The sequence below is a fragment of the Prevotella sp. kh1p2 genome, assembly GCF_900111525.1.
In the GTDB taxonomy this organism is placed as follows: Bacteria; Bacteroidota; Bacteroidia; order Bacteroidales; family Bacteroidaceae; genus Prevotella.
This window is the reverse complement of the sequence record NZ_FOHY01000005.1, coordinates 1-57,671: the sequence shown is the minus strand read 5'-3', so window position 1 is coordinate 57,671 and position 57,671 is coordinate 1. Positions and strand designations below refer to the sequence as shown.

At 56.1% G+C, this 57,671-nt stretch carries 47 protein-coding genes and 1 tRNA gene (1 of these 48 running past the window's edge); 19 read left to right on the top strand and 29 right to left on the bottom strand.

Going from position 1 to position 57,671, the window contains the following annotated elements; translation table 11 throughout:
* Nucleotides 1–375, bottom strand: the 5' portion of a protein-coding gene (locus BMW31_RS04375) for a carboxypeptidase-like regulatory domain-containing protein (protein WP_091821595.1). The gene continues 1,749 nt to the left of window position 1, outside the view; only the first 375 of its 2,124 coding nucleotides appear in the window; it begins with the start codon at nt 373–375; the stop codon falls past the left edge of the window.
* 191 nt (nt 376–566) lie between these two features.
* Here BMW31_RS04375 and ung point away from each other — a divergent pair, with 191 nt between their 5' ends.
* Nucleotides 567–1,232, top strand: a complete 666-nt coding sequence (gene ung / locus BMW31_RS04370) for a uracil-DNA glycosylase (protein ID WP_091821593.1) — start codon at nt 567–569, stop codon at nt 1,230–1,232.
* Between the two features lie 664 nt (nt 1,233–1,896).
* A complete protein-coding gene (locus tag BMW31_RS04365) occupies nt 1,897–2,502 on the top strand; it encodes a DUF3109 family protein (RefSeq protein WP_091821590.1) in 606 nt (201 codons plus the stop codon).
* A 699-nt stretch (nt 2,503–3,201) separates the two neighbouring features.
* Here the strand turns inward: BMW31_RS04365 and BMW31_RS04360 are convergent.
* The 4 genes from BMW31_RS04360 to gyrB form a co-directional block, all read right to left on the bottom strand.
* Nucleotides 3,202–4,080: an AraC family transcriptional regulator gene (locus BMW31_RS04360; RefSeq protein WP_091821587.1), complete on the bottom strand. Its 879-nt coding sequence runs from the start codon at nt 4,078–4,080 to the stop codon at nt 3,202–3,204.
* Between the two features lie 70 nt (nt 4,081–4,150).
* Complete coding sequence (locus BMW31_RS04355) at nt 4,151–5,074, bottom strand: alpha-L-rhamnosidase N-terminal domain-containing protein (protein ID WP_091821584.1); 924 nt, start codon at nt 5,072–5,074, stop codon at nt 4,151–4,153.
* On the bottom strand, nt 5,071–7,479 hold the full coding sequence (locus BMW31_RS04350; RefSeq protein WP_091821581.1) for a glycoside hydrolase family 95 protein: 2,409 nt from the start codon (nt 7,477–7,479) through the stop codon (nt 5,071–5,073). Before BMW31_RS04350 ends, BMW31_RS04355 begins: the two co-directional genes overlap by 4 nt.
* A 61-nt stretch (nt 7,480–7,540) precedes the next feature.
* Entirely contained in the window at nt 7,541–9,511 is a 1,971-nt protein-coding gene (gyrB, locus tag BMW31_RS04345; RefSeq protein ID WP_091821578.1) for a DNA topoisomerase (ATP-hydrolyzing) subunit B, read from the bottom strand.
* Between the two features lie 128 nt (nt 9,512–9,639).
* Between gyrB and BMW31_RS04340 the strand changes: the two genes are divergently transcribed.
* Nucleotides 9,640–10,326, top strand: coding sequence for a hypothetical protein (locus BMW31_RS04340; protein ID WP_091821576.1), 687 nt, complete (start codon nt 9,640–9,642; stop codon nt 10,324–10,326).
* Between the two features lie 72 nt (nt 10,327–10,398).
* Here BMW31_RS04340 and rpsT read toward each other — a convergent pair whose 3' ends face one another.
* Both rpsT and BMW31_RS04330 read right to left on the bottom strand, forming a co-directional pair.
* Nucleotides 10,399–10,653 carry a 30S ribosomal protein S20 gene (gene rpsT / locus BMW31_RS04335; protein ID WP_091821573.1) on the bottom strand — a complete coding sequence of 85 codons (255 nt, stop codon included), beginning with the start codon at nt 10,651–10,653 and terminating at the stop codon, nt 10,399–10,401.
* Nucleotides 10,654–10,679: 26 nt separating this feature from the next.
* Nucleotides 10,680–10,754 (bottom strand) — tRNA-Glu (locus tag BMW31_RS04330).
* A gap of 129 nt (nt 10,755–10,883) precedes the next feature.
* On the opposite strand from BMW31_RS04330, the gene recO reads away from it, so the two are divergent.
* Nucleotides 10,884–11,609: a DNA repair protein RecO gene (gene recO / locus BMW31_RS04325; protein WP_091821570.1), complete on the top strand. Its 726-nt coding sequence runs from the start codon at nt 10,884–10,886 to the stop codon at nt 11,607–11,609.
* Between the two features lie 1,265 nt (nt 11,610–12,874).
* Here recO and BMW31_RS04320 read toward each other — a convergent pair.
* From BMW31_RS04320 to mraZ, 14 genes are all read right to left on the bottom strand, one after another.
* Nucleotides 12,875–13,324, bottom strand: a complete 450-nt coding sequence (locus BMW31_RS04320; RefSeq protein WP_091821568.1) for a GatB/YqeY domain-containing protein — start codon at nt 13,322–13,324, stop codon at nt 12,875–12,877.
* A gap of 18 nt (nt 13,325–13,342) precedes the next feature.
* Nucleotides 13,343–14,677 carry a cell division protein FtsZ gene (gene ftsZ / locus BMW31_RS04315; protein WP_091821565.1) on the bottom strand — a complete coding sequence of 445 codons (1,335 nt, stop codon included), beginning with the start codon at nt 14,675–14,677 and terminating at the stop codon, nt 13,343–13,345.
* 40 nt (nt 14,678–14,717) lie between these two features.
* Complete coding sequence (gene ftsA / locus BMW31_RS04310) at nt 14,718–16,166, bottom strand: cell division protein FtsA (RefSeq protein ID WP_091821562.1); 1,449 nt, start codon at nt 16,164–16,166, stop codon at nt 14,718–14,720.
* A gap of 17 nt (nt 16,167–16,183) precedes the next feature.
* Entirely contained in the window at nt 16,184–16,978 is a 795-nt protein-coding gene (locus tag BMW31_RS04305; RefSeq protein WP_091821559.1) for a cell division protein FtsQ/DivIB, read from the bottom strand.
* Between the two features lies 1 nt (nt 16,979).
* On the bottom strand, nt 16,980–18,356 hold the full coding sequence (gene murC / locus BMW31_RS04300) for a UDP-N-acetylmuramate--L-alanine ligase (RefSeq protein ID WP_091821556.1): 1,377 nt from the start codon (nt 18,354–18,356) through the stop codon (nt 16,980–16,982).
* Nucleotides 18,337–19,464, bottom strand: coding sequence for an undecaprenyldiphospho-muramoylpentapeptide beta-N-acetylglucosaminyltransferase (gene murG, locus BMW31_RS04295; RefSeq protein ID WP_091821553.1), 1,128 nt, complete (start codon nt 19,462–19,464; stop codon nt 18,337–18,339). The genes murC and murG overlap by 20 nt, the downstream gene beginning before the upstream one ends.
* 230 nt (nt 19,465–19,694) lie before the next feature.
* Complete coding sequence (locus BMW31_RS04290; RefSeq protein ID WP_091821550.1) at nt 19,695–20,969, bottom strand: FtsW/RodA/SpoVE family cell cycle protein; 1,275 nt, start codon at nt 20,967–20,969, stop codon at nt 19,695–19,697.
* 3 nt (nt 20,970–20,972) lie between these two features.
* Nucleotides 20,973–22,304 (bottom strand): UDP-N-acetylmuramoyl-L-alanine--D-glutamate ligase, encoded by a 1,332-nt coding sequence (murD, locus tag BMW31_RS04285; RefSeq protein WP_091821547.1) that lies wholly within the window; start codon nt 22,302–22,304, stop codon nt 20,973–20,975.
* Between the two features lie 2 nt (nt 22,305–22,306).
* The gene (locus BMW31_RS04280) at nt 22,307–23,575 is read right to left on the bottom strand and encodes a phospho-N-acetylmuramoyl-pentapeptide-transferase (RefSeq protein WP_091821544.1); all 1,269 of its coding nucleotides are present in this window, start codon (nt 23,573–23,575) and stop codon (nt 22,307–22,309) included.
* A 39-nt stretch (nt 23,576–23,614) separates the two neighbouring features.
* Nucleotides 23,615–25,069, bottom strand: a complete 1,455-nt coding sequence (locus tag BMW31_RS04275; protein ID WP_091821541.1) for a UDP-N-acetylmuramoyl-L-alanyl-D-glutamate--2,6-diaminopimelate ligase — start codon at nt 25,067–25,069, stop codon at nt 23,615–23,617.
* A 20-nt stretch (nt 25,070–25,089) separates the two neighbouring features.
* Nucleotides 25,090–27,246 carry a penicillin-binding protein gene (locus BMW31_RS04270; RefSeq protein WP_091821538.1) on the bottom strand — a complete coding sequence of 719 codons (2,157 nt, stop codon included), beginning with the start codon at nt 27,244–27,246 and terminating at the stop codon, nt 25,090–25,092.
* Nucleotides 27,243–27,746 carry an FtsL-like putative cell division protein gene (locus BMW31_RS04265; RefSeq protein WP_177166269.1) on the bottom strand — a complete coding sequence of 168 codons (504 nt, stop codon included), beginning with the start codon at nt 27,744–27,746 and terminating at the stop codon, nt 27,243–27,245. Before BMW31_RS04265 ends, BMW31_RS04270 begins: the two co-directional genes overlap by 4 nt.
* Nucleotides 27,743–28,744, bottom strand: a complete 1,002-nt coding sequence (gene rsmH, locus BMW31_RS04260; RefSeq protein ID WP_091821535.1) for a 16S rRNA (cytosine(1402)-N(4))-methyltransferase RsmH — start codon at nt 28,742–28,744, stop codon at nt 27,743–27,745. Before rsmH ends, BMW31_RS04265 begins: the two co-directional genes overlap by 4 nt.
* Nucleotides 28,745–28,758: 14 nt before the next feature.
* Nucleotides 28,759–29,238 carry a division/cell wall cluster transcriptional repressor MraZ gene (gene mraZ, locus BMW31_RS04255; protein WP_091821532.1) on the bottom strand — a complete coding sequence of 160 codons (480 nt, stop codon included), beginning with the start codon at nt 29,236–29,238 and terminating at the stop codon, nt 28,759–28,761.
* Nucleotides 29,239–30,025: 787 nt separating this feature from the next.
* Between mraZ and BMW31_RS04250 the strand changes: the two genes are divergently transcribed.
* From BMW31_RS04250 to BMW31_RS04240, 3 genes are all read left to right on the top strand, one after another.
* Entirely contained in the window at nt 30,026–30,853 is an 828-nt protein-coding gene (locus BMW31_RS04250; RefSeq protein ID WP_091821529.1) for a glycerol acyltransferase, read from the top strand.
* A gap of 70 nt (nt 30,854–30,923) precedes the next feature.
* Nucleotides 30,924–31,916 carry a GNAT family N-acetyltransferase gene (locus BMW31_RS04245; RefSeq protein ID WP_091821526.1) on the top strand — a complete coding sequence of 331 codons (993 nt, stop codon included), beginning with the start codon at nt 30,924–30,926 and terminating at the stop codon, nt 31,914–31,916.
* Nucleotides 31,917–32,079: 163 nt separating this feature from the next.
* On the top strand, nt 32,080–34,434 hold the full coding sequence (locus BMW31_RS04240) for a GH92 family glycosyl hydrolase (protein ID WP_091821523.1): 2,355 nt from the start codon (nt 32,080–32,082) through the stop codon (nt 34,432–34,434).
* Between the two features lie 123 nt (nt 34,435–34,557).
* Here the strand turns inward: BMW31_RS04240 and dgt are convergent, their stop codons facing one another.
* Entirely contained in the window at nt 34,558–35,895 is a 1,338-nt protein-coding gene (gene dgt / locus BMW31_RS04235) for a dGTP triphosphohydrolase (RefSeq protein ID WP_091821791.1), read from the bottom strand.
* Nucleotides 35,896–36,012: 117 nt separating this feature from the next.
* Here dgt and dut point away from each other — a divergent pair, with 117 nt between their 5' ends.
* The 5 genes from dut to BMW31_RS04210 all read left to right on the top strand — a co-directional run bounded on the left by dut (nt 36,013) and on the right by BMW31_RS04210 (nt 43,618).
* The gene (dut, locus tag BMW31_RS04230; RefSeq protein WP_091821518.1) at nt 36,013–36,450 is read left to right on the top strand and encodes a dUTP diphosphatase; all 438 of its coding nucleotides are present in this window, start codon (nt 36,013–36,015) and stop codon (nt 36,448–36,450) included.
* A 24-nt stretch (nt 36,451–36,474) separates the two neighbouring features.
* Complete coding sequence (locus BMW31_RS04225; protein ID WP_091821515.1) at nt 36,475–38,259, top strand: tetratricopeptide repeat protein; 1,785 nt, start codon at nt 36,475–36,477, stop codon at nt 38,257–38,259.
* Nucleotides 38,240–39,133 (top strand): lipoprotein insertase outer membrane protein LolB1, encoded by an 894-nt coding sequence (locus tag BMW31_RS04220; RefSeq protein ID WP_091821512.1) that lies wholly within the window; start codon nt 38,240–38,242, stop codon nt 39,131–39,133. The genes BMW31_RS04225 and BMW31_RS04220 overlap by 20 nt, the downstream gene beginning before the upstream one ends.
* Nucleotides 39,134–40,777 (top strand): murein hydrolase activator EnvC family protein, encoded by a 1,644-nt coding sequence (locus BMW31_RS04215; protein ID WP_091821510.1) that lies wholly within the window; start codon nt 39,134–39,136, stop codon nt 40,775–40,777.
* 549 nt (nt 40,778–41,326) lie between these two features.
* Nucleotides 41,327–43,618, top strand: coding sequence for a hypothetical protein (locus BMW31_RS04210; RefSeq protein WP_091821507.1), 2,292 nt, complete (start codon nt 41,327–41,329; stop codon nt 43,616–43,618).
* 90 nt (nt 43,619–43,708) lie between these two features.
* Here the strand turns inward: BMW31_RS04210 and BMW31_RS04205 are convergent, their stop codons facing one another.
* Nucleotides 43,709–44,773 carry a M20 family metallo-hydrolase gene (locus BMW31_RS04205; RefSeq protein ID WP_091821504.1) on the bottom strand — a complete coding sequence of 355 codons (1,065 nt, stop codon included), beginning with the start codon at nt 44,771–44,773 and terminating at the stop codon, nt 43,709–43,711.
* A gap of 92 nt (nt 44,774–44,865) precedes the next feature.
* Between BMW31_RS04205 and BMW31_RS04200 the strand changes: the two genes are divergently transcribed.
* Genes BMW31_RS04200 through BMW31_RS04190 form a run of 4 tightly spaced genes read left to right on the top strand, consistent with a single transcriptional unit; the run spans nt 44,866 to nt 48,529 of the window.
* The gene (locus tag BMW31_RS04200) at nt 44,866–46,692 is read left to right on the top strand and encodes an AMP-dependent synthetase/ligase (RefSeq protein ID WP_091821501.1); all 1,827 of its coding nucleotides are present in this window, start codon (nt 44,866–44,868) and stop codon (nt 46,690–46,692) included.
* 48 nt (nt 46,693–46,740) lie between these two features.
* On the top strand, nt 46,741–47,868 hold the full coding sequence (gene prfB / locus BMW31_RS04195; protein WP_091821498.1) for a peptide chain release factor 2: 1,128 nt from the start codon (nt 46,741–46,743) through the stop codon (nt 47,866–47,868).
* A gap of 20 nt (nt 47,869–47,888) precedes the next feature.
* Nucleotides 47,889–48,032, top strand: a complete 144-nt coding sequence (locus BMW31_RS13395; RefSeq protein WP_177166268.1) for a hypothetical protein — start codon at nt 47,889–47,891, stop codon at nt 48,030–48,032.
* Nucleotides 48,029–48,529, top strand: a complete 501-nt coding sequence (locus tag BMW31_RS04190; protein ID WP_091821495.1) for a CYTH domain-containing protein — start codon at nt 48,029–48,031, stop codon at nt 48,527–48,529. The genes BMW31_RS13395 and BMW31_RS04190 overlap by 4 nt, the downstream gene beginning before the upstream one ends.
* On the opposite strand, the gene BMW31_RS04185 is transcribed toward BMW31_RS04190, so the two are convergent.
* Complete coding sequence (locus BMW31_RS04185; protein ID WP_091821788.1) at nt 48,441–48,881, bottom strand: VanZ family protein; 441 nt, start codon at nt 48,879–48,881, stop codon at nt 48,441–48,443. The genes BMW31_RS04190 and BMW31_RS04185 overlap by 89 nt on opposite strands.
* Nucleotides 48,882–48,956: 75 nt before the next feature.
* Between BMW31_RS04185 and BMW31_RS04180 the strand changes: the two genes are divergently transcribed.
* The 3 genes from BMW31_RS04180 (at nt 48,957) to BMW31_RS04170 (ending at nt 52,739) form a co-directional block, all read left to right on the top strand.
* A complete protein-coding gene (locus tag BMW31_RS04180) occupies nt 48,957–50,315 on the top strand; it encodes a sodium-dependent transporter (RefSeq protein ID WP_091821492.1) in 1,359 nt (452 codons plus the stop codon).
* Nucleotides 50,316–50,344: 29 nt separating this feature from the next.
* Complete coding sequence (locus tag BMW31_RS04175; RefSeq protein WP_091821489.1) at nt 50,345–51,697, top strand: sodium-dependent transporter; 1,353 nt, start codon at nt 50,345–50,347, stop codon at nt 51,695–51,697.
* Nucleotides 51,698–51,833: 136 nt separating this feature from the next.
* On the top strand, nt 51,834–52,739 hold the full coding sequence (locus BMW31_RS04170; RefSeq protein ID WP_091821785.1) for a helix-hairpin-helix domain-containing protein: 906 nt from the start codon (nt 51,834–51,836) through the stop codon (nt 52,737–52,739).
* Nucleotides 52,740–53,241: 502 nt separating this feature from the next.
* Here BMW31_RS04170 and BMW31_RS04165 read toward each other — a convergent pair.
* The 5 genes from BMW31_RS04165 to tnpA form a co-directional block, all read right to left on the bottom strand.
* A complete protein-coding gene (locus BMW31_RS04165) occupies nt 53,242–54,237 on the bottom strand; it encodes a D-alanine--D-alanine ligase (protein WP_091821485.1) in 996 nt (331 codons plus the stop codon).
* 15 nt (nt 54,238–54,252) lie between these two features.
* Nucleotides 54,253–55,317, bottom strand: a complete 1,065-nt coding sequence (locus BMW31_RS04160) for an RluA family pseudouridine synthase (RefSeq protein WP_091821481.1) — start codon at nt 55,315–55,317, stop codon at nt 54,253–54,255.
* The gene (locus BMW31_RS04155; protein WP_091821477.1) at nt 55,314–56,153 is read right to left on the bottom strand and encodes a PASTA domain-containing protein; all 840 of its coding nucleotides are present in this window, start codon (nt 56,151–56,153) and stop codon (nt 55,314–55,316) included. Before BMW31_RS04155 ends, BMW31_RS04160 begins: the two co-directional genes overlap by 4 nt.
* A 573-nt stretch (nt 56,154–56,726) precedes the next feature.
* On the bottom strand, nt 56,727–56,918 hold the full coding sequence (locus tag BMW31_RS13260) for a hypothetical protein (RefSeq protein WP_143049146.1): 192 nt from the start codon (nt 56,916–56,918) through the stop codon (nt 56,727–56,729).
* A complete protein-coding gene (gene tnpA, locus BMW31_RS04150; protein ID WP_091821473.1) occupies nt 56,894–57,355 on the bottom strand; it encodes an IS200/IS605 family transposase in 462 nt (153 codons plus the stop codon). Before tnpA ends, BMW31_RS13260 begins: the two co-directional genes overlap by 25 nt.
* Nucleotides 57,356–57,671 lie beyond the last annotated feature (316 nt).

Sequence of the window (57,671 nt, the reverse complement as noted above, 5' to 3'; positions counted from 1 at the left end):
GGTGAGCAGCGGGAAGGTTTCGGGGGGGTAGTTGCGCATCAGCCGTGTGTAGGCACGCAGCCGATACGTGCCCTGCGGCCAGACTGTCAGCGGCTGGAATGCGGAGTGAAAACGGCCGCTGGGCTCGCAGCGCAGCTTCTGCTGCAGGCAGAGAGAGTCCTGGCTATTGATGAGTTCCACGTAAACGTAGCGGCTGTAAGGGCCGCCGAGCGTGTCGGTAGCCATGAGGATGCCGTCTATCCGCACGCTGTCGGTGGCCGTGCAGGCCGTGCGGTCGGTGCACAGAAATATCCGTTCGCCGGGCAGAGTCTGACCGGCGGCGGTCTTGATGGACAGGAGCAGAAGCAGGGCAAGCGTCCTGAAGGTTGTTTTCATGTGTGTGTCGGTTTCGGTATCTGATGGTTCGGGCTGCCCCGCGGCAGTACAAATGCAAATATAAAAAATAGTGTTGAATGTTCCAAGCCGCGTTACCAAAAATCTCGCCGGCAGTCAGAAATCCGCCTGCTTTTTTGCTTTTCTGCCCTTAAATGCCTATTTTTGCGGTACAAACCATAACGAGCACGAATATGAATGTAGACATCGAAGCCTCCTGGAAGCAGCACATCGGGGCCGAATTTGACAAGCAATACTTCGTTAACCTCACCAACTACGTGCGCGAGGAGTATCTTCACCACCCCTGTTATCCGCCAGGCAAGCTGATTTTCAACGCCTTCAACCTCTGTCCCTTCGACCGTGTAAAGGTCGTCATCATCGGCCAAGACCCCTATCACGAGCCCGGTCAGGCCATGGGACTCAGCTTCTCTGTACCGCAGGGTGTGCCGATGCCGCCCTCGCTCATTAACATTTTCAAGGAGATAGAGATGGATCTGGGCACGCCGATGCCGGCCAACGGCGACCTCACCCGCTGGGCCCGGCAAGGCGTACTGCTGCTTAATGCCACGCTCACGGTGCGGGCCCACATGGCCAACAGCCACCAGAAGCTGGGCTGGGACAGGTTTACGGATGCCGCCATCAAGGCCTTGAGCGCCGAGCGGGAGCACCTTGTGTTCATGCTCTGGGGCGGTTATGCGCGCTCAAAGAAGTACCTCATCGACCAGCAGAAGCACCTCGTGCTCGAGAGCGTGCACCCTTCGCCCTTGTCGGCCAACCGTGGCGGCTGGTTCGGCAACCACCAGTTCTCCCGCTGCAACGCCTATCTGGAGTCGCAGGGCCTGGCGCCCGTGGCGTGGTGAGTAGTGGGTAGGGGAGTGTGTTGGCATGCAACGGGGTAGCAGCTTTCCTCTTTTTTACCGGCCGGACATGACCTCGAAGAGGTCTACTTGTTATGTAACCGCATGCCGGGGAGGCCGCACTGCGGCCGAGTTGGCTTGCGGTAAGGATGTATATAGTATCTCGTCTCTGTAGGAGACGCCTTTACTTGACATGCAGTTAGCAGCGGTTTAGGGCGACCCCGCTGGGGTCGAGGGTAATGTGGAGTGGCTTATCCGCAAGCCGACTCGGCCGCTTCGCGGCCTCCCAGGCATGCGGTTACATGAGAGTTCGACCTCTCCGAGGTCGGTCTTTGGCAGTTTTCAGCGGTCTTTGTCCGCTCATATGGCAGCCATCTCCTGCTCTCCCTCTATTAACTTCGACCTTTCCGAGGTCGTTTCCAGTGCGGTTAGGCCGGTAAAAGATTATATCTTCAGGAACTTTTGACACGTGTCGAATTCATGTGCGACAATTGTCGAATTCATGTGCGACAAGTGTCGAAAGTTCGTGGAGCATAGCTTTGACACTTTTGAAGGCGGTGTGAAGGCACCGGAAAGGCAGGGAGTTGTTTTACGAAAGTACGGTGGCAGTTTCCTTTGTGCATTAAAGGCGTTTTTGTACCTTTGCACCCACAACTTACAACTGCGTATGAGCAAAATGAACCTCCATATCCTGCAGGTGGGCAACGTACTGGTTTCGCCCGATATATTTACCGAGAAATTCTGCTGCGACCTTGATATTTGCAAGGGTGCCTGCTGTGTGGAAGGCGACGCGGGAGCACCGGTTAGCCTCGATGAAATCGGCCAAATTGAAGCCTCGCTCGATACGGTGTGGCCCGATTTGTCGGCCTCGGCGCAGGCTGTAATCGACAAGCAGGGCGTGGCCTACACCGATGCGGAGGGTGAACTGGTAACCAGTATCGTGAACGGAAAAGACTGCGTGTTTACCTGCTACGACAAAGGAACGTGCCTCTGCGCGCTGGAGAAGGCCTGCAGAGCCGGACGGTCGCGGTTCATGAAGCCCATTTCGTGTGCGCTCTATCCCGTTCGCGAGAAGCGTTTCGACGGAGACCTCGTCGGCATTAACTATCACCGGTGGGCTATTTGCAGCTGTGCAGTCCGTAAAGGTGAGCAGCTCGACCTGCCGCTTTACCGTTTCTTGGAAGGGCCGCTCGTGCGACGGTTTGGCCGGGAGTGGTACAACGAGCTCTGTGCTGTGGCCGAAGAGCTGAAAAAAGGCGGTTTCATCGAGTGATTTCCTCCTACATTTTACTCATCCCCTCCTCCGCCTCCCCTTTCCAAGGGGAGGTTACCGGTTTGCTTAGTTGCTTGTTATTACACACTCGTTGCTACTCACAACCCACCTTGCTTCAGCTTCAAAATTACTCTGTTACTCTGTCTTCAATAATCTGAAGCTAACCGGCAGGAAACCTGCAGCAGCGTTTCCTCCCCTTAGAAAGGGGAGGTTAGGAGGGGATGATTTTTCCCTCAATTTTGCTATTTGCTGCTATCAGGTCATCTCCTCCTCCGCCTCCCCTTTCTAAGGGGAGGTTACCGGTTTGCTTAGTTGCTTGTTATTACACACTCGTTGCTACTCACAACCCACCTTGCTTCAGCTTCAAAATTACTCTGTTACTCTGTCTTCAATAATCTGAAGCTAACCGGCAGGAAACCTGCAGCAGCGTTTCCTCCCCTTAGAAAGGGGAGGTTAGGAGGGGATGATTTTTCCCTCAATTTTGCTATTTGCTGCTATCAGGTCATCCCCTCCTCCGCCTCCCCTTTCCAAGGGGAGGTTACCGGTTAGCTTTGCAGCCATTTCTTGGGGTATATTGTCAAATCATCAGCTACTATGCAGCAACGTTTCCTCCCCTTGGAAAGGGGAGGTTAGGAGGGGATGATAAATCAGCACGATGGGTAATTAAGGGCTAATGAAAAAGCAAAAGGTATGTTACGGCTACGACCTTCGGTACTCCGTAGGCGATTGGCCCACATGTTCCTTGAAGTATTTGCCGAGGAAACTCTGGTTGGGAAAGTGCATTTCGTCGGCTATCTGCTTGATGCTGTTGGTCGAATTCTTGAGCAGCACGCGCAGTTCCATTACCACATAGTTGTCTATCCACTCGTTGGGGGTGCGCTGACTCACCTGCTTGATGGTTTCTGACAGGTACTTGGGCGTGAGCCCGAGCTGCAAAGCGTACCAGCCAACACGGCGTTCATGGCGGAAATTAAGCTCCAAGAGCTTGATGAAATCGTAGAATATCTTCTCGCTGCGGGGCTGCTTTCGGTAGTCGGCATGCTGTATGCGGTAGATGGTGTTGCCCAGGTCGTAAATCATGGTGGTGATGACGGAGCGCACCACATCGCGCCTGAAGTGGTGGTCGTAGTCGTCGATTTTGGCCTTGAGCATGAAGAAATATTCCTTAAAAGTGGCCATTTCATCGGGGCGAAGCTGCGAAATGGGGTGGTAGCGGGCAAAGAGAAAGAGCGTTGATATTTCGTGTACGTCTTTCACTATTTCGCTGAAAAAGCCCGGAGAGATGAGGAACCCCATGCCGCTAAAGTCGGGGCTGAACATGTAATCGGACAAAACCTGACCGTGACTGATGAGGATGACGTCGTTGGGACTGATGACGTGTTGTGCCGTATCGACGGAGTAGTTGGCCCTGCCACGCAGGCACAGAGCCACGAAGATGCACTGCATGCGGCGCGCTTCGGTGGGAAAGGGCAGTCCGGCAATCTCCGGAATAAGCAGCATGTCGTTATCTAAGCTGCTGCCGGGATGTTTCTCCTTGACCAACTCAATGGTTATGGGTTCTAATAATTTGTCTGTCATGTGCTCTCTTTTCTGCAAATATACGCTTTTTAGATGAAAGGAGAGCCGTTTTAACCGAATTTTTGAACAATCAGTACAGGTAGCTGCGGTGCCATGTGCTGGCCTGCTGCAAGGCTTCCACCTGTTGTATCTGCTCGCGGCGGAACCAGCTGTCGCCGCAGACGAGCACCTTACGGCTGTAGGAAGCGGTGAAGCGGCGGTAGGCCTGCTCGTCCATGCGTCCGCTGCAGATGTACTCCAAGCCGCCTATGTGGATGTGCTCGCCGGGGTGGGCATCGCGCAGGGTTATGCGAACGGTGCCCTTGAAGCCTTCGCCAAAGTCGAACCATAGGCTGTCGTGCTCAACATCGAAGTATTTGGGCGGCCTGATGTTGGTCGTTTTTTCTTCTGTATAAAAGGAGTGTACATGTAGGGCTGCGGGAGCGGTTGCGGCCTTTGTGCTGACGGCTCCGAGCCAGCAGGCCGGGTCGAAGTCGTTGGCGTTCCAGTAGTCGTTGCTGAGCGTGGCGTCAAAAAGCTCGCCTCCGCCCGGCAGCAGCTGTCCGCCGGAGTGGCGGCAGAGCCAGTCGGCATTGCTGTAATGGGCAAAGGGGGTGCCGCTGATGTATTGTCCGCTGAAGACGACCGAAACCTGCCGCGTTTCCGGATGCGGGAAGGCGGGCGAATACCACACGGCTATGGTGTTGCTGTCGGTGCGCAGGTAGCGCGTAACGTTGTAGCTCGCGGCAGTGGCTTGGGCCGTGTTGGCGCCGTACTGCTGCAGTACGGGACTGCTGCCTACCTCAATCTCGTTGATGTAGAGCTTGTAGAGGCCCGTTGTAGTGATGGTAATGGAGCCCCGCAGCGGCTTTGAAGGCGCCGTGTAGGTATGGCGGAACCATACCTGCGAGGTGGAGTCTGGCTGCGGATGGCTTATCCAGTGCGTGCCGAACTCCTGCGCCGAGAGGCTGAGCAACTGCAGGACAAGCAGCAGGAAGGTGAACGCATGCTTCATCTGAGTGTCTTGCTGTGGCCTTTCTTGAGTTTGACGGTGCGCTCGGTGCCGTTGTACACTAATGTTACCTTGCCGCTCACGGTGGGCAGGAGTGTAACTTCGGTTACGCGGCCGGCCGCCCATCGCATGCTCACCTCGTAGCCGCCGCGGGCGCGCAGACCGCTTACGGAACCGCTCTGCCATGCCGAGGGCAGCGCCGGAAGCAGCTCGATGCGGCCGTCTGCACTCTGTATAAGCATTTCGCACACACCGGCAGTGCCGCCGAAGTTGCCGTCTATCTGGAACGGAGGATGCGCGTCGAACAGATTAGGATAGGTTCCACCCGACCGACGGCGGTCTTCGCCCGTGTATTTGTCGGGCGTCACGTAGGTCAAAAGTTTCTGGAAGAGGTGGTAGGCCTGCTTGGCATCGTGCAGGCGGGCCCACAGGTTGATGCGCCACCCAGTGCTCCAGCCGGTCGTCATGTCGCCCTTTATCTCGAGCGAGCGGCGAGCCGCAGCTGCCAGTTCGGGCGTTTTGTCTATGGATATATGGTGACCGGGGTAGAGACCGATGAGGTGCGACTGGTGCCGATGCTTGAAATCCCAGTCGTCCCAGTCGTAATACCACTCGTTGATGTCGCCCATGTGGCCGATGGTGTAGGGATGGAGGCAGGCCAGGGTGTTGTCGAGGCGGAGCACGTAGGCTTCGTCCTCGTTCGCAATACCGGTGCCGGAACGCCTCTGCTGCATCAGCTTGGGGTTGAGAGCGATGATGGCGTTGCAGGTGTTTGATAGCAGTTCGCGGATGATGGCGAGGTCGGCAGTGCCGCCGTAGCAGGTAGTGCCGTGGTATCCTTGGGGCGTTTTGTACTCGTTCTCGGGCGATGTGCTGGGGGCGGTGATGAGTTCTCCCGGTTTTTTCGGGTTCTCCACGAGCCATTCCATCATGAAGTCGGCGGCTCCCTTCATGAGCGGCAGGGCCGTTGAGCGTAGGAAATCCTTGTCCTGCGTGAACTGGTAGTGCTCCCAGAGCGTGCTCAGCAGCCAGGCTCCTCCCATGTTCCAGTTGGCCCATTCGGGGCTCTCGTTGCCCTCGCCAACGGGATTCGTCATGGCCCAAATATCGGAGTTATGGCTCGAGCACCATCCTTTGCTGATGCCGTAATAATGTTGTGCGGTGTGCTTACCGGTGATGGAGAGGGCGCGGATGAAGTCTTCCAGCGGCTTGCTCATCTCCGGCAGGTTGGCCACTTCGGCCGGCCAGTAGTTCTCCTCCAGGTTGATGTTTACCGTGTAGTTGCTGCGCCAGGGTGCGCGGACATACGGATTCCAGAGTCCCTGCAGGTTGGCAGGCACGCCGGGAGTGCGGGATGACGAGATGAGCAGGTAGCGGCCGTACTGGAAGTAGAGCGTTTCGAGGTACGGGTTGTGGCCACCTTGGTCGGTGTAGTCCTTGAGCTGCCGGGTGGTAGTGCGCGTATCATCTGCCTGACTGCCGTCAAGATTGAGGCTGAGCCGGCCGAAGAGTGCGCGGTAATCGGCTATGTGGCGGCTGCGGAAGTCGGAGTAAGCGTAGTTGATGAGGTGCCACGCCTCGTCCATAGCCGTCTCTATGTAAGGCGCTCCTTCGCGAACGGGGTGCTTGTCGAAGCCGTTGAAGCTCGTCTCGTTGACAATGTAGACCGTTGCTTCGGTTACATCGCGGAGACAGAGGCTGCTGTCGGCTACGGTGACTGCGCCGTCGCGCGAGCTGACTTTGAGCACCGTGCAGAAGTGGATGCTCTCTTCAGGGTCGCCTACGGCATTGCCCGTGAGGATGATTTGCCCCTTGGAGACTTTCGACTTGTGCGGAAGCAGCGAGGTGAGGGCTATCTTGCAGTTGAGCATTTGCGGCTTGGAGGCCGACAGGTGGATGGCGATGAGCTTGTCGGGATGCGAGGCCAGGTACTCCCTGCGGTAGGTTACGTCGCCCCGTCGGTAGCTGATTTTGCAGATGGCGCTGTCCAGGTCCAGCTCTCTACGGTAGTTCTGCACCGGCTCCTTGCTGCCCAGATGGGTCAGATAGAGCAGGCCCAAGGGCTGGTAATACTCCGAGTTGTGGCCCTGAACATAGAGCTGGAGCGAGTCGGCGGCCCGGTAATCCTCGCGGAAGAGGGCTTCGCGGATTTCGGGAATGCGCTTCCAAGCCTCTCCCCCCTCATCTCTGTTGACGGGAGAGCCGGTCCACAGCGTGATGTCATTTAGGCAGAGCGAGTCGGTCTCGGTACCTCCGTAAACCATGGCGCCCAACTTTCCGTTGCCTATAGGCAGCGCTTCTTCAAAGTAAGTGGCCGGTTTGTCGTACCAGAGGCGCAGCGGCAGCGTTTGAGCCGATGCCGTGTGGCCGCCAAGAAGCGAAAGAAACAGCAGGTAAAACTTGTTCATGTTGGAAGGAATAAATAAAAAGGGCGGACATGATTGTGTCCGCCCAAGATATTAGGAATTGTTAAGCATCGATGTTGGCATAGGTTGCGTTCTGCTCGATAAACTCGCGGCGGGGTTCCACGTCATCGCCCATGAGCATGGAGAATATCTCGTCGGCATCGGCTGCATTTTCTATTGTGACTTGCTTGAGCAGCCGGGTTTTGGGGTCCATGGTGGTTTCCCAGAGCTGTTCGGGGTTCATTTCGCCCAAACCTTTGTAGCGTTGGGTGTGCAGCTGCTTGTCATCATCGTTGCCGTCCAGATACTTGTCGATGAATGCCTGCCGCTGTTGCTCGGTGTAGCAGTACTCACTTACCTTCTTGTAGGAGCACTTGTAGAGCGGTGGAGTGGCAATGTAGAGGTGCCCCTCTTCGATAACTTTTGGCATGAAGCGGTAGAACAGCGTCATAATCAGGGTGTCAATGTGTGAGCCATCGACGTCGGCATCGGTCATGATGATAATCTTGTCGTAGCGCAACTTGTCGATGTTGGCCTCGCGGTCGTCCTCACCGTCTACGCCGAAGCGCACGCCGATGGACTGGATGATGTTCATCACCGACTCTGCCTCGAACACCCTGTGCCACTGCACCTTCTCCACATTGAGTATCTTACCGCGCAACGGCAGGATGGCCTGTGTGTAGCGGTCGCGTCCCTGCTTGGCAGAACCGCCGGCAGAGTCGCCCTCTACGAGGAAGATTTCGCAGTCCTTGGGGTCCTTGTTGGAGCAGTCGGCCAGCTTGCCGGGCAGTCCGCCGCCGCTCATCACGCTCTTGCGCTGTACGCTCTCGCGTGCTTTGCGGGCTGCAATACGTGCAGTGGCGGCCAAAACAACCTTCTCGCATATCTTCTTAGCTTCTGCCGGATGCTCCTCCAGATAGTAGGTGAGCGCCTCGCCCACGGCCTGCTGCACGGCTCCTGCTACTTCGCTGTTGCCCAGCTTGGTCTTTGTCTGGCCCTCGAACTGCGGTTCGGCCACCTTGATGGATATCACGGCGGTGAGTCCCTCGCGGAAGTCTTCGCCTGCAATCTCTATCTTGGCCTTCTCAATCTGCTTGGATATAACGGGGTCGGCATCGGCATAAGACTTCAGCACACGGGTGAGTGCGGCGCGGAAGCCCGTGAGGTGGGTGCCGCCTTCTATGGTGTTGATGTTGTTGACGTAAGAATGAATGTTCTCGGAGTAGTCGGTATTGTACATGATAGCTACCTCGATGGGCACGCCCTGCTTCTCGGTCTTGAGGTAGATAACGTCGTCGAAGAGGTGGTTACGGTGGCGGTCAACATAGCGAACGAACTCCTTGAGCCCGTCCTTGGCATGGAACACCTCCTGCCGGGTTTTGCCCTCGGCGTCCGAACGCAGGTCGGTGAGCGTTATCTTGATGCCTGCATTGAGGTAGGCCAGCTCACGCATGCGGCGTGCCACAATGTCCCACTGGAACGTGGTGGTAGTAAAAACGGTGGCATCGGGCCAGAACTGCTGCCGCGTACCGCGCTTGTCGGTAGTTCCCACCACCTTGACAGCATACAGGGGCTTGCCCTTTTCGTATTCCTGTTGATAGATTTTGCCGTCGCGGAACACCTGAGACGTCATGTGCGAGGACAGTGCGTTCACGCAGCTTACGCCCACTCCGTGCAGTCCTCCAGACACTTTGTAAGAACCCTTGTCGAACTTTCCTCCGGCGTGGAGCACCGTCATCACGACTTCCAGAGCCGACTTGTGCAGCTTCTTGTGCTCATCAACGGGAATACCACGGCCGTCATCCTCTACTGTTACCGAGTTGTCGGGGTTGATAGTTACCTCGATGTTGTGGCAAAAACCTGCCATGGCCTCGTCGATAGAGTTGTCGACGGTCTCGTTTATCAGGTGGTGCAATCCCTTTTCGCTGATGTCGCCAATGTACATAGCCGGGCGTTTGCGCACGGCTTCAAGCCCTTCCAGGACCTGGATGTTACTGGCCGAGTAATTATTCTCAATGTTCTGATTTTCTGCCATTTGCTTTTTTCAAAATGATTAGTATGCAAAGTTACTAAAAAATCGCCATTCGTCGAAACTTTTAGGTGCTAAAAATGCCAAAAAGCGGCCTGCTTTACGGCTTGTTTTTACTACCTTTGCAGGTAGATATGAATTTTCCGGCCGTTTGCATAACCATCTTTCTCTTTGTGCGGTTCGCCCTCCCGGTGAAAGGGGCAGCTGCTTTCGGCGTAACCGACTTCGGCTACAGCCGTACCGAAGGCGCCGCCTCGTTCGATGCCCAGGTAGATTTTCCCGTCGAGGGCAGTGCCGCCGTGATGCGTTCCGTACGCGAGTGGATATGCGGAGTGCTGGAGATTGAATCGCCGGGAGCGATGGATGGCATGCTCTTCAAGGACCTGCTGAAGCGCAGTGCGATGCAGTTCCTGACCCAGACCGACCGCGGCAGCCGCAAGGTAGAGATAACCTGGAGCTTTGAAGACCCCCAGTGTGTAACCTTCCAGTCCGTCATTACCGACCGTGACTCGGTGACATGGATAAGCGAAGACTGCGCTTCGTTCAGCAAGAAGGACGGCCACCGCATCACTGCAGCCGAGATTTTCAGCTGCAGCGAGGCGCAAGTCAAGCAGCTGATGTGGCAGTTCCGCGCCGACCTGCCTATGGAGGCAGCCGGCCCCGGAGAGCTGTATGTGGGCAACGCGGGCTTCATCGACGGCTGGATAGTGGTGATAGGCCCGGCCCGCAACCACTCCGGAGCGGCCTACAAGATACGCTACCAGGCGGCCGAACCTTGGCTGCAGGCTCACGGCAAGGGTGGGGGATACTACCACGACTAACCCCCGCAAACGCTTAAAGGCCGTCATCCTTGCGGATAACGGCCTTCAGTATGCGATGCAAAAGAGGCTATATTAGCCCAGCTTGCTGATATGCAGACACAGACTTGACTTCAAGTTTGCGGCCTTGTTCTTGTGAATGATGTTGGTCTTAGCCAACTTATCCAACATTTTCTGTACGGCGGGGTACAGCTTTACTGCCTCGTCCTTGTCAGTAGTTGCGCGGAGCTTGCGAACTGCATTACGCATTGTCTTGGCGTAGTACTTGTTATGCAGAGTCCGGGTCTTGGTCTGACGGATTCTCTTAAGTGCTGATTTGTGATTTGCCATCTCTGTTTTATACTTTTATTTCATTATGGTAGTCCCTAGCAGAGTCGAACTGCTCTTTAGAGAATGAAAATCTCTCGTCCTAACCGATAGACGAAGGGACCGTCGTCTCGAATTGCGGGTGCAAAGTTATAGGTTTTTATCCGAATGGCCAAATATTATGAATAAAATTTTCCGTGTGTGCTTCTTTTTTCGTATTTTTGCTTGGTTTTAAACTCCAAACACAACGAGCCATGCTGATACGGACAAACGCCATCGTGCTCAGGTCGCTCAAATACAGCGACTCGCAGGTCATAGTCGACATGCTGACCGAGCAGTCGGGGCGCGTCTCCTTTATCTGCCGGCTGGCCAAAACCGCCAAGGGAAAGCTCAAGAAGCAGCTCTTCCAGCCCCTTACCATTCTCGAGATAACCTACGACAGCCGCCCCCGCGTAACCCTGCAGCGCATTACCGACGCGTGCATCCGCCAGCCCTTCGGCTCCATACCGTTCCATCCTTACAAGCTAACCATATCGCTCTTCATCGCCGAATTCCTGCTTTACAGCACGCGCGACGAACAGCAGGACCTGCCCCTCTACCAGTACGTGGAGAGCAGTGTGCGCTGGCTCGACGCCACGGTGCGCAGTTTTGCCAACTTCCACCTTGTGTTCATGATGCGGCTCTCGCGCTTCATCGGCTTCTTTCCCAATCTGGAAGACTATCGGAGCGGCGATTTCTTCGACCTGCGCAACGGCATTTTCTCCACGCTTCCGCCTCTGCATCCCGACTATCTCAGCCCGCAGGAGTCGGCCAAGATAGGGTTGCTCATGCGCATGAACTACGAGTCGATGCACCTCTTCGTCATGACGCGCGCCGAGCGCAACCGCTGCACCGAGCTCATCCTCGACTACTATCGCCTCCACGTGCCCGGCTTTCCCGAGCTGAAGTCGCTCCCCGTGCTGCGCGAACTTTTTGAGTAGCGGGCCGGCTTGTTTACAATGTTTTTCCCGGAGCTATGCTTCGGGCTCGTTGAATGATACGTTCAAGGGGGCTGAAGATGCCATTCGGGGGGCTTGAATGATACCTTTTGCAGTTTTCCTTGTAAGTAATTGACTATCAAATACTTGTATTTAGGATTGGCGGAGGGCGCTTTTTGTGATATTCTTTTCTTTTTTCCGCTCTTTCATAAGAGCGGATAATGTGTGTTTTTTGTATTCGTTGTGTTGACAGAATGTTATCAATCCTGCCGTTCATCATCCCCTCCTCCGCCTCCCCTTTCCAAGGGGAGGATACCAGTTTGTCTTTTTGCTATATTTATAAAAGTAGGTAATTGGTGTCTGCTTGTGGGCGCCAGCGTATCCTCCCCTTAGAAAGGGGAGGTTAGGAGGGGATGATTTTGCAAGCTGCAGGCAGCTCATTCACAATTTATCATTCACAATTCACAATTTGGGAGGGGATGATTTTGCAGGCTGCAGGCAGCTAATTCACAATTCATCATTCACAATTCACAATTTGGGAGGGGATGATTTTGCAGGCCGCAGGCAGCTAATTCACAATTCATCATTCACAATTCACAATTTGGACGAGGATGATTTCTATTGCAGGGGGTGTAGGTTTTGATGGAAACTCTTTGCCAATTTGGCCTTAATACATAGGCTGTTACTGAGACTTTAGAAACAAACTGGCGGCGCGGCAGCGCATTTTCAGCAGCTAAATCACGACCTCGGAGAGGTCGTACATTCATGTAACCGCATGACAGAGAGGACGCGTAGCGGACGACTTGTCATGCGGATATAGGCCTACACAGATTGTTCGACCCCAGCGGGGTCGCCCTGCATCGTGCCTGATGGCATGCAGTGTAAGGGCGTCTCCTCCGGAGACGGGCCGCTATCAGCAGCATATCCGCATGCCAACTCGGTCGCTACGCGGCCTCCTCGGCATGCGGTTACCTGACAAGTCGACCTCTCCGAGGTCATCCACAGCTATATAAGGATAGCGGTAAAAGGCTAAATTGGCATTCTGGAGCTTACATCGACCGGCAGAAAATCGACTTTAGAGGGTCTGTATGCAGTAGCATGAAAGCAGCAGGCGGGCAGCTGACATATACAAAAGAGAACACTTTCAGCAAACAAGAGGTTGAATTACGGACGAACAGCCGTTATAAACCGAAATGTAGGAGATGAAAAATCCCCGGACGGAAACTATGCTGTCTCCGGCCGGGGATAGTGGTGTGGCTGTGCGGCTGCTATGAAAGCAGCTGCCTGACTATCTTGGAGATGGTGCTGCCGTCGGCCTTGCCGGCCAGCTGCTTGCTTGCCATGCCCATTACGCGCCCCATGTCTTTCATGGTTGATGCGCCGGTCTGGGCGATTATCTCCTTGACGGCTTGCTCTATTTCGGCCTCGCTGAGCGGCTTGGGCAGATATTCTTCGATGACCTGAACCTGCGCCAGCTCCTCGTTGGCCAGGTCCTGGCGGTTGGCTGCGGTGTAGGTGGCAGCGGTCTCCTTGCCCTGTTTGGCCAGTTTCTGCAGTATCTTCAGGGCGGCGGCATCTTCCAGGGTGTCGTTTGCTCCGGGTGCTGTCTTGGCCTCGATGAACACCTTCTTGATGTTGCGCAGCGTCTCCAGGCGCACTTTGTCGCGTGCCTTCATGGCCGCCTTGATGTCTTCGCTGATGGTTTCAAATAGTGACATGTTGGTTTCTCCTATATTTTATGCAAAGCTGATGACGCCCTGCACGGGTTCATTCTTGTCCTTCTCGTCGTCTCCTGCTTCGCCCGAAGCCTGCTTGCGTATTTCCTCCAGCATCTGCCGGGTGCGCTTGTAGGTGGGCGTGTTCTCAACAGCCAGGATTACGTCCTCGTTGTCAAGGTCTTCGGGGCGGAAGAGGAAGATGTGCGGGCGGCGCTTGTACTGCGTGTTGTTGGAGTCTTTGCCGTAGTAGCGGTTGCGGCGGTCCTGCCTTTCGGCGGCCTTCTCTTCCTCCTGAGCAATGCGGTCGGCCTCCTCCTGGGTGTGCTTCTTGCCCAGGTGACTGTTCATTCCGTCGACGTCTTCGATACCGAAGCCGGTGGCGAGGATGGTTACCTTGACCTTCTTGTCGAGCTCCGGGTCGATGGCGATGCCCCATTTGATTTCGAAATCGCTGCCGAACTTGGCCATGAAGTCGTTCACATCGTTCATCTCGTCCATCATGAGGCCGGTGTTCTCCTGGTTCTTCTTCTCGCTGGCAAAGGCGATGCTGAGCAGTATCTTCTTGGAGTTGTAGATGTCGTTGTCGTTGAGCAGCGGCGAGTTCAGTGCGTCCTCGATGGCTTTCTTCACACGGCCTTCGCCCTCGCCGTAGCCGGTGCTCATGATGGCTACGCCCCCGTCTTTGAGCACGGTCTTAACATCATTGAAGTCGAGGTTGATGAGTCCGTGGGTTGTTATGATTTCGGCAATGCTCTTGGCGGCAATGCTGAGGGTGTCGTCGGCCTTGGCAAAGGCGTTGAGAACGGAGAGTTCGGGGTATATCTCGCGCAGCCTTTCGTTGTTGATAACGAGGAGCGCGTCGACGTGTTTGGCCATTTCCTCGACGCCGTCGAGTGCCTGGTCAATCTTCTTGTCGCCCTCGAAGCGGAAGGGAATGGTGACAATGCCCACGGTGAGGATGCCCAGTTCCTTGCTCACGCGGGCTATCACGGGGGCTGCTCCGGTGCCGGTGCCGCCGCCCATGCCTGCGGTGATGAAGGCCATCTTGGTTCCGTCGGCCAGCATGTCGTGTATGTCGCCTATCGTGTCCTCTGCAGCTTGGCGGGCGCGGGCGGGCTTGTTGCCGGCTCCCAGTCCCTCCTTGCCGAGCTGCAGGTGCACGGGCACAGGGCTGTCGTCGAGTGCCTGCTTGTCGGTATTGCAGAGCACGAAGCTCACATCGTGTATGCCTTCGCGGTACATGTGGTTCACGGCGTTGCCGCCGCCACCGCCAACTCCTATGACCTTGATGATGCTGTCTTCCTTCTCGGGCTCACCGAAGTCGAGTATTGTAGGTTTATTGCTGTCTGCCATAATCTGTAGTGTTTATTGTCTTGTTGGATGTACGGTTTTGTTATTCTTCGGAGATGACGTCCTTGCCGAACTTCTTGAGCACGCCCCATGCCTTGTGCCACACGCTGTTCTCGCGTTTTTCGCGGGCTATGCGCTCTTCCTCCTCGGCTTCTGCCCTGCGGCGGGCTTCCTCTTCTTCGAGTCTGCGGCGGCGTTCCTCCTCTTCGGCCTTCTGTTTCTCGGCCTCTGTGAGCACCACTCCGCTGCCGGCGGTCTCCGTAATGGTGCGCGGCTTCTGGTGGATGTCGGTCAGCGGGGCTGCCGGTTTCTGCGTTCCGGCCTCAAAGAGGTCGTTGGTAATCTCGCTGCCGGCGCAGTTCATGTCGCCCTTGATGAGCAGTCCGAGGATTGTATTCATGGTTCCGTCGTGCGAGGTGATGTCAGCATGGTTTGAATTGACCGGTTCAGAGACGAACTTCGCCGTCCGTATCTTGCCTATATGCGTGCGGTTGGTGAATGCGCGCTCAATGTTCTTGAGGTTGGAGCCGCCGCCCGTGAGGATGATTCCACCCAAGAGCTTGTCGCTGTACTCGTTGGGAACCTGCGCGCAGACGTTCTCCACAATCTCTTCTACTCGTGCTTCGACGATGTCGATGAACTTTCTGCTCTCCACGTTGCGGTCCTGGTCGATGGGATAAGTGAGTGTATTGTCGATGTCGTCGTTAGGAGTAAAGGCGCTGGCGTACTTGAGTTTCATCTCTTCGGCACGCGCCTCGTCCACTTGCAGAGAGGCAATGTCCTTGGTAATGTTGTTGCTTCCGAGCGGTATCACGCTGAGATGGCGCAGTATGTTCTTGAAGTAGACGGACACGGTGGTGGTGTCGGCGCCCAAATCTACGAGCATGCAGCCGCCGCGCTTCTCGGTTTCGGTGAGCACGCTGTCGGCCAGTGCCAGCGGTGCAATGTACAGGTCGGCTATGGCCAGGCCTGCCGTTTCGAGGCATTTGTTGAGGTTACGGTAGTAAGCTTTGCGCCAGAGAATGTTCAGGAAGTTGCCTTCCAGCCTGTTGCACTGTATGCCCACGGGGTCGAGCTGGTACTGGTTGTCGACCTTGTACTCCTGAATGGTGGCGTCGAGTATCTCCTGTTCGGGGTACGTCATGTTGCGGTTGGCGTCCATCAGCTCGTTAATCATGGTCTGGGTAACGATGGTGTCGGCCGGCAGATCTTTCACAATGACGTTCTTCACACTGCGGATAGACTGGCCGCCAACGCCCACATAGACGTGTGCAATCTTGGTTTTAAGGGCTGTTTCCAACTTCTTGACGATGCTGGTTAGGCTGACTACGGTCTTGTCAATATTGTAGACCACACCCTTGCGTATGTATTGGGTGGAATCCTCCTTTGCAACAGCCAGGATGGTAATGCTGCCGTCGAGGTTCTTCTTACCTGCTACGCCGGTTATCTTCGACGATCCCAGTTCAATAGCTACTATAAATTCCTTTGCCATACGTTATTATTTCATTATCAATTCAAACTTCTTTTCTTGCATATAATCTGGTTGTCGAACTCCAGATTGATGTAGGAGTACTTGTTCCAGCCGGCTTGCGAGAGGCCGTACTTATAGAATTTCTCCAGCCGGTCCATCTTGTTTTGGGTGAATTGGGCTATGAGTTTGCTGCGTTCTGCCTTGTTTCTGCTCTCCGGCATGGTGCCTATGTTCACGATGTGGTTGCCTACCCGGGGAATGAGTTCCACGCTTCGGTCGGGCAGAATGTTCACTTGTTCTATCTGATTGCGCCACAGGTTGCTTGCCATGAGCGTGGAGGCGAGCACCGACACATAGTTTTCGGCGAACCACTTGTTGATGTTTCCGGTCGCTATGATTAAGTCGGAGGTGTAGTGCGAGTTAGGCATAATCTGGTTGTTGTCGTCTATGTAGTAGTCGTCTCCGTTGCTTGCTTTAATCCGAACGATGGGAGTGCGCTGCGTGAGGGTGATGTGCACGTGGCCGTCCTGCGTCTTGTAGCACTCTGCGGTCTTCACGAAGGGGCTCCTGCGCAGCGTCTCCTCGATAGCTCGCGAGCTGACATAGCCCATCGGTTTGCCCAGCGGATAGAGCTTGCTGCGTTCCAGGCGCGCCTTTATCTCGCGCGTATTGATGAAGCCGTTGGTGGTTTCGTCCTGGATGTCGATGCTCACCTTGGTGCATATACGGGCCGTATCATCGGGTTTGTTGAACGCGGTGAGGCCGGCTATCACGTAGGCTCCGAGCACTACATCAAGCATTACGGTTACGGTTTTTCGCCAGTTGATGTGCATTTTACTTGCTTTCCAGAATCTTGGTTATCTGCGGCACGTAGTTGTCAAGGTCGCCCGCGCCCAGCACGATGAGCACGTCGAAGTCGCGGCTCTTTACCAGTTGGGGCACGTCTTCCTTGTGGATGAGGCTCCGCTCCACACCTGGCTTCAGGTTGTCGTATATGAGCCGGCTCGTTACGCCCGGTATGGGAGCCTCGCGGGCGGGGTAGATGTCGCAGAGGATTACCTCGTCGAGCTGGCTCAACGCATCGGCAAAGTCCTTGTAGAAGTCGCGGGTGCGGGTGTAGAGATGCGGCTGGAAGATGGCCGTAATCCTGCGGTTGCGGTACAGCTCGCGGATACTGCGGGCGCTCTGGTATATCTCCTTGGGGTGGTGAGCATAGTCGGAGAGGAACACCAGCTTATCGGTCTTTATCTTGAAGTCGAACCGGCGCTCCACGCCATGGTAGGTCGACATGCCGTACCTGAGTTCCTCGGCCGTGCAGCCGCTCAGCTGCGCCATGGCCATGGCAGCCACGCTGTTCTCTATGTTGATGGGAACGGGCTGGCCGAGTTCCACGCCCGTGACATTGCCCAGGGGCGAGATGAAGTCGAAACTGATTTCTCCGTCCTCTATCCTGATGTTCTCCGCGTGGAAGTCTCCATCGTCTCGGCTGTATTCGTACACCTTTACGCCCTGCTGTACGTGCTGCTTCATCTCCAGCCCCTTGTGCAGGATGAGGGCGCCGCCGGGCTGAATGAGCTCCGTGTAGTGGCGGAAACTCTCCAGGTAAGCCTCCTTGGTGCCGTAGATGTCGAGGTGATCGGGGTCGGTGGCGGTGATGACCGTCATCCACGGGCGCAGCCAGTGGAAGGAGCGGTCGAACTCGTCGGCCTCAATGACCACGTAGTCGCTCGCGTCGCTCAGTATGTAGTTGGTGCCGTAGTTCTTGGAGATGCCGCCCAGAAAGGCGTTGCAGTCCACGTGGCTTTGGTGCAGGATGTGGGCACACATGGCAGAGGTGGTGGTCTTGCCGTGGGTTCCCGCCACGCACAAACCCTTGTGCGAGCGCGTCAGAGTGCCCAGAACCTGGGCACGTTTCTCTATCTCGAAGCCGCCTGACCGGAAGTAGAGCAGCTCCTTGTGTTCGGCCGGCACGGCCGGCGTATAGATGACGAGGCACGACCGGGGGTCGCGACAGGCGTGGGGAATCTCGTCCACGTTCTCCTCGTAATGCAGTATCATGCCTTCTTTTTCCAGCTGGCGGGTCAGTGCGGTTGGTGTCTTGTCGTAACCTGCCACTACGAAGCCTTTGTGTATGAAGTAACGGGCGAGCGCGCTCATCCCGATGCCTCCGGCTCCTACAAAGTAGACTGATTTAATGTCTTTGAGTTCCATTGTTCTGTGCTAATTTGATAACTTCGTCGGCAATGATTTCTGCCGAATTCTGAAATCCGAGCTTTTTGATGTTTTCGCTTAAAGAAGCGAGCTTGGCGTCGTTGGTCACCGTGTCCAGCGCCCGTTGCAACAGCACGGCCGGGGCCTCGCTGTCTTTTACGTAGATGGCGGCATCCTTGTCAACCAGTGCCATGGCGTTCTTGGTCTGGTGGTCTTCGGCCACGTTGGGACTGGGCACCAGGATGACGGGCTTACCGATGAGGCAGAACTCCGAGATGCTGCTGGCGCCGGCGCGGCTGATAACCAGGTCGGCGGCGCGATAGGCCGCTCCCATGTCGCTGATGAAGTCGAGAACCTTCAGGTTGGTCAGCGGGGCGCGTTCGGCCAGCTGCCTGTTAACGGCCTCGTTGTAGTATTTGCCGGTTTGCCAGATGAACTGCACCGGACTGGCGGCTATGGTGTCCAGGTGCTGCAGCATGCTCTCGTTGATGGTTCCGGCGCCCAGGCTGCCGCCTACGAGCAGTATCGTCTTCTGCTCCGGGTCCAGATCGAAGAGCCTGCGGGCCTCCTGCGGGCTCACGGTGGCGTTGAGTACGTTCTGGCGCACGGGGTTTCCGGTCATTACGATTTTATCGGCCGGGAAGAAGCGCTCCATGCCCTGATAGGCCACGCAGATTTTGTCGGCCTTCTTGGCCAGCAGCTTGTTGGTTACGCCGGCGTAGGAGTTCTGTTCCTGGATGAGGCAGGGAATGCCCTTGGCGGCGCACACGTTGAGCGTTGGGCCGCTGGCATAGCCGCCTACGCCCACGGCTGCCATAGGCCTGAACTGGGCCACTATGCGGCGCGCCATGCGCTGGCTCTTCCATACCTTGAACAGTACGGCCACGTTGCGCAGCAGGTGCTTGCGGTCGAAACCGCTGATGGGCAGCCCCTTGATTTCATATCCGGCGGCGGGCACGCGCTGCATTTCCATGCGCCCCAGTGCCCCCACGAACAGTATCTTGGCATCAGGACGCCGCGCCTTGATGGCGTTGGCAATGGATATGGCCGGAAAGATGTGGCCTCCCGTGCCGCCTCCGCTGATGATGATTCTCAAGTCGTTCTCCATTTCTTATACCTTTTATCTGGGCAAAAGTAATCAAAATTTTTCTTATTCGGTAACTTTTTGCGCTTTTTATTGGTTTGCTTTTCAAAAGCCCGGGGGCTGTTCAGACCCGTTGCCTGACAACTGCGCCGGAACCGCCTGCCACGGGGCGTTCCGAAAGAGGTGCCCTTCAAGCTCCCTGAACGATACCTTCAAGCCCCTTGACCGGCACCTCCAAGGCCCTTGACCGATAGCTATGCCGGAGCCAGTGCTCCGCTGCCGGTTTCTTGCTCGGGCAGGTCCTGCTTCTTGGCGGCCGAGCGGCTCACGCTCAGGATAACGCCTACGTAGATGCAGTTGATGATGGTGGAGGTGCCGCCCTTGCTCACCAGCGGCAGCGGCTGCCCCGTTACGGGGGCCAGCCCCACGGCCACGCACATGTTGAACAGGGCCTGCGTAACCAGCAGCAGCGCCAGCCCCATGGCCAGGAAGGCCGGGAAGTTGTTCTCGCAGCGGTTGGCTATGCGCCCCGTTCGGAAGAGGAGGATGATGTAGAGCATGGCTACGAAGAAGGCGCCCTCCACCCCCGTCTCCTCAATAATGATGGCATAGATGAAGTCGGAGAATGCCTGAGAGAGGAAATCGCGCTCCACCGAGTTGCCCGGACCTTTGCCCACGATGTTCGACGAGGCTATGGCAATGTTGGCGTGGGCCACCTGTCCGTCCTTGTCAAGGTCGACCGAGTCGGGCGGTATGTTCTTGTCGTCCATGAAGGATAGTATGCGCGACTTCCACGTGCTGGCCCTGTGGAACACCTTCTCCAGCGCTCCGGGCTTCTCCCGTTCCACGACCACCTGCTCCGTAAGCTGGCGGTTGGCGTTGGGTTTCTGTTCCTCGCCGCCTATGGCCATAATCATGACGAGGGCGAAGACGCCAAGCAGCATCACCACACCCAGCAGTCGGCCTATCTGCGAGAACGGCACGCGGCCTATAATCATCATCATGAGGATGACCAGGCACAGCAGGGCGGCGGTAGAGAAGTTCTCGAGCAGAATCCAGGGTATGATGGCCGCGCACGTTATGAGTATGTACTTGAAGGCGTTGCGGTCGGCACCGTTCTCGGTCTGCATGGCACTCAGTATCTGCGCTACGGCCAGCACCATGGTTCCCTTGGCTATCTCCGAGGGCTGGAACTGTATGCCAACGAAGTTGATCCAGCGCTGGGCGCCGTTGGTAGACTGCCCCGCTATGAGCACCCAGATAAGGGTAAGGAACGAGATGATGAGCAGGAAGGGCGTAAGTATCTTGAAGTACTTGCACTTTACGTTGAGTACCACCACCATGCTGAACACGCCCACCAGCAGGATACTGCAGTGCTTGAGCACCGGACTCCAGTAGTTGCCGCCCTTGTAGGACAGCGAGCTGGAGGCCGAGAACACCTCTACCACGCTGATGATACAGAGGAAGAAGAACACCATCCATATCACCTTGTCGCCCTTGAAGATGTTTCCTAAAGTCTTGTTTATCATTCGTTACAGGTTTCTGACGAGGTTCTTGAATTGTTCGCCGCGGTCTTCCATGTTCCTGAAGAGGTCGAAGCTGGCGCAGCAGGGTGAGAGCAGCACGGTTTGGCCGGGGCGTGCCATCTCGTAGCAGGCCTGCACGCAGTCCTTCATGCTGTGCACGTCGCGCACGGGCAGGCCCAGGTCGTCGAACGAGTTGTGCAGCTTCGTGTTGTCTGCCCCCAGGTAAACAAGGCCCACGCACTTCTGCTTCACCAGGTCGCGAATGGCGCTGTAGTCGTTGCCCTTGTCCTTGCCGCCCAGTATGAGTATGGTGGGCGTGCGCATGCTCTCGAGCGCATACCAGCACGCATCCACGTTGGTGGCCTTGGAGTCGTTGATGTACTGCACGCCCGCTACCTTGCACACCTTCTCCAGCCGGTGCTCAACGCCGGGGAAATCGCTCAGACTGCGGCGTATTGTTTCTTTCTTTATGCCGCTTATGTTGGAGGCAAGTCCGGCGGCCAGAGAGTTGTATATGTTGTGCTTACCGGTAAGAGAGAGCTCCTCCTGCTCCATGTTGAAGGGGGTAGGATACTCGAGTTTGTACTGTCCCTCCTCAATGTAGCCAATGCTGCCTTTCTCCTTCAGTTCGGAGAAGGGGCACTGCACGGCCTTGATGTCGTACTTGTCGAGCTGGCGCTTGATGACGGGGTCGTCGTTCCAATAGATGAAGCTGTCCTCCGGAGTCTGGTTGCGAATGATGCGCATCTTGGCGTCCACGTACTTCTGGAACTCGAAGTCGTAGCGGTCCAGGTGGTCGGGCGTGATGTTGAGCAGGATGGCGATGTTGGCCCTAAAGTCGTACATGTCGTCCAGCTGGAACGAGCTCAGCTCGATGATGTAGTACTCGTGGGGCTCTTCTGCAACCTGCAGGGCCAGGCTCTTGCCAATGTTGCCGGCCAGTCCGGCGTCGTATCCGGCCGCCTTGAATATGTGGTAAATGAGCGAGGTGGTGGTAGTCTTGCCGTTGCTGCCCGTTATGCACACCATCTTGGAGTGGGTGTAGCGGCCTGCGAACTCAATCTCGCTGACGATGTGGGTTCCCTGTGCCAGCAGCTTCTGCACCATCGGCGCCTCCTTCGGAATGCCGGGGCTCTTGATAACTTCGTCGGCGTTGAGTATCAACGCTTCGGTGTGGCGGCCTTCCTCCCATGCTATGTGGTGGGCATCGAGCAGTTGCTTGTACCTGTCCTTTATCATCGACGTGTCTGATACGAACACGTCGAACCCTTCTTTCTTAGCCAGTACGGCTGCACCGGCTCCGCTCTCGCCGGCTCCCAATATGACGATTCTCTTCATGTTTACCTTATTTTAAGCGTAATGATGGTGAGGGCGGCCAGGATGATGGTCGTAATCCAGAACCTGATAGTTATCTTCGACTCGTGCACAACGCTGCGGGGCGCCTTGACGAGGTACGTGCATTCGGGGTCCAACTGGTTGTCCTGGGTGCGGAAGTTGTCGTGAATGGGGGTGCGCTTGAAGATGCGCTGCTTCACGCCTCGGTGCTTTCCCATCTTGTAATACCATACCTGAACGATTACGCTCAGGCTCTCTACGAAGAATATTCCGCACAAGATGGGCAGCAGCAGCTCCTTATGAATGATGATGGCGCCCACGCCGATGATGCCTCCAATGGTAAGAGAACCGGTGTCGCCCATGAATACCTGGGCCGGATAAGCATTGTACCAGAGGAAGCCTATGAGTGCTCCGACGAATGCGCACATGAACACAACCAGCTCCTGGGAGCCCGGTATGTACATGATATTAAGGTAGGCAGCGAACTCAATGTGCGAACTCACGTAGGCCAATATGCCCAGCGCCACGCCTATTATGGCCGAGTTGCCGGCGCACATGCCGTCCATGCCGTCGTTCAGGTTAGCTCCGTTGCTCACGGCCGTTACCACCAGTATCGTCATAATGACGAAGAGCACCCATCCGGCGGCTGTTTTGTACTTGCCGCAGAAGCCCATCAGGCGCGAATAGTCAAGGTTGTGACCCTTTACAAAGGGAATGGTGGTCTTGAGTGACTTGTGTGCCACGGCCCTGTGTTTGATGACCATCTCCTGTCCCTGGCGCTCTATGGCGAGGTTCTCGTTCATCTTCACGTCGGGCGAAGCCCAGAGCACGAGGCCTACGATGAGGCCTATGCCCACCTGGCCCACAATCTTGTACTTGCCCTTCAGGCCCTCCTTGTTGCGGCGGAAGATTTTGATATAATCGTCCATTCCACCGAGAAAGCCGAGCCAAACGGTGGTGATAATCATCAGGATGAGGTAGATGTTGCGCAAACGGCCCAGCAGCAGCACCGGCACCAGTATGGCTACGATGATGATGATGCCGCCCATGGAGGGCACGCCAATCTTGTTGATGCCGAAGGGGTCGATGCTCGCGTCGCGCTGGGTCTCCGTTATCTGCTTGCTGCGGAGGTATTTGATGAACTTTTCTCCGAACCAGGCAGAGATTACCAGGGAAAGAATGAGCGCCAGCAATGCCCTGAAGGAGATGTATCCCCACATGTGGGAGCCGCTGATGCCGTATTGTTCTAAGAATCTGAAAAGATAGTATAACATTTGCTTTCGGTTGCTTTTGTTCGTTAGGTAGGTTCAGTTTCAAGCCTCGCCGAAGATGGATTTGATGACTTCATGGTCGTCGAAGTGGTGCTTCACGCCGTTTATTTCCTGATAGGTTTCGTGACCCTTGCCCGCCACCAGTATCACGTCGCCCTTCTGGGCGAGCATGCAGGCCGTGCGGATGGCTTCCCGGCGGTCGACGATGGTGAGCACTTTCTTTCTCTGCTGGGCGTTGAGGCCGGCCAGCATGTCGTCGATGATGGCCTGGGGTTCCTCGTCCCGGGGGTTGTCACTTGTCAGGATGACCTTGTCACTCTGCCTAACGGCTTCCTGGGCCATGAGCGGACGCTTGCCTTTGTCTCTGTGGCCGCCGGCTCCGCACACGGTGATGACCTGCCCCTTGCCGTTGAGCACCTCGTGAATGGCATTGAGTACGTTCTCCAGAGCGTCGGGAGTGTGGGCGTAATCTACGATGGCCGTGTAGCCCTGGGGCGAGCGGATAGGCTCCAGCCGGCCGTTTACGCTGTGCAGGGTGCTCATCACCACGAGTATTTCCTGGGGCTCCTTGCCCAGCATGCGGGCAGCTCCGTAAACGGCGAGCAGGTTGCTCACGTTGAACCTTCCTATGAACTGCACGCCTACTTCGTGGCCGTCGAGCTCCAGATACATGCCCTCGAAGTGGCATTCCAGTATCCGGGCACGGTAATCGGCCATGCTTCGGGTGGAGTAGGTCTTCACCGTCGCCTTGGTGTTCTGTACCATGAACATGCCGTTCTTGTCATCAGCATTGGTGATGGCAAAGGCATCCTTGGGCAGCGAATCGAAGAAGGCTTTCTTTGCGTTGCGGTAGTTTTCGAACGTCTTGTGGTAATCCAGATGGTCTCGGGTGAGGTTAGTAAAGATGCCGCCGGCAAACTTCAGTCCGCCGATACGCTTCTGGGCAATGGCGTGAGAGGAACACTCCATGAAGGCGTACTCGCATCCTGCCGCCACCATCCGGCCCAGGAGCTCGTTCAGCTCGATAGGGTCGGGGGTGGTGTGGTCGGTCGGTATGGCCTCGTCCTCAATGTAGTTGCACACTGTGGAGAGCAGTCCGCACTTGTAACCCATCTTTCGGAACATACTATATAATAAGGTGGCGATGGTTGTCTTGCCGTTAGTGCCGGTCACGCCGACCAGCTTCAGCTTGCGCGAAGGGTCGCCGCAGAAGAGCGTGGCCACCTTTCCAACCGCGTCTTCGGTTGATTCCACCTGCACGTAAGTTACGCCCGGCTGCTTTTCGGTGGGCATGTCTTCGCACAGAATAGACTTTGCTCCCGCCGCAATGGCTTTCGGAATGAACTTGTGACCGTCAACCTGCGTGCCCTTCATGGCCACGAACAGGTGCCCGCCAGCAATGCGGCGCGAGTCGATATTCACACCGGTCACATCGACATCCATGTCTCCTGCCGTGGCGAGAGGCTTGATGTTCTTGAGCAATTCGTTTAATTTCATATCTTGTTTCTTTATGTTTTTTATTCCAATAGCAGGGCACAAACCTCGCCCTTCTTGATGGTGTGGCCCGGTTCCAGGCTCTGTTTCACCACCTTGCCGCGGCCTTGCAGCCTCACCCTTACGCCCCGGCTCTCGATGAGATACACCGCATCGCGGGCTCCCATGCCCGTTACGTTGGGTATCTGTCGGCGGCCGTAGACTTTTTCCCGCATCAGGCTGATGGCCTTCTCCTTGCGTTCGGCGCGCCCCCAGATGGGATTTCCGTCGGTATAAGAGCCGCTCCAGCCCGTGTTGGTATTGATGCCGAGGTGCGTAAGCACGTAGTCGGCAGCCAGGATGTTGCCGTCCTTCACGTCGGGAACGAGCACCGAAGAGGAGTCGCGGGCATCACTCACGGCCAGCTTGATGTTCTGTGCCATGATGCCTTCTGCGATATTGTGGAACACCACGCCGCTCATGCCGCCGCCGGAAGCGGGCAGTCCCGACTTCTGAATGCACACTATGCAGCTGTACTTCGGGTTATCGGCCGGGAAGTAACCGGCAAAACTCAGCAGGTAATGCGTGCCGCCGGCCTTGTAACCGCCTGCTCCCTGCGATATCTGTGCCGTTCCCGTCTTGCCTGCTACCTTGAAGGAGGGCGACCCGGCCTTCTTTCCAAGGCCCTGGCTCACCACATGGTAGAGCATGGTCTGCATGAGCTTGACGGTCTTCTGGCTGCAAATCTGCTCATGCCCGGGCACAACCTCGGGCGGATATTCCATCATCACCTTGCCGTCTTTGAGCACTTGCTTCACGAAACGGGGGCGCATCATGCGGCCGTTGTTGGCTATGGCGTTGTAGAAAGTGAGCGTTGAGATGGGCGGAACCTGCGTTTCGTAGCCGATGCTCATCCACGGCAGCGCCGTGTTACTCCAGTTGAGCCATTGTCCGTTCTTGGCTTTCTTGGGTATGCGTATCTTGGCCGGGGTGGAACCAACGAGCGGAATGCGTAGGTTGGAGGCAATACCGGTGCGGTAAACGCCGCGCACGAACTTCTCCGGATTGTTGTGGTAGTGGTCGTCGATGATGCGACTAACGCCCACGTTGGAGCTCACCTCCAGCGTCCGGGGCAGTCTCATGGTGCCGTAACCGCCACGACGCCAGTTCCAGTCCTTCATCTGGCGGCCGTACATGGGCCACACGCCCGAGCCTGTCTCCACCACATACGAGGTATCTACCACGCCGTCTTCGAGCGCAACCATGATAGACACGGGCTTGAAAACGGAGCCCGGCTCCAGCAGGTCGCTCACGGCGTGGTTCTTCACCTCGCGGTATTCGCCGTCGATACACTTCTCCATGTTCACTATGGCCTTGATATCGCCGGTCTTGACCTCCATGACGATGGCCACGCCCACGTTGCCGTTGATGAGCTTCAGCTCGTCGATGACGGAGCGCTCGGCCAGGTCCTGCATGTCAACGTCTATGGTTGTAACGATGTCGGCACCGTCAATGGGCGGCGTGTCCATGATGTCGAGGAACTTGTTGAGCACCTTGCGGCGATGGATGATGCCGTTGGTGCCGCGGAGGATGGAGTCGTACGAGAGCTCCAGACCGAAGCGGGCAGAGTCCTTGGAACCGAACATGGTGCCCACGGTACGGCTGGCCAGCGAACCGTAGGGGCGCTGGCGGGCGTCGTTCTCCTCAATGTGGAAGCCGCCCTTGTAGGGCCGCAGGTTGAATACCGGCAGTGCCTTGACCTCCGTATAGGTATTGTAGTCTACGCGGCGGGGCCACACCGGCCAGTGCCGGCTGCGCTTGTTGTAGCCCTCCATGAGGTGACGTTTGAAGTCGCCGGCCGACTTTTCGGGGAAAATCTGGCTCAGGCAGAGGCACACGGAGTCGACCTTGGCCTTCCAGAGTGAGTCGCTTACGTCTCTCAGCGTACTGAAGTCCATGAACATCTTGAACTCGGGCAGCGAGCTGGCCATGAGCTGTCCGTCGCAGCTCAGGATGTTGCCGCGCGTAGGTTTCACGCTTACGCTGTCCTTCTTCACGCGGTCGGCCACCTTCATCCAGTAGTCGCGCTTGGCTGTCATGGTGTATAGCGTCTTGGCCATCACGGTTACTGCCAGCAGCGTCATGATGATTGCGATGAAGCTGTAGCGTGGCATTACCTTCTTATAGTCAAACTTACTCATTTTGTTTCGGGTACATTAATGATGTAAGGGGGCTGGTCTGCAATGTGCAGTACGCTGTCCTTGTTGTTCTGCAGCATGTCGAGCACGTTGCTCTCGCGGCTCTTCTCCGTCAGCTGACTGCTCGTTGAGAGGGCTTTATACTTGGCATCCTGCAGCTCCTTCTGCAGTTTGTCAATCTCGATGAGGTCCTGCTGGCAGCTGTAACGGTTGGAGATGTAGATGATGAGGAAGAAGGCGATGAGCAGCACCAGCCAAATCTGGTGGCGGATGGTGCTCGTCGTGAGGATGTCGCCACCCAAGATCTTGCGCAGAGTGAAGTTAGACGACTGCGGCGCCTCGCCCTCCGTGGCCTGTTCTTGTATGATTTCCTGCAGCGTGGGGCCCTCATCCACGGCTGGCTGCTCCTCCCGGGGAGCCTCCTGCGGCTGTTCCGTCTGCTGTGGTTCCTGCTTGCCGGTTACCACGAGCTTAGGAGTTGTATCTTGTTCTTTCCCGTTCATTTCTTTTCTGCTATTCTAAGTTTGGCGCTCCTGCTGCGCGGGTTGCGCTCCACCTCATCCGTTCCGGCCACTATCACCTTGCTGTTCACGAGGCTGAAGGGCGTCTCCACGCGGCCAAAGAAGTCCTGGCTTATTTTGCCCTCGGCGTTGCCGGCCCGCATGAAGTTCTTCACGATGCGGTCTTCGAGCGAGTGGTAGGTGATAACCGACAGCCTTCCGCCCGGCGCCAACAGCTCCGTGGCCGCGCCAAGCATTTCCTTCAGAGCGCTCAGCTCGTGGTTAACCTCTATGCGCAGGGCCTGGAACAGCTTGGCCATGTCTTTCTTCTCGCGTTCGCGCCTGAACAGAGGCTCCACTGCGTGCATGAAGTCCTGCGTGGTTGCTATGGCCTGTTGCTGGCGTGCCTTGACGAGAGCAGCGGCTATGCGGCGCGAGTTTTTCAGCTCGCCGTACAGGTAGAAGACGTCTGCCAGCGCCTCTTCGTCGTATGTGTTCACAATGTCGGCCGCCGTCATGCCCGCCCCTTTGTTCATCCGCATGTCGAGCGGGGCGTCGAAACGGAACGAGAAGCCGCGCGTCTCGTCGTCGAAGTGGTGGCTCGACACGCCCAAATCGGCCAGCAGTCCGTCTATCTGTTCCACTCCGTAGTACCGCGTCCAGTTCTTGAGGTACCTGAAGTTGGAGCGGATGAAGGTGAACTGGGGTGATGGAATTCGGGTGTTAGGTGATGGGTGATGGGTGTTGGTGGTTGGCTTTTCATCCTTCATGCCATTATCACCCATCACCCAACACCCATCACCCAGCAACGCTTCCGCGTCCGCATCTTGGTCGAAGCTGAAGAGGCGGGCGTTGCCGCTGAGGCGGCTGAATATCTCGCGCGAGTGGCCGCCACCACCGAAGGTAACGTCAACATAAACGCCGCCGGGGCGGATGTTGAGCCCGTCTACGCTCTCCCTAAGGAGTACCGGAACGTGGTATGTTTCTGCTGTCTTGGCCATGATGTGGTGGTTCGTTAGAGGTTGTCGCAGCTGTTTTCGGGCTGCCTGTCGGCCTGCTGCATGGCGCCTTCTATGGCTTTGCTAAACGCCTCGGGCGCCAGGAACGGGTCTTCTGTGTTCTCGTTGCTCCAAATCTCGATGGTATCACCCATGCCGATGAACTTTACGCTCTGCCCGATGCCGGCCATCTTGAGGTAGCGTTTGGGTATGAGGAACCTGCCGTTGCCGTCGAGGGCAATGAGTTCTGCGTCGGATACGAACTGGCGGAATATCTGCTGTTCGGCTGCGTTCCATCGCGACAGGCGGCTGCGCAGGGTGTCCATCTGCTCGTTCCATACCGATTCGGGGTACAGAACCAGACAAGGCTGGAACACGTCCTTGCGCATCACGAGGCTCACCTCGCCCTGCGCGCCGAGCACCTTGCGGAAAGCAGCGGGCAGGAAAGCCCTTCCCTTGGTGTCTGTTTTGGCCTCTATGTTCCCTAAAAAACGCATACGTACATATTTAATAACAAGATTTACGGCGTCAAAGATACATAAAATTCCCCACATTCCACCACTTTTCTCCACAATTTTTATTCCTTCAGTCGTTTTTCTCGCTACAGACAGTTGGCAAGGGGGCATGGGGCAGCGTGGGCGGAGTTGGGAAGAAACTCAATAAATTTCAAAATATTATTTCTTTGAAACAGCTGTTCAAAGCAGTTGTTTGGCTGCTTTCGGGGTGCAGAGAATGGCTTTTCCCACCTCCGTTGATGGCAAATCGCGGCCCGAAAGCATGCTTTTGGCACCGCCGGTTATCTCGTTCGAGGCGGTAAAAGCTATGCTCCGGGGCGCTTGAAGGTATGCTTCGGGCTGCTTGAACCATAGCTTCAGCGTTGCCGTTGCTGCCAGATAAGGGCCAAAAAGTTGGTTTTCGGGAGAAACGGAGCATGGAAATCACGATGAAATGGGCTGTTTTTGCAGATTTCGGAAAAACGTTGCTGTTTGCCCACTTATTTGGGTTTCCCTTGCCGGTTAGCCGTAAAAACGCGCTGAATTTTAACCAATGTAAAGTTTGTTAGCGGTTATTTTTCCTCCTGCAGCAGTCTTCTCATCTTCCCGATAACCGATATTCGGCTTCCCGTTGCAGCGTTCAGCCACCCTTCCTCCCTGTTGTTGACAAATTGCGGAGTAATAACCGGGGATGCTACAAAATTATGAAAAAGCAAACATTTTTATGTCAGAATGTAGCATATTCAAAAAAGTTATGCTATTTTTGCACATTGTTAGTATTTTCAGAAGAATGGGTGAAGCGATAGAGAAAACGATTGACATTGACCAAATCTTGAAAAGTAAAATGGGCGACAAGCGCAAGTACGTCCCCCGCTTTGCCGTGAATTGGCTCAAACACATCGTCCATGAGGACGAAGTAAACCGTTTTCTGTGGGAGAGCCGGCACCTTACCGGCACCGAATGGCTCACCGAGTGCGTGCGCTATCTGGACATGACGCTCGACATCCACGGCCGTGAAAACCTGCCGCCCAAGGACAACGGCAAGCTCTATACCTTCGTTTCCAATCACCCCCTGGGCGGTGAAGACGGCGTGGCGCTGGGCTCCATCATCGGCCGTCATTACGACGGCAAGTTCCGCTACTTGGTAAACGACCTGCTGCTCAACCTCCCCGGGCTCAAGCCCGTTAGCATAGGCATCAACAAAACGGGCAAACAGGGCCGCGATTTCCCGCGCATGGTGGAGACCGGATTTCAGAGTGAAAACCACATGCTCATGTTTCCCGCGGGGCTGAACTCGCGTCTCATCAACGGCCGGATACACGACCTGCCCTGGAAAAAGACCTTTATCTCCAAGAGCGTAGAGTACCATCGCGACGTTGTTCCCATCTTTTTCAGCGGCCGCAACTCCATGCGCTTCTACCGTATAGCCAACTGGCAGCAGCGCCTCGGCCTCAAGGTGAACATCGCCATGCTGTTTCTGGTCGACGAGATGTACCGCAACGTGCACAAGACTTTTACCGTCAAGATAGGCAAACCCATACCCTGGCAGACCTTCGACAAGTCGAAAACACCGATGGAATGGGCGCAATTTGTAGAGAACAAGGTTTACGAACTATAGCAGGGAGACAGCTCCGGCAGCGTTGCCGGCAACGGTCTGGACTGCAGGGCAGACATAACGACAAACAAGAATGGAACAAGACATTATCCAACCGGTTAGCAGGGAACTGCTGAAAGCCGAGCTTACGCCCGACCGACAGCTTCGTATGACCAACAAGAGTCATAACGAAATCTACATCATTACGGCCCACGAGGCGCCTAATGTGATGAAGGAAATCGGACGACTGCGTGAAATCGCCTTCCGTACTGCAGGCGGCGGAACGGGGCTGTCGATGGATATCGACGAGTTCGATACCTGTGCCAACTGCTACAAACAGCTCATTGTGTGGAACCCGGAGGCAGATGAAATCATCGGAGGTTACCGCTACATGCTCGGCAAAGACTGGCAGCTGGACTCCCAGGGGCAACCACTGCTGGCCACGAGCCACATGTTCCATTTCTCTGATAAGTTCATGCGCCACTATGCCCCCTATACAGTAGAGCTCGGAAGGTCGTTCGTTTCGCTCGAATATCAGAACGTCCGGATGAACAGCAAGAGCATCTTTGCCCTCGACAACCTATGGGACGGCCTCGGCGCCCTTACCGTGGTGAACCCCGGACTCAAGTATTTCTACGGCAAAATGACCATGTACCCTTCTTATATACGTCGTGGGCGGGACATGATACTGTACTTTCTCAAGAAGCATTTCGACGACAAGGAGAACCTTATTATTCCGATTAAACCGCTCAAAATCGAAACTCCGGAGGCCGAACTGGCCAAACTTTTCGACCAGAAAGACTTCAAGGCCGACTACCGGATACTAAACCGCGAAATCCGAAAGCTGGGCTACAACATCCCTCCTTTAGTGAACGCGTACATGAACCTGAGCCCAACAATGAAGCTCTTCGGTACGGCCATCAACTACGGATTTGGCGAAGTGGAGGAAACGGGCATCCTGATAGCCGTCGACGAGATACTCGAGGAGAAGCGCGTACGCCACATCAACAGCTTCATCAAGGAGCATCCGGAGGCGCTGAAGATAACCAGCGGAGCCAACAACGTAATTTACAAGGAAAACAAATAGGCACCGGCAGCACGCCTGCTCCTGCCCTTTACCTTCGCATGCAGCCGCCCCCGGGTGGCTGTTTTTTGTGCTGCGGCCCAAAGAAACCGCCGCTTTGGTAGGCCCGGAGCAAATAAATGGCTATCTTTGTAGCCGATTTATCAACACTTAAACAACCGTAAACATGAAACGACTATCAGCCTTTCTGCTTGCTGCAGCGGGATTGTTGGCCTTTGCCTCCTGCCGGTCAGCAAGCGAAACGACCCAAGAGAAACTTGCTTCCTACGTGGAACCGCGCATCGGTACTGCCCACTGCCGCTACTTCCACTTTACACCGGGCGCCTTGCCCTTCGGCATGGCCAAGCCTGCTCCGTCCACCAACGGCCACTACGGCAACAAAGACGGGTGGGAAGCAACGGGCTACGACTACCGCGACAAGTCCATCGAAGGCTTCCCCTGCGTACATGAGTTCCAGGTGGGAGGCATCGTCCTCATGCCCACAGTTGGCAAGCTGTTCACCGTTCCGGGCGATACGGCCTTGACGGACGTAAGGAGCGGCTACCGTTCACGCTTCTCCCACGACGCCGAAACAGCCACTGCAGGCTACTATTCGGTACTGCTCAAGGACTACGGCATTACGGCCGAGCTCACCGCTACGCCGCGTGTGGCCTTCCAGCGCTATACTTTCCCGGCCGCCAAGGACAGCCGCCTGCTCTTCGACATCGGCAACCGCCAGGGCGAAAGCGGTGCCGTGAAGGACGCGATGGTGGAGATACGCCCCGACGGAAGCATCGAGGGGTGGGTCATCACCATGCCCGAATACGTGAAGAAGTACCAGTCCGGCGCCGTTGTACCTATCTATTTCTCGGCGGTGGTCGACAAAAAACCCGCCTCGGTGGGTGCCTTCAACGGTGCCAAAGTCATGGAGGGAGCCCGCAAGGCCACCGGAGCGGGCGCCGGCGTGTACCTCACCTTCGCCACCAAAGACAAGGATCAGGTTACGGCCAAGGTAGGCATATCGTACACATCGGTAGCAAACGCGCGCCTCAACCGCGAGACCGAAGCCCGCAACCTGACCTTCGACGAGGCCCGCAAGCAGGCCGCCGAGGAGTGGGAAGAGAACCTCGGCCGCATCAGGGTGGAAACAGCAAACCGGCCTGACAAGGTGAAATTCTACACCGGACTGTACCACGCGCTGCTCGGCCGCGGGCTGGCAAGCGACGTCAGTGGGGCCTATCCCAAGCACGACGGCACCGTAGGGCAGATTGAAACGGCAGGAGGAAAGCCCAAATTCAACCTCTACAACACCGATGCCATGTGGGGCGGACAGTGGAATCTCACCCAGCTGTGGGCCCTGGCCTACCCCGAACACCTGGCCGATTTCATCAGTTCGCACCTCAGGATATACAAAGATTGCGGCTGGCTGGCCGACGGCGTGGCCAACAGTAGGTTCGTTTCGGGCGTGGGAACCAACCAACTGAGCAACATGATTGTGGCTGCCTACATGTGCGGAATACGCAACTTCGACGTCAACCTGGCCTATGAGGCCTGCCTGAAAAACGAGCTCAACGGCGAGAACCGTCCCTTCGGGGCGGGTAAAACCGATACCAAAGACTTCGTACAGTACGGCTACGTGCCCCATCTGGAGGCCGGTGCAGGGGCCGACGAGCAGTTTATGTTCTCGGCATCGCACACACTCGAGTATTCGTACAGCGCCTACGCAGTGGCCCAACTGGCCAAAGCACTGGGCAAGCAGGCCGACTACGACAAGCTGATGAACCTCTCCCGGGGCTGGGAAAGAATCTATGACGAGCAGCTGAACTTCGTTCGTCCAAGGCTCAAAAACGGCGATTTCATCGCTAATTTTGACCCTTTACAGGTGTGGCGGGGCTTCCAGGAGGGCAATGCCTGGCAGTACACGTTCTACGTTCCGCACGATGCAAAGGCACTGGTGGCCAAGGTCGGCGCCGATGAGTTCAACAACCGGCTCGACAGCATCTTCACTCTTTCGCAGAAAAAGCTATTCAGCGGCGGCACCGAAGTTGGCGCCTTTGCCGGTCTGCGCACGCTCTACAACCAGGGCAACCAGCCCTGTCTGCACATCTCGTGGTTGTTTAACGAGGCCGGAAAGCCATCGAAGACGCAGAAGTGGGTACGCTCCATTTGCGACGAATTTTACGGTACAGAGGGCATACACGGCTACGGCTACGGGCAGGATGAGGACCAGGGCCAGCTCGGGGCCTGGTATGTCATCTCCTCCATCGGCCTGTTCGACGTCAAGGGACTGGACGACTTGCAGCCCACACTGGGGCTGGGCAGTCCGCTGTTCGACAAGGTTACCATCCGCCTGAACAAGGATTACTACAGCGGAAGCCAGTTTGTTATCAGCGCCAAGGGCAACAGCAAGCAGAACGTCTACGTGCAGGAGTACCGCCTCAACGGCCAAACACTCACCGATACGCACCTGCCTTTCGCCACGTTTGCCAAGGGTGGCGAGCTCCAACTCACCCTGGGCAGCACGCCGAAGGACCGGTATTGAAACGCAACAGGCAAGCACCTGCGTAAGTGCTTGCCTGTCAGCGTTTTGTAAAAGCTATCGTTCAAGCCTCTTGAAGGATAGCATCAAGCGCCTTGAACGATACCTTCAAGGCGCTTGAACGTGTCAGATAATGGGGAGGCTTATCCCGTTTATCTTCTGATAAACATCCAAGGCATAGACATCGGTCATGCCGCTGATGTAGTCGATAACGGCCATCACGCGCGTTTCCAGGTCGCTGCTCTGGATGTCGTACTGGCTACTGAAGCGCTTGATGAGCTGCTGCGAGCGGAACTTGTCGGGCTTTACGGCAGCTGCAATGAGGTCGGCCAGCAGCGTTTCCATAATCTTGTAGCCCGACAGTTCTACGTCCAGCACGGGTTTACTCTGGTATATCTTGCGGTAGGACACCTGCTGGCAGTGGCTGTAGGCATCGCGTTGCAGCGGCGCGATGTGCTTGATGAGGCTGCCGCCGAAGGCTCCTTCGAGGATTGCCTGCTCGTTGTCAACGAACGCCTTGACGCATTCGGCCTCCAGTTTGCCCACGGCGCAGGCCCGCATATACACCACTTTCTCGTTCAGGTCGGTTACTCCCTCCTCGCTGATGCGCTGCAGGATGTGCTCCTGTTCTTGCTTGTCGAAGAACCCGAGCAGCAGTTTCTCGGTCTCGTCGAAGGTGAGTATCTTGAGTTTATGTGAGTCTTCGATGTCCATAATCTCATAACAGATATCGTCGGCAGCCTCCACCAGATACACCAACGGATGGCGCACGTACTGCAGGGGCTCACCGGGGGCGGAGCGACAAATAATGCCCAATTCATCGGCAATTGTTTTGTAGTCGGCCTCTTCGGACGAGAAGAAGCCGAACTTGCCGTGAGTGCCCGCCAAGGAGGAGGCAAACGGGTACTTTACCATGCTGGCCAGGGTGGCGTAAGTCATTACGTAACCGCCGGCGCGGCGGCCGATGAAGCGGTGCGTAAGCAGCCTGAAGGCGTTCGCGTTGCCCTCAAAATGGGTGATGTCGTCCCAGAACCGCGGGCTCAGGCGGGGCTTCAGGGCCAGTCCCTCGCCCTCGGTAAAGAAGGTCTGTATGGCTTTCTCGCCGCTGTGACCAAAGGGCGGGTTGCCCAAGTCGTGTGCAAAGCCGGCGCTCTGGACTATAGTTCCAATCTCTTCAAACAGCGTTCCGCGCAGCTCGGGGTGCCGTTCCACGAGCCGGCGGGCCACGTCGTCGCCCAGCGACTTGCCCAGTGACGACACTTCCAAGGAGTGAGTAAGCCGGTTATGTACGAACACGCTGCCCGGCAGAGGGAACACCTGCGTCTTGTTCTGCAGCCTCCTGAAGGGGGCGGAGTATATCAGGCGGTCGCTGTCACGCTTGAATTCCGAGCGGTCGTCGTGGCGTTGCGCATGCTGGTTTTCCTGTCCCAGGCGCTTGTTGGATATCAGTCGTTGCCATTCCATCATATTTCCGTGAGTTTTGATTGATACGCAAAAGTAATGTAAAATTGCCTAATTTCTTGCTTTTTACTGGCAAAAATGCACTTATATGCACAGAAATCATTAATTTTGCAGCTACTTATGGTAAAGATAAAAGTCATCAATAAAGGGCACCAGCCGCTGCCCGCATACGCCACTTCGCAAAGTGCGGGGATGGATTTACGTGCCAACATCGACGAGCCCGTTACCCTGCACCCGCTCGAGCGCAGGCTCATACCAACCGGACTGCACATCGCCCTGCCTGCCGGATACGAGGCCCAGGTGCGCCCCCGCAGCGGGTTGGCGCTCAAACACGGCATCACCGTGCTCAACACTCCGGGCACTATCGATGCCGATTACCGCGGAGAGGTGATGGTGCTGCTGGTCAACTTCTCGCCCGAAGACTTCGTTGTGAACGATGGCGAGCGCATTGCGCAGATGGTGGTGGCACGCTGCGAAAACGTCGATTTCATCGAAACAGACGAGCTCGGCGATACAGCACGCGGCACGGGTGGCTACGGCCATACCGGCGTGGAATAAATGCAGCAAAACTGAAACTGAACTTTGAAAATCAAACAAGCACATATCGCCCTGCTGGTTGTGGCGCTCCTGCTGCTCACGGCCATAGCTCCTTCTTTCGCCAAGCGCAAGAAGAACGCCCCCGTGCAGGCTCCCGTAGAGCGGCTCTCGCCCGCTGACCGCAAGCGGTTCGACTACTTCTTCCTCGAAGCCGTGCGCCAGCAGAACGCCGGCAAGTACGCTTCGGCCTACGAACTGCTGCGCCATTGCCTCCGTATTGACCCCGATGCAGCCGAAGCCTACTTCATGCAGTCGCCGTATTTCATGGCCTTGAAGCAGGACAGTGCTGCCCTGGCGTATCTCGAAAAGGCAGCATCGTTGCGCCCCGACAACTCTACCTATCAGGAGAGACTTGCCGCCAGCTACATCAACTCGCAGCAGTTTGGCAAGGCCACCGAGGCCTACGAGAAGCTCTACGCCGCCAACCGCGAGCGCATAGACGTGCTCGAAGTGCTCTCGAACCTGTACGAACAGGCCAAGAACTACGACAAGATGCTCGACGTTATAGATCGGATGGAGCAGCTGGAGGGCATGAGCGAAGAGCTTACCCTGTCCAAGGTGCGGGTCTATGAGCTCAAGGATGACAAGAAATCGGCCTACAGGGCGCTCGCTGCTTTGTGCGAGGAACATCCCAACGAACCCAACTACAAGGTCATGATGGGCAACTGGCTCCTGCAGAACGACCGCAAGCAGGAGGCCTACAAGCTCTTTCTCGAGGCCCGGAAAGCCGACCCCGAGAATGCTTACGTGCAGACCTCGCTCTACGATTACTACCGTGCCAACGGACAGGAAGCCGAGGCTGACGCGCTGATGGAGCGCATCCTGGTGAGCCCCAAGACGGCTCCTGACACCAAAGTCTCCATGATGCAGCAGCTCATTCGCGACAACGAGCAGCAAGGAGGAGACAGTACAAAGATACTATCGCTCTTCGGTCGCATGCTTGAAGCCAACCCCAAGGACACCACCTTGCGTGAACTCAACGTGGCCTACATGGCCCTCAAGAAGATGCCTCAGGACACCCTGGCCCATGCCTTGCGCGGATTGCTGGCCGTGGCACCCGACAACGCCGGCGCCAGTTTGCAGCTTATCCAGCTCCTGTGGCCCCAACAGCGGTGGGACGAGATTATCTCCGTGAGCGGCTCTGCAGCCCAGTACAACCCTGCCGAGATGCCTTTCTACTACTTCCTGGGCCTGGCCCACTACCAGAAAGATGAGAAGCAGAAGGCTATGGAGAGCTTCCGGCACGGCGTGAACGAGGTGAACGACAAGAGTGATCCTAACCTCGTGAGCGACATGTACGCCATGATGGGCGACATACTGCATGACAGAGGCAAGGACAACGAGGCCTTTGCTGCCTACGACAGCAGCCTGCAGTGGAAGCGGGACAACTATGCAACACTGAACAACTACGCCTATTACCTGAGTGAACTGGGCCGCGACCTGAAGAAAGCCGAGCAGATGAGCTACCTGACCATCAAGGCCGAGCCCAAGAACTCAACCTATCTGGACACCTATGCGTGGATTCTCTTCAAGCAGGAGCGCTACGCCGAGGCCAAAATCTACGCCCAGCAGGCGCTCCAGAACGATACGGACACCATCCAGACATCCGTCTATTACGAGCACTTAGGCGACATTCACGCCGTGCTCAACGAAGTTCCGGAGGCCGTGGACTGCTGGACAAAGGCGCTGAAAGTCGGCTCCGGCTCGCCGTTATTGCCCAAGAAACTCAAACTCAAAAAATATATAAGCGATGAAAAGACAACTCGTTAAGATATGCGTTGTGGCCTTTGTGGCCATGCTGGCTTCGTGCGGAGTCAAGAAAGCGATAGTAAACACCACGCCGAAGCCTGCCCCCGCGCCGGCTCCCGTGCAGCAGCAGGCCGCTCCGGCACGCAAGCTGGCGTTCGTGCAGAGCGTCTCCGACCGGCAGCTCTACCAGCAGAACATCGTCAGCAGCCTGTCGTTCAGCCTCAAGGCAGGCAGCAAGGACATCTCCGTTCCCGGCTCGCTGCACATGCGCAAGGACCAGGTTATCCGTCTGCAGCTCTTCATCCCGCTGCTCGGCAGCGAGGTGGGGCGCCTCGAGTTCACCCCGTCTTACGTGCTGGTGATAGACCGCATCCACAAGGAATACGTCAAGGCAGCCTACAACCAGCTCGACTTCCTGCGCGAGAACGGGCTCGATTTCTACAGCTTGCAGGCCCTCTTCTGGAACCAGTTGCTGCTTCCGGGCACGCAGAAGGTGAGCGAGACCGACCTCAGCCGCTTCGAAGCCAATCTCGAAACGGCCGGAACCACCGTCCCGGTTACCTACCGCAACGGCAAGATGACGTTCCAGTGGAACGCCTCCAGGCAGGATTCAAAGATAGAATCGGCCATCGTCAACTACCAGAGTGCTACCCACGGCATGTCCCAGTTGGTGTGGAAGTACGCCAACTTCATGCCCGTTGGCGTGAAGTTCTTCCCCGCCTGGCAGCAGTTCTCGTTCACAACGAGCGCCGTGCAGAGCCGCAAGAACGCCACCGTAACGCTCGACATGGACAAGCTGACGACCGACTCTGACTGGGAAACGCTTACAACCGTGTCCGACAGGTACAAGCAAGTGGACGCCCGGGAGGCGCTCGACAAATTACTCAAGATGTAAATGAGACGACTAATCATTATATTCATGGCTCTGGCGTGCACGCTCTCAATGGGCGCGCAGCAGAAGCGCACCACCACGCGCAGCCGTACCCGGACCACCCAAACAACCAAGAAACGAACCACCACCCGCAGGAAGACCGCCTCTACCCGCAAGAAGACGGCCACCTACACCAATGCTTCCATCCGCGGACTGCAGAAGCAACGCTCCGCCCTACAGCGCCAGCTGCGCCAGCAGGAGCAAGCTCTCAGGGCCAACAAGGCCGATGTAAAGAACCGCCTGCAGAACCTCATGGTCATTAACGGCGAGATAGAAGAGAAGCAGAAGTCGATAGAAGGCATCCAGCAGGAGATACACCACATCGAAGGAAACATCGGAATACTGAAGTCGCAGCTCCAAACACTCGAGCAGCAGCTCCGGGAACGCAGGGCCAAGTACGTGCAGTCCATGCGCTACATGGCACGTCACCGCACCGTGCAGGACAAGATGATGTTCATCTTCTCGGCCAAGAACTTCGCCCAGATGTACCGCCGGCTGCGCTTCGTGCGCGAGTACGCCTCGTACCAGAAGGCCCAGGGCGAGATGGTGAAGGCTAAGCAGCAGCAGGTGAACGACAAACACAAGCAGCTGGAGCAGGTCAAGGGGCAGAAGAACACGCTCCTGGGGCAGAACCGCAAGGCGCAGACGGAACTGCAAGGCAAGCAGACCGAGCAGCAGAAAGCCGTGGAGGGACTGCAGCGACAGCAGAAGACGATACAGGGAATTATATCCGAACAGCGGCAGAAGAACGCCGCCCTGAACGCCCAGATAGACCGGCTGGTGGCCATAGAGGTGGAGAAGGCCCGCGCCCGTGCTGCCGCCGAGGCCAAGCGAAAGGCCGAAGCAGCCGCTGCGGCCAAGCGCCGCGCCGAGGAACTGGCCCGCAAGAAGGCTGCCGCCGAGGCAGCAGCACGCGAGAACGCCCGCCGCATTGCCGAGGCCAAAGCACGTGAAGCCAAGATGAAAGCCGAAGCTCAGGCCGCCGCCGAGGCCACCCGCCGCGCCGAGCAAGCCCAGAGTGAGGCCGCCGCCCGCTCGGCAGCAGAGCGCCAGGCACGGGCCGAACAGGAGGCCCGCGAGGCCCGCGCAGCCCGCGAAGCGGCCGAACTGAAGGCCCGGAGTGACGAAGCCCGCTCGCGCAAAGAGATTGCCCGGGCCACGGAGAGTGCCGGAGAGGCGTCGCGCCTAAGCTCCGTAGACCGCATGCTGAGCGGCGGTTTCGAGGCCAACCGCGGCCGTCTGCCCATGCCCATCACGGGCAGCTACAAGATAGTGAGCCACTTCGGACAGTACAATGTCGAAGGACTCAAGGGCGTAACACTCGACAACAAGGGCATCAACATCCTCGGCCAGCCCGGCAGCCACGCCCGCAGCATCTACGACGGAGAGGTGAGCGCGGTGATGTTCTTTGGCGGTTCGTACCTCGTCATGGTGCGCCACGGGGCCTACATCTCGGTTTACTGCAACCTTCGTTCGGTCAACGTAAGCCGCGGCCAGAAAGTTTCAACCCGCCAGGCACTGGGCACCGTGGGTGCCGACAACATCCTGCAGTTCCAGCTGCGGCGCGAGTCGGCCAAACTGAACCCCGAAGCCTGGCTCGGCAGATAAAGTTCTTTAGGCCTCAACTTGTAAAATAAAGATGCCCAGAAAAGGTGCTTCCGCAACTTTCAAACCAGAAAGCGCGGAGGCACCTTTTCCGTTTCTGAACCCTTGTTCCGTGCCTCCGAAAAGCCCGTTTGCCGCCTTCGCCGTGCTTGAACGATAGCTTCAAGCCGCCCGGAGATGCCCTTCAAGCCCCTTGAAGCATAGCTCCGGCAGCCCGAAAACACCCCTTTCAAGCCCTTGAACCTATCCCTCAAGCCCTCCGAAAATAACCTAAAATACACAAACCGTTGATTTCCAACCCTTTATAAAATCCCGTTTCCGGCCCGTATTTGCCGCCAGCCACCCGTCTGTTTGCAAATACGCGAAACTGCGGAGGGTAAATGTAAGGATAAATGCAGGCCGTTTCTTGCAAATACATAGGCAGCTTTCTCGGTGTTGTTAATTTGGAGTTAAATCGCGTTAAATAAACAAAAAAACGGATTTAAGTATTAATTAATGATAATGAAGCTCTTTTTTCAGTATATTTGCAGTCAACCATTAGTTTCGGTAGATATGAAGTTTGGACTGTTATTATTCTCTTTGTTGTTTTCTTCGCTTGCTTATGGGCAGGAAACCATACGCGGCATGGTCTGCGATGAAACCGATTCTGCGGGCGTTATGGGTGTTGTAGTAGACTGTACTGCGGATTCCGTTCTCGTGGCCAGGGTGGTTACGGACGGTAAAGGAAAGTTTGCAGTTACGGCAGATGGGCGCAAAACCACTCTCATCAAGTTCACCCACGTGGGTTATGCACCTTATTTTCTGTCGCTGCCCGTGCAGAAAAAGCAGGACATAGACCTGGGTGTCATCTATCTGAAGCCCGCAGATACAGCCTTGGGCGAGGTAACCGTGGTTGCCAATGCCAACAGGATAGACAGAACCCTCGTTATACCGTCGAAACAGGATGTGCGGGTTTCAGAAGACTTTTACGGCTTGCTGCTGACCATGAACTTGCGTAACATGAAGGTTGACGTGCTCAACAAGAAAGTAACTGTTGGCGGTAAGCGCCCTTTGTGGAAAATCAATGGCATCCCGAAAGATGAAAGCGAGATAGCAACCGTGCGGCCGCAGAATGTAGAACGGATAGAATACAGCGACTTGCCGTCTGCCCGGGAGGCTGACAGAGGCTACGGAGGCGTGGTAAACATTATCCTTAAAAAACAGGATAATGGCGTGATGATAGCTGCAAATGCCATGACCGCTTTCACCACGGGCTATGTAAACGGAGGCGTACAGGCACTGTATCACAAGGATAAGAACGACTTCTACGTTACTTATTCAACCTCCTACCGCGGCTATCGGAAGTGGACAAAAGACGAGAACAGCCTCTTCATCAGTCCCGTTGATACGATTGTGAGAAACGCAACGGGTGTTGAAAGCCGCTTCGGTTATATCAGTCAGAACATCAACCTGGGCTTTATGCGTGCCATTGACGCCCGGACAGCGTTCAGCATCACATTGAGAAACCCGCTGTACTACCAGCACAACATTCCGAAATCCATTCTTCAGAACGGTGTGAACAGAGAGACAAATTCCTCTTACCGGGGATACACGCCCGCTGTTGACGTGTTTTTTGGCAAGACTTTCAGTAATAATGACCGGCTGGAGCTGAATGTTGTGGGCACGTACAGCCTGAAGGGAAAGTCTCTTTACACCACGACGGATGTCCTGAACGGACAGAATACAGGCACATACACCATGCCCGCCGACACAAAACGCCGCTCGCTGATTTGGGAAGCGTTCTATTCACACAACTTCGGGCAGATGAGGCTCATGGTTGGAGTGCAAAACACGATGGGCAAAAGCACCAATACGTATTACAATCCCAGCGTTTCGCGCGATGAATTGAGCGAAAACAACACGTATGCCTATACACAGTTAAGCGGCGCTTTGGGCAAACTGCAGTACTCACTGGGCACGGGATTGAAGTATAACAACATGGATAACGGGCAAAGACGTGAGTATTGGCGTAACCAGTCGCAGCTAACGCTGTCCTATTCTCCGTCCAAGAACCTGTTCTTACGGTATTACGGCGTGTATTATCCCACCATGCCAAGCCTGTTTGCCCTGACGAGCGTGGTTCAGAGAATAGACGACCTGCAGCTGTTGACGGGCAATCCAACCCTCCGTTCTACGCAGAACTTCTATAACAGCATGCTTGTTTCGTATTCCCGTAACAAGTTTAATTCTGACCTGCAGGTTACATACCGGTATGCTGACAGGCCTATCTTCATGCACATTGACTATGACAACGGGCAGCAACTCTTTGTTCAGAGGTATATAAACGGCATCTATGGCTCGCAGTTAAACCTTAATTATTCTGCATCACTGAAAGAGATATTCGGTTTCATGAATGTTTCCGGCGAGTGCGGTTACAGCTATTTCAGGTCTAAAGCCGAAACCCTGGCCCACACGTTGGGAAACTTCTACTGGAGCATGACGGTTCAACTGTACTATAAACAGTTCACTTTGTCTGCTTACATGATGCAGCCACGGAAAGTGCTCGACAATGAAATCATCTCAAGAGATGAGAAAGTTTCAAGAATTACGCTGGCATGGAAAAAGCAAAACCTTACACTTACGGCTGCCGTCTTTAATCCGTTTACTCCCCAAGGGAGCAACTATATAGACCAATCTCTTTCCAAGTATAATCCCGGAAAGAGCAAAGTAGCCATCCATGACAATGGGAATATGTTTACGCTTGGCTTCTCCTGGAACTTTAGTTTTGGCAACAAAGGCAATTCTTCCAGAAGAAGTTTGAACAATACGGACAGTGGCAACAGCATATTGAGGGCCAATCCGTAGGCTTGAGGTAAAAGGAGAGGGAGAAAAAAGAAAAGAGGTACGTGGCTTGCGCGTACCTCTTCCCGTTGTTTGAACAGAGGACGGAAGTTTTCAGAACTCCATTCCATCCAGCAACTTGACGTACAGTTCGATGGCGCGAGCTATCTCCGATACCTCTATATATTCGTTGGCAGTGTGGGAACGGGCGGAGTCTCCGGGCCCCATCTTGAACGAGGGGAAAGGCATGAGGGCCTGGTCGGAGAGCGTGGGCGAGCCGAACGGGCGCAACCGAAGCTCGCGGCAGCGCTTTACGAGCGGGTGAGCGGGGTCTATGTGCGATGAGTGAAGGCGGAAAGAGCGGGCCTTCACCTCCGATTTCAGGTTCTTACAGATGAAGTTGTACACCTCTTCGTTGTCGTAACACTCGTTGGTCCGCACGTCTACTGTCATCTCGCAACGGTCGGGTATCACGTTATGTTGGCTGCCGGCCTTGATGACGGTGACGTTCATCTGTGTGGCTCCGAGCAGCTCACTCACCTCGGGGAACTGGTAGTTGCGCAGCCAGTTCAGGTCGTCCAGTGCCTTGTAGATGGCGTTCTCGCCCTCACTGCGGGCTGCGTGGCCGCTCTTTCCGTGGGCAACAAGGTCGAGTACCATGAGTCCCTTCTCTGCTATGGCGGGCTGCATGCCCGTAGGTTCGCCCACGATGGCCACGTCCGTCTTGGGCAGCAGGGGCAGCACGCGCTCGATACCGTCCTTACCCGACACCTCTTCTTCGGCCGATGCCAGGTAAACAAGGTTGAACTTGTGCTGCGGCAAGGGGGCAAGAATGCGGAAAACCTGCAGGAGCGAGACCAGTCCACCGCCGCAGTCGTTGCTTCCCAAGCCGTAGATACGCCCGTCTTCGAGCGCAGGCGTAAAGGGGTCTCGCGTCCATGAGGGCACGGGCTTCACGGTGTCAAGGTGGGCGTTGAGCAGCAGCGTGGGGCGTGCGGCATCGTAGAGCGGGTCTACAGTCCACACGTTGTTGGCCTCGCGCCGGCATTCGAGCCCGCATTGGCTGATGTATGCGGCCATGATGTCGGCCGCTTTGTCCTCGCTCCTGCTTACAGAAGGGGTTGCGATAAGTTGCTTGAGCAGCTGTATCGCCGATTTTACGTATTCCTGATGTTCCATAATCTCATTGGCAAAGATAAGAAATATAATTAAAAATATTTTGTGTTTCGTTTGATTTACATTATCTTTGCATAAATTAAAAGACAAGCGCTATGCAAACAAAATGTCACCTCTCGGCCCTAATTCATGAGCAGGCAAAGAAATACGGCAACCGTCCGGCTCTCACGTTTCGCAGTTTCGGGAGCCTCAAGTGGAAGACCGTTTCGTGGAATCAGTTCTCCCTGCGGGTCAAGGAGGTGAGCAATGCGTTGCTGAACTTAGGCGTGAAGCCGCAGGACACCATAGCCGTGTTCTCGCAGAACTGCATCCAATACCTTTATACCGACTTCGGTGCCTACGGCGTCAAGGCCGTTTCCATTCCGTTCTATGCCACGAGCAGCGAGCAGCAACTGCAGTATATGATAAACGATGCGGGCGTGCGCTTCCTCTTTGTAGGCGAACAGGAGCAGTACAACAAGGCACACCGCATCTTTGCGTTGTGCCCCTCGCTGGAGCGCGTCATCATCTACGACGACAGCGTGCGCATCAGTACACACGACCCGCATGCCCTCTATTTCGAGGATTTCATTAAGCTGGGCGAGGACCTCCCGCGCCAACCGGAGGTGGAGAAGCTGCTTGGCCAGGCCAGCGACGACGATACCTGCAACATCCTCTACACCAGTGGCACCACGGGCGAGAGCAAGGGTATCATCCTCACCTACGGCCAGTATCATGCTGCCATGGAAGCTAACGACAAGTGTGTGCCCGTAGGCGAGCAGGACAAGGTTATCAATTTCCTGCCCTTTACGCACATCTTTGAACGCGGATGGGCCTACCTCGCCCTTACCGAAGGTGCGCAGATGATTATCAACACCTATCCTACGGAGATACAGCAGAGCATGCGCGAGACCCATCCCACCTGCATGTCGGCCGTTCCCCGCTTCTGGGAGAAAGTCTATACTGCCGTAAAGGACAAGATTGACCGCTCCAACACAGTACAGCAGAAACTATTTCACCACGCCCTGGAAGTGGGGCGTCGCCATAATGTGGAATGTCTGGGACGCGGCAAGCGTCCGCCTCTGGCATTGGCATTGGAGTACAAGGTGCTCAACAAGTCTATCCTGAGCCTTGTGCGCAAGCAGATAGGACTGGAGCATCCCAACATCTTCCCCACCGCCGGAGCAGCCATCTCGCCCGAAGTAGAGGAGTTTGTACACTCCATAGGCATTGATATGATAGTGGGTTACGGCCTCACCGAGAGCCTTGCCACTGTGTCGTGCGACCATCGAGGCGAACCTTTTACCGTGGGTTCCGTGGGCCGTCCCATCGATGGAATACAGATAAAGATAGGTGAGAACGACGAGATACTGCTCAAAGGCCCCACTATCACCCGCGGCTACTACAAGCGCGAGAACCTCAATGCCACGGCTTTTGATGCCGACGGGTTCTTCCATACGGGCGATTCCGGCTTCATGCGCGACGGTGAACTCTTCCTCAAAGAGCGCCTCAAGGACCTCTTCAAGACTTCCAACGGCAAGTACATAGCCCCGCAGATGATAGAAGCGCTGCTGCTGGTCGACAAGTACATCGACCAGGCTGCAGCCATCGCCGACCAGTACAAGTTCGTTTCGGCGCTCGTGGTGCCGGAGTTCCGCCTGCTTGAGGAATATGCCCGCGACCACGACATCGCCTTCGAAGGCCGTGAGGACTTGTGTGCCAATCCTGCCATTCAGCAAATGATGATGGAGCGAATAGAGACTTTGCAGCAGGGACTGGCCCACTACGAGCAGATAAAGCGCATCACGCTGCTGCCTCACCACTTCTCAATGGAGTCGGGAGAACTCACCAACACGCTCAAGCTCAGGCGCCCCGTGATATACAAGAACTATCAGAAAGAAATTGACCAGATGTACTGGGAGCCGGCCGGTACCAGGCAGTAGCGTTGCTGTCTGGGGCTTTTGCAGCTTCCATTCATAATATCCCGTATAATGATAACAGCCGACCAGTTGAAGGATGTGACGGAACGCGTCGAGGCGTTGCGCCACTATCTGAACATAGAACAGAAGCAGGTAGAATTTGAAGAAGAGCAACTGCGCACGCAGGCCCCCGACTTCTGGGACGACCCACAGCGCGCCCAGGAGCAGATGAAGAAAGTAAAAGGCATCGAAAAGTGGCTCAAGGGCTACGAACAGGCCCGCCAGCAGGCCGAGGAACTGCAGCTGGCAGTGGAGTTCTTCCATGAGGACATGGTGACCGAAGCCGAAGTAGATGCCGACTATGCCAAAGCTCTTGCCACCATTGAGGACTTGGAACTCAAGAACATGCTGCGCCAGCAGGAAGACCCGATGGATGCAGTCATGAAGATAAACTCCGGAGCCGGCGGCACTGAAAGCCAGGACTGGGCGCAGATGTTGATGCGTATGTACATGCGCTGGTGCGAGTCAAAGGGCTACAAGGTTACCATCTCCAATCTTCAGGAGGGCGACGAAGCCGGCATCAAGAGCGTAACGATGGAGATAGAGGGCGGAGAATACGCCTACGGTTTTCTCAAGAGCGAGAACGGAGTGCACCGGTTGGTGCGCGTGTCGCCGTTCAATGCCCAGGGCAAACGCATGACCAGCTTCGCCAGCGTGTTCGTTTCGCCGCTCGTGGACGATACAATAGAGGTCTTCGTAGACCCGGCCCGCGTGTCGTGGGACACCTTCCGGTCCAGCGGAGCGGGCGGTCAGAACGTGAACAAGGTGGAGTCCGGCGTCCGCCTGCGCTACCAGTATCAGGATCCGGACACAGGAGAAGAGGAGGAAATCCTCATCGAGAACACCGAAACCCGCGACCAGCCGAAGAACCGGGCCAAAGCCATGCTGCTGCTGAAGAGCCAACTCTACGACCGTGCCATGAAGAAGCGGCTTGAAGCTCAGGCCAAGATAGAGGCCGGAAAGAAGAAGATAGAGTGGGGAAGTCAGATACGCAGCTACGTCTTTGATGACCGTCGGGTGAAAGACCACCGTACAGGATACCAGACAAACGATGTGGATGCCGTGATGGATGGCAAGTTAGACGGCTTTATCAAGGCCTATCTGATGGAGTTCCCCGTTACCGATGACGATAATCAATAACCTAAATAAATAATACGAATATGAGTGAAAATAGCAAATTACACCGCGCCCAGCGCGAAGCAAGACAGGAAAAACAGGCCAAGAAGGTCATCAAATGGATATTCGGCGTTCTCATTCTGCTCGCCGTCTTCTTTATGATTTATTCTTTCTACATCGTGCAATGAGCGGATTGGAGATAGAACGCAAGTTCCTGGTCAGGAAAGGCGATGCCTACAAAGGTGTCGCCTTTTCCAGCAGCCACATCCAGCAAGGCTACATTCCGGCCGACGGTGCCACGGTGCGCATCCGCATCCGCGACAACCAGGCCTATCTTACCATCAAGTCCAAGTCAGTTGACGGCGGCCTGTCACGCTACGAGTTCGAGAAGGAAATAACGCTCGACGAGGCCCGACAGCTGCTCAAACTCTGCCGCGGAGGCGTCATCGACAAGCGCCGCTACCTTGTCAAGAGCGGCCCGCATACCTTCGAGGTCGATGAGTTTTACGGCGACAATGCCGGTTTGGTGATGGCAGAAGTAGAGCTGAAGACCGCCGATGAACCTTTCAAAAAGCCCGATTTCATCGGTCCAGAGGTCACCGGCGACCGTCGTTTTTACAATTCAGTCCTGCTGACTTGCCCTTTCTGCGAGTGGAAAGATACCTTGCCAGCAGAATACCGATAAGTTGTCCGAGCAGTACTCCTATGCCGTCGGCTGCAAAGTCAAGCCAGTCGCCGCTCCGCCGGCCTCCGGTACAGGTTGCCTGCACTATTTCCACGAGTCCGCCCATGAGCAACGGAGCGGCAAACAGCCACCAGAAGGCATGCTTCCACTCAATGGGGGCATGCCTTCTGGCGTATTCCACCCACATTACCGAGCACAATCCGCCGTACATAACGAAGTGAGTCCACTTGTCAATGAGCCTCACCTGGCCCAGTGGATTATCGGGTATGGGAACGAGACACAACACCCAGATGAGCACGGCGATACTGCCGGTAACGGGATATTTTGTTATCAAACGGAATGAATTTCTCATTTTTGCTTTCATTTCTGATGCAAAAGTAGATTAATTTTTATAATTTTGCACGTGTTTAATCTACAAATGTGAAGCATGACAGAGGAAAGAGGCAATTTTGGCAGTAAGCTCGGACTGATTTTAGCCACCGCAGGAGGAGCCGTGGGTCTGGGCAACGTGTGGCGTTTTCCCTATATGACGGGCGAGAATGGGGGCGCAGCGTTCATCGTGATTTATATTGGCTGCGTGCTGCTTCTTGGCATTCCGTGCATGCTCTCGGAGTTTATCATCGGCCGTCACGGTGCCTCCAATACCTTCAGAGCCTATTCCAAACTCTCCGGGGGCACGCCTTGGAAGTTCGTGGGCCTGCTCGGCGTACTCACCGGATTTCTCATCACGGGCTACTATGCCGTAGTTTCGGGCTGGTGCCTGCAGTATATCTACGCCTCCATCGTTGGCGAGCTGCACGGCGACCCCACGTATGTGAAGACCTACTTCACCGACTTTTCAGAGGATGCAGTGCGCCCCGTGCTCTGGACAGTCATCATTCTGTTCGTTGCCCATTTCGTGATTATCCACGGCATCCGGGGCGGAATAGAGAAAGCCTCCAAGTGGATGATGCCCACGCTCTTCGTTCTCCTGCTCATTATCGTTGTGGCCTCGTGCCTGCTCCCCGGTGCAGCTAAGGGCGTAGAGTTTCTCTTCAAGCCCGATTTCGGCAAGCTCAACGGCAACGTATTCCTGGGAGCGCTCGGCCAGTCGTTCTATTCGCTCAGTATCGCCATGGGCTGCATCTGCACCTACGCTTCCTATTACACCCGCCAAACCAACCTGCTCACATCGGCCGTCCAGGTGGCCGTCGTCGATACTCTTGTGGCCATACTGGCCGGACTGATGATTTTTCCGGCGGCGTTCTCCGTGGGCATCAATCCCGACAGCGGCCCCTCGCTCATCTTCATCACCCTTCCCAACGTGTTCAACCAGGCCTTCTCGGCGCTGCCCGCAGTGGGGTGGGTGGTCTCGCTGCTGTTTTACGTGCTGCTGTCGCTGGCTGCACTGACTTCTCTCATGTCGCTTCATGAGGTGAGTACGGCCTTCTTTTACGAGGAACTGCACATCAGCCGCAAGCGCGGAGCCGTCATCGTAACGGTGCTCACGTCGGTTATCGGAGCCTTCTGCTCGCTCTCCCTGGGCAGCATGAGTTGGCTGCAGGCAGGCGGGAAGTCGCTGTTCGACATTTTCGACTTCGTTACCGGCCAGATATTCCTGCCCGTAGGCGGGTTCCTCACGTGCATTTTCCTGGGCTGGTATGTGCCCAGACAGCTTGTGCGCGATGAGTTTACGAACTGGGGAACGCTCTCCGGCCGCTTCTTCGGTCTGTTCCTTTTCATGGTGCGTTACGTGTGCCCGCTGGCCATCTTGGCCATATTCCTGCACCAGTTCGGCGTTATATGAGGCGGAGAATACAAACTGCAACATAGCTTATGACACAAGAGAGAGGACATTTCGGCAGTCAGATAGCCGTCATCCTGGCCACGGCAGGCTCGGCGGTGGGACTGGGCAACATCTGGCGGTTTCCCTACCTGACGGGTCAGGACGGCGGCGCAGCCTTCCTGCTTATCTACATCATGAGTGTGCTCGTACTCGGATTGCCCGGCATGACGGCCGAGTTCATCGTGGGGCGCCACTCTGCCGCCAACGCTGCCCGTGCCTACGCCAACCTCGGCGGGCGCCGGTGGGCGCTCGTAGGCTATATGGGCGTGTTCACTTCCATGATTATCCTCGGCTTCTATGCCGTAGTGGCAGGCTGGTGCCTGCAGTACCTCGTGACCTCTCTCATGGGCCAGCTAACGGGCGATGTTGCGTCGGCGCAGCGCTATTTTGCTGCCTTTTCGTCGCATCCCGTTATCCCCACACTTTGGACGGTAACGTTTATCCTCCTCACCCATGCCGTGGTAACCAAGGGCGTTAGGCGCGGTATAGAGCGCGCCTCGAACCTGCTCATGCCCCTGCTCTTCGTGTTGCTGCTGGTCATTGTGGTGGCTTCGTGCTCGCTGCCGGGTGCCATGAGGGGCATCGAGTTCCTCTTCAAGCCCGATTTCAGCAAGCTCAGCGGCAGCGTATTGCTCGATGCGCTCGGCCAGTCGTTCTTCTCGCTCTCGCTGGGCACGGCCTGTCTGTGCACCTACGCGTCGTACTTCAGCCGCCAGACCAATCTTCTGGGCTCGGCCGTGCAGATAGCCGGGGTTGATACCCTTATCGCCATACTGGCCGGGTTGATGATTTTTCCGGCGGCGTTCTCCGTGGGCGTAAACCCCGGCAGCGGCCCCTCGCTCATCTTCATCACCCTGCCGGGCGTGTTCGGGCAGGCCTTTGCGGACATGCCGGCCGTGGGTTACGTTATCAGCGTGCTGTTCTATGCGCTGCTGTCGCTGGCTGCGCTCACCTCAACCATCTCCATGCACGAGATTGGAACGGCCTTCTTTTACGAGGAACTGCACATCAGTCGCAGCCGCGGTGCGTGGATAGAGACTGCCTGCTGCGTGGTTATCGGCATCCTGTGCTCACTCTCCTGCGGCGCAGCAGATATCAGCGTGCTGGGCAAGTCGTTCCTCGATGCCTGCGATTTCCTTACTTCCAACATCCTGCTGCCGCTCGGTGCGCTGCTCACCAGTATCTTTGTGGGCTGGCGAATACCCCGACAGATTGTGCGCGACGAGTTCACCAACTGGGGAACCTTGCGCAGCCGGCTCTTCGGCGTGTGGCTGTTCACGGTGCGGTGGGTGTGCCCCGTGTGCATTGTACTGGTGTTTGCGCACCAGCTCGGGCTGCTGTAAGATGCTTTGGCCGTACAGCCGGAGCCGGTAAACGGTAGGTTTCAAAACCTCCGGCCGCCATATATAATAATGTAGGAGGTTGTACGTTTGTATGTTGAGGAGCCCGCGCGGCCGCCTTGCTGTCAATGAGAATACCATGCACCTGAAAGAGTTTTTCTTTGTACCCAAGTCGGACAGGGCAGCCGTTGTGTTGCTCCTGGCGGCTGTAGTCGTGGCTATTGTCGCGCTGCACGGCCTCGGTGGCGGCGACGAAGCTACCATGCTGGCTGCTGCCGATAGCTTGCCGAGCCCCAAACGCAGCGCCGGCAGCCCCCCGACACAGGCTTATGGCGAATACTACCGGGTGGAGGGCCGCCCTGCAGAGCGCTTCTTCTTCGACCCCAACACAGCCGACAGCACCCAGCTGCTGCGCCTCGGCCTGCGCCCTTGGCAGGTACGCAACATCTACAAGTACCGGGCTGCGGGCGGAGTGTACCGCCGTGCGGCCGATTTTGCGCGTCTCTACGGCCTTACGGTAAAGCAGTTTCGCGAACTGGAGCCCTACATCCGCATTTCGGCCGACTACCTGCCGGCCTCTCGTTTGGTCTCCCGCAACTCTGCGGAGGCACCCGTCTACAGCCGCGACACGCTGCTCTACCCGCAGAAGATGCAGCCCGGAGAGACGGTGGAGCTGAACGCTGCCGACACCACACGGCTGAAGAAAGTGCCCGGCATAGGCAGCTGGTACGCCCGCCAGATAGTGTACTACCGCGAACGGTTGGGCGGATACGCCAACCGGGAACAGCTGTTGGAAATCGAGGGATTTCCCAATGAGGCGCTCGCCTACTTCCGGCTGGAGCCCGGTTCGGTGCGTAGACTCAACCTGAACAAGCTCACCATGAGCCAGTTGCGCCGCCATCCGTACATCAGCTTCTATCAGGCAAAGGCCATCTGCGATTACCGGCGCCTCAAGGGGCCGCTCCGCAGCCTGGACGATTTGCGGCTGCTGCGCGACTTCCCGCCTGCTGCCATCGCCCGTTTGCAGCCTTACGTGGAGTTTTAATCGCTCGTTCAGGAACTTTTGACAAGTGTCACACCATCATTCGACACTTGTCACACAATCGTGCGACACTTGTCGAAAGTTCCCGGAGTTGGTGTTTTAGCTGCCCAAATCATTCATTCAGTCCCGCTGTTTGGCGCTTTTTGCGTTGTCGTTTGCCCCCGGCTGTTGGGCTGCAGCTGTTCCTATCCTTGGAAAGGGGAGGTTAGTGGGGGATGACGGGAGTCCACCCCAGCCCTCCCGAAGGAGGGAGCACTGCCGTAACCAGAGGCTGAATAGGAGCAAAGACGCCATACAATGAAGTGCAGCAGCGGTTCCTCTCCTTGGAAAGGGGAGGTTAGGGGGGATAACGGTGTGGGCAGATGCGGTGCGACTGCATGTAGTACAAAGGGCGGAAAGTGAGGAACAGCGGTTGGAAATGATAAAAAACATCCGCCCCAGAGCAATGTGTGGGGCGGATGTTTGTGAGTTCACAGCTGCCTGAAAGAGCCGGCAGAAGAAGCACTTAGAACTGATTTTCTACGATGTCTGTCAGTACCTGCTTGATGTCAAGGCCGGCGGCACGCACCTGCTGGGGGATGAAGCTGGTGGCGGTCATGCCCGGCGTGGTGTTGATTTCGAGCATGTTAATCCGGTCGGTGCCGTCCTTATCCTTGGAGATGATGTAGTCTATGCGGATGATACCGTTGCAGTGGAGGATGTCGTAAATCCTGCTGGTCTCCTCGGCCACCCTCTGCGCCGTTTCGGGAGCTATGCGGGCAGGCGTAATCTCCTGCACCTGGCCGTTGTATTTTGCGTCGTAATCGAAGAATTCATTGCTGGTTACAACCTCCGTAGCGGGGAATACGACGCTCTTGCTGCGCGTCTTGTAGCACCCTATGGATATCTCGGTGCCCTGCATGAAGCTCTCAACCATCACCTCGTCGCTCTCCATAAAGGCCACGCGAAGGGCCGGTGCAAGCTGGTCGGCGTTCTTAACTTTGGACACGCCGAAGCTGGATCCGTCGGCTGCCGGCTTCACGAAGCAGGGCATGCCGATGCGTTTCTCAATCTCGTTCTCGTCGTACGCCTGCCCGCGACGCAGCAAGATGCTGTCTGCCACGTTGATACCGAAGCCGCGCAAGTAGTTGTTCAGCACGTACTTGTCGAACGTCATGGCCTCCACCAGCACGCCACTGGTAGAGTAGGGAACGTGCAGCAGGTCGAAGTAACCTTGCATCATGCCGTTCTCACCCGGCGTTCCGTGTATGGTGATGTAGGCGTAATCGAAGACTACAGCTTTGCCGTTCTCCATAAAGGAGAAGTCGTTTTTGTCTATCTTGGCCGTCTTTCCGTCTGCCATGTTTACGTGCCAGTTCACGCCGCGGATATCGACGATGTAGACGTTGTAGCGCTCCTTGTCGAAGAAGGAGTACAAGCCTTCGGCCGAACGCATGGAAACGTCGTGCTCGGACGAGTCGCCACCGCATACGATAGCGATGTTTCTCTTTAAATCTTTCATGTTTTCTTGCTTTTTCTATTCATCAAATGTGTTGTTTGTAGTGCCGCTGATGTAGCCTCGCCACTTGGCGATGAGCTGCTCCATGTCGGCCGGAAGCGGCGAGCTGAAGTCCATCTGCCGGCCCGTGCGGGGGTGAACGAAGCCCAGCGTGCGGGCGTGCAGGGCCTGCCTGCTGCAGAGTTTGAAACAGTTCTGGATAAAGGCCTTGTACGTGGTGCTGCGGTTTCCGCGCAGTATCTCGGTGCCTCCGTAGCGTTCGTCGCCGAAGAGAGGATGGCCGATGCGCTTCATGTGGGCGCGTATCTGGTGCGTGCGGCCCGTCTCGAGGATGCACTCCACGAGCGTGACGTAGCCGAAGCGCTCGATGACACGGTAGTGGGTAACGGCCGGCTTGCCTGCACTGCTGCCGGGTTCGAACACCGTCATGCGCAGCCGGTCTTTGGGGTCGCGGGCTATGTTGCCCTCTATGCGGCCCTCGTCTTCGATAAAGTTGCCCCAAACCAGGGCGTTGTAGCTGCGGTGGGTGGTTTTGTTGAAGAACTGGGCGCCGAGCTTCGTCTTGGCTTCCGGCGTCTTGGCAACCACCAGCAGGCCGCTGGTGTCCTTGTCTATGCGGTGCACCAGGCCCACTTCGGGGTCGTTGGGGTCGAACGAGGGCAGGTCTTTCAGGTGCCAGGCCACGGCATTGATGAGCGTGCCATGGAAGTTTCCGGCTCCCGGATGGACAACGAGGCCGGCCGGTTTGTTCACCACCATGAGGTCTGCATCTTCGTAAATGACTTCGAGCGGGATGTCTTCAGCCTGTATGGTGCTGTCGTGCTTGGGGCGGTCCAGCATTAGGCTGATGGCGTCCAGCGGGCGTACCTTGTAGTTGCTCTTCACGGGCTTGCCGTTCACATGGATGAAACCGGCGTCGGCAGCCGTCTGTATGCGGTTGCGACTGGAGTGCTGCATGCGCTCGGCCAGATACTTGTCGATGCGCAGCGGCTGCTGACCGCCGTCCACAACTACCTTCCAGTGCTCGTAGAGCAGTTGCTCCTCCTCGTCTATTTCGTCTATGTCGGCAATGATGTCTGTCATTTTTCCGTTTTCTTTTCCTTAGCGTTCTTGAGCTGGTGGGCCGTGGAGAGCGTCGTTACCGATGTTTGCCTGGCCGATGAGGTTTGCGGAACGGGCTCCTTGGCGGGAGGCGTCTGCGGCTGTGCCGGATGCCTTGCAGGTGCCTGGGGCTGCTCCACGGGCGTCTGCGGCTGTGCGGGAGCCTCCTTCACTTCTTCGAATTGGTCCTCCTGTCCGCTCTCGTCTACCTCCTCGAATTCGGGATATACCGGGTCGATGTAGTCCACCGAGTCGTCTTCGGCACGCAGTCCGTTGCCCACCTCGATGATGAGCTTGTCCTCAATCGAAATCCTGTCGCCCGCCACCACGTGCCTTCCGCGCACGATGATGCCGTAAACCCAGTCCTTCTCTCCGGCCACATACTGTGGCTGTCCGAGCTTGAAGCCTATCGCGGTGAGCTTGGCCATGGCCTCGCGGAGCGAACTGTTGTCTATCACATCGGGCAGAGTGATGGTCGGAGTGTGCAGGGCGTTGATGGTGATATAGATGATGTGGCCCGACTTTACGCGCTCTCCGGGCGCCGGCTCCTGCTCCAGAACGCAGTCGGCGGGCAGGTTCTTCACGTATCCTGTATCGCTCACGACGTAGCGAAGGCCTGATGCAGAGAGGATATCCTCCATCTGACTGAACGATTTATGCCTGATGTTGGGCACTGGTATTGACTCCCCATGGTGCGTATAGAAGTCAAGACCGAACTTGACGCCTACACTCAGCAGTATCACCACAATGACCATGGCAAGCAAATTGCCCCAAAGATACTTGCTTACAAACTTGCCTGCAAATTCCGATGACTTCATCCTTACCGGTTGGAATTATATATTTAGGTGCAAATATAGCCATTTAAAATGAAACGGCAGACAAAAGTAAGGAAAAAGTACATTTGGAACAGCAAAGGCGGGGGCTGCGGGTGCGGGCGCAGACTTTAAGTTGATGGGGCTGTGAGGCTATGGTCTGGTGGGTAAGAAGGCGATGAGGGCGACCCCTCCAGGGTCGTTTTCCTCTTCTGACAACGCACCGCATGCCTGCTCCCTCACTCCGTTCACTCGCCGGCATGCGGTTACCTGATGGGGCGCCCCTACCGGGGCACGGAGCAGGATAGATGCACCATGGCTTCCGTTCGATATGTATGCCCATCACCGCGACAAGGTATATGCCCTCCGAGTGATAGAGATTGACGCGGCGCAGGCCCTGATTAGGGCCGGAGGCAGCAGCAGACCGCAAAGCGGTCGCCCATTCAAGTAACCGCATGCCAGCGAGAGAGCGAAGCGAACGAGCAGGCTTGCGGTAGGCAGACTGTTGGGGCAGCGACCCTGGAGGGGTCGCCCTATGCAGCAGCCGTCAGTCTTTCCTACCCCTACAGGCACCACCCACTACTCCAGCAGTACATCCACGCCACGCTCACCGGACAGCTCGCCCCCGCAGGGGCGCCCCATCATGTAACCGCATGCCAGCGAGAGAGCGAAGCGAACGAGCCGGCTTGCGGTAGGCAGACTGTTGGGGCAGCGACCCTGGAGGGGTCGCCCTATGTAGCAGGTAGCTATTCCACCCAGTCCTGTTGCCAATATTTTTCGTTCCGGTCTATGCCGTTCAGCTCCATGAGCTGCTTCACCTCGTCCTGTAAACTTAGCTTGGCATGGTGCTCCTTCTGGCTGGCAATGTATCTGATAACGGCATCCTTCTCGGCCATGCAGTACGTGAGGGCGCAGTAGGATTTAGCCCAGCCCTCGAACAAAGGGAAGAGCGCGGGTTCCGACTTCATGTAGTTGTGCGCCGCCACCTTAACAATCTTCACGAAGTCGGCCACCGTCAGCGTAGGCGGCAGGCCCACGAAGAGGTGCAGATGATTAGGCATGCCGCCGATGCGGAACAGCTTTACCCGATGATGTTGGCAGATGCCGAAGATGTAGTTGTACAGACTGCGCTCGCCGGCTTCGGCAATTACGGGGCGCGAAGCATGCGTACGGAAAACGATGTGATACAGAAGTTTGGTGTAGCTCATGGTGCGAAGATAGCTAAAAGTCGGGGTATAGGCAAGCAGTTCCCGTAGATTTTTACGGCAGCTATGGCAAAAAGACCGTAGGAAACTACACGCTCCGTTCCCCCTCCCGGCATCAGCAGCACGGCTGCGCCCTTTGGCATGGCGCGTCGAGAACCGGCAACGGCGTGCGTATAAGGCAGCGTGACCTGTACTGAATAAGTTGACAGTTTACATCAAACAAAAAAAGTAAAAAGTCATGAAACAGTACAATGAAATCGAAAAACTGGAGTTATTACGTCGGTACCTCACGAGTGGCCTGTCGATACGCGCCTTTTCC

Excerpts from the sequence above, each read along its gene's own strand:
- BMW31_RS04215 (WP_091821510.1), top strand. The coding sequence starts at position 39,134 with ATGAGACGACTAATCATTATATTCATGGCTCTGGCGTGCACGCTCTCA.
- dgt (WP_091821791.1), bottom strand. The coding sequence starts at position 35,895 with ATGGAATGGCAACGACTGATATCCAACAAGCGCCTGGGACAGGAAAAC.
- BMW31_RS04250 (WP_091821529.1), top strand. The coding sequence starts at position 30,026 with ATGGGTGAAGCGATAGAGAAAACGATTGACATTGACCAAATCTTGAAA.
- tnpA (WP_091821473.1), bottom strand. The coding sequence starts at position 57,355 with ATGAGCTACACCAAACTTCTGTATCACATCGTTTTCCGTACGCATGCT.
- BMW31_RS04245 (WP_091821526.1), top strand. The coding sequence starts at position 30,924 with ATGGAACAAGACATTATCCAACCGGTTAGCAGGGAACTGCTGAAAGCC.
- prfB (WP_091821498.1), top strand. The coding sequence starts at position 46,741 with ATGATAACAGCCGACCAGTTGAAGGATGTGACGGAACGCGTCGAGGCG.
- BMW31_RS04265 (WP_177166269.1), bottom strand. The coding sequence starts at position 27,746 with ATGAACGGGAAAGAACAAGATACAACTCCTAAGCTCGTGGTAACCGGC.
- BMW31_RS04190 (WP_091821495.1), top strand. The coding sequence starts at position 48,029 with ATGAGCGGATTGGAGATAGAACGCAAGTTCCTGGTCAGGAAAGGCGAT.
- mraZ (WP_091821532.1), bottom strand. The coding sequence starts at position 29,238 with ATGCGTTTTTTAGGGAACATAGAGGCCAAAACAGACACCAAGGGAAGG.
- rpsT (WP_091821573.1), bottom strand. The coding sequence starts at position 10,653 with ATGGCAAATCACAAATCAGCACTTAAGAGAATCCGTCAGACCAAGACC.
- BMW31_RS04210 (WP_091821507.1), top strand. The coding sequence starts at position 41,327 with ATGAAGTTTGGACTGTTATTATTCTCTTTGTTGTTTTCTTCGCTTGCT.
- BMW31_RS04270 (WP_091821538.1), bottom strand. The coding sequence starts at position 27,246 with ATGAGTAAGTTTGACTATAAGAAGGTAATGCCACGCTACAGCTTCATC.
- BMW31_RS04180 (WP_091821492.1), top strand. The coding sequence starts at position 48,957 with ATGACAGAGGAAAGAGGCAATTTTGGCAGTAAGCTCGGACTGATTTTA.
- ung (WP_091821593.1), top strand. The coding sequence starts at position 567 with ATGAATGTAGACATCGAAGCCTCCTGGAAGCAGCACATCGGGGCCGAA.
- ftsA (WP_091821562.1), bottom strand. The coding sequence starts at position 16,166 with ATGGCAAAGGAATTTATAGTAGCTATTGAACTGGGATCGTCGAAGATA.
- BMW31_RS04170 (WP_091821785.1), top strand. The coding sequence starts at position 51,834 with ATGCACCTGAAAGAGTTTTTCTTTGTACCCAAGTCGGACAGGGCAGCC.
- dut (WP_091821518.1), top strand. The coding sequence starts at position 36,013 with ATGGTAAAGATAAAAGTCATCAATAAAGGGCACCAGCCGCTGCCCGCA.
- BMW31_RS04185 (WP_091821788.1), bottom strand. The coding sequence starts at position 48,881 with ATGAGAAATTCATTCCGTTTGATAACAAAATATCCCGTTACCGGCAGT.
- BMW31_RS04290 (WP_091821550.1), bottom strand. The coding sequence starts at position 20,969 with ATGATAAACAAGACTTTAGGAAACATCTTCAAGGGCGACAAGGTGATA.
- BMW31_RS04360 (WP_091821587.1), bottom strand. The coding sequence starts at position 4,080 with ATGACAGACAAATTATTAGAACCCATAACCATTGAGTTGGTCAAGGAG.
- gyrB (WP_091821578.1), bottom strand. The coding sequence starts at position 9,511 with ATGGCAGAAAATCAGAACATTGAGAATAATTACTCGGCCAGTAACATC.
- BMW31_RS04160 (WP_091821481.1), bottom strand. The coding sequence starts at position 55,317 with ATGACAGACATCATTGCCGACATAGACGAAATAGACGAGGAGGAGCAA.
- BMW31_RS13395 (WP_177166268.1), top strand. The coding sequence starts at position 47,889 with ATGAGTGAAAATAGCAAATTACACCGCGCCCAGCGCGAAGCAAGACAG.
- BMW31_RS04275 (WP_091821541.1), bottom strand. The coding sequence starts at position 25,069 with ATGAAATTAAACGAATTGCTCAAGAACATCAAGCCTCTCGCCACGGCA.
- murD (WP_091821547.1), bottom strand. The coding sequence starts at position 22,304 with ATGAAGAGAATCGTCATATTGGGAGCCGGCGAGAGCGGAGCCGGTGCA.
- BMW31_RS04280 (WP_091821544.1), bottom strand. The coding sequence starts at position 23,575 with ATGTTATACTATCTTTTCAGATTCTTAGAACAATACGGCATCAGCGGC.
- BMW31_RS04200 (WP_091821501.1), top strand. The coding sequence starts at position 44,866 with ATGCAAACAAAATGTCACCTCTCGGCCCTAATTCATGAGCAGGCAAAG.
- BMW31_RS04320 (WP_091821568.1), bottom strand. The coding sequence starts at position 13,324 with ATGTCACTATTTGAAACCATCAGCGAAGACATCAAGGCGGCCATGAAG.
- BMW31_RS04340 (WP_091821576.1), top strand. The coding sequence starts at position 9,640 with ATGAATTTTCCGGCCGTTTGCATAACCATCTTTCTCTTTGTGCGGTTC.
- recO (WP_091821570.1), top strand. The coding sequence starts at position 10,884 with ATGCTGATACGGACAAACGCCATCGTGCTCAGGTCGCTCAAATACAGC.
- ftsZ (WP_091821565.1), bottom strand. The coding sequence starts at position 14,677 with ATGGCAGACAGCAATAAACCTACAATACTCGACTTCGGTGAGCCCGAG.
- BMW31_RS04355 (WP_091821584.1), bottom strand. The coding sequence starts at position 5,074 with ATGAAGCATGCGTTCACCTTCCTGCTGCTTGTCCTGCAGTTGCTCAGC.
- BMW31_RS04155 (WP_091821477.1), bottom strand. The coding sequence starts at position 56,153 with ATGAAGTCATCGGAATTTGCAGGCAAGTTTGTAAGCAAGTATCTTTGG.
- BMW31_RS04165 (WP_091821485.1), bottom strand. The coding sequence starts at position 54,237 with ATGAAAGATTTAAAGAGAAACATCGCTATCGTATGCGGTGGCGACTCG.
- murG (WP_091821553.1), bottom strand. The coding sequence starts at position 19,464 with ATGGAGAACGACTTGAGAATCATCATCAGCGGAGGCGGCACGGGAGGC.
- murC (WP_091821556.1), bottom strand. The coding sequence starts at position 18,356 with ATGGAACTCAAAGACATTAAATCAGTCTACTTTGTAGGAGCCGGAGGC.
- BMW31_RS04240 (WP_091821523.1), top strand. The coding sequence starts at position 32,080 with ATGAAACGACTATCAGCCTTTCTGCTTGCTGCAGCGGGATTGTTGGCC.
- BMW31_RS04175 (WP_091821489.1), top strand. The coding sequence starts at position 50,345 with ATGACACAAGAGAGAGGACATTTCGGCAGTCAGATAGCCGTCATCCTG.
- BMW31_RS04350 (WP_091821581.1), bottom strand. The coding sequence starts at position 7,479 with ATGAACAAGTTTTACCTGCTGTTTCTTTCGCTTCTTGGCGGCCACACG.
- BMW31_RS04205 (WP_091821504.1), bottom strand. The coding sequence starts at position 44,773 with ATGGAACATCAGGAATACGTAAAATCGGCGATACAGCTGCTCAAGCAA.
- BMW31_RS04365 (WP_091821590.1), top strand. The coding sequence starts at position 1,897 with ATGAGCAAAATGAACCTCCATATCCTGCAGGTGGGCAACGTACTGGTT.
- BMW31_RS04220 (WP_091821512.1), top strand. The coding sequence starts at position 38,240 with ATGAAAAGACAACTCGTTAAGATATGCGTTGTGGCCTTTGTGGCCATG.
- BMW31_RS04305 (WP_091821559.1), bottom strand. The coding sequence starts at position 16,978 with ATGCACATCAACTGGCGAAAAACCGTAACCGTAATGCTTGATGTAGTG.
- rsmH (WP_091821535.1), bottom strand. The coding sequence starts at position 28,744 with ATGGCCAAGACAGCAGAAACATACCACGTTCCGGTACTCCTTAGGGAG.